The 56,792-nt window shown below is 70.3% G+C and carries 54 protein-coding genes and 1 pseudogene; 32 read left to right on the top strand and 23 right to left on the bottom strand.

What is annotated here, in order from left to right:
• Positions 1–38 precede the first annotated feature (38 nt).
• Positions 39–914 carry an endonuclease/exonuclease/phosphatase family protein gene (locus tag OH804_RS07000; protein WP_406063639.1) on the top strand — a complete coding sequence of 292 codons (876 nt, stop codon included), beginning with the start codon at positions 39–41 and terminating at the stop codon, positions 912–914.
• Between the two features lie 17 nt (positions 915–931).
• Here OH804_RS07000 and OH804_RS07005 read toward each other — a convergent pair whose 3' ends face one another.
• Complete coding sequence (locus OH804_RS07005; RefSeq protein ID WP_406063641.1) at positions 932–1,531, bottom strand: GNAT family N-acetyltransferase; 600 nt, start codon at positions 1,529–1,531, stop codon at positions 932–934.
• 61 nt (positions 1,532–1,592) lie between these two features.
• On the opposite strand from OH804_RS07005, the gene OH804_RS07010 reads away from it, so the two are divergent.
• Both OH804_RS07010 and OH804_RS07015 read left to right on the top strand, forming a co-directional pair.
• Complete coding sequence (locus OH804_RS07010) at positions 1,593–1,853, top strand: hypothetical protein (protein WP_406063643.1); 261 nt, start codon at positions 1,593–1,595, stop codon at positions 1,851–1,853.
• Positions 1,850–2,449, top strand: coding sequence for an ATP-grasp domain-containing protein (locus tag OH804_RS07015; RefSeq protein WP_406063645.1), 600 nt, complete (start codon positions 1,850–1,852; stop codon positions 2,447–2,449). Before OH804_RS07010 ends, OH804_RS07015 begins: the two co-directional genes overlap by 4 nt.
• Here OH804_RS07015 and coaD read toward each other — a convergent pair.
• Positions 2,426–2,842 carry a pantetheine-phosphate adenylyltransferase gene (gene coaD, locus OH804_RS07020; protein ID WP_406063647.1) on the bottom strand — a complete coding sequence of 139 codons (417 nt, stop codon included), beginning with the start codon at positions 2,840–2,842 and terminating at the stop codon, positions 2,426–2,428. The genes OH804_RS07015 and coaD overlap by 24 nt on opposite strands.
• A gap of 47 nt (positions 2,843–2,889) precedes the next feature.
• Entirely contained in the window at positions 2,890–3,423 is a 534-nt protein-coding gene (locus OH804_RS07025) for a DUF6817 domain-containing protein (RefSeq protein ID WP_406063649.1), read from the bottom strand.
• Between the two features lie 159 nt (positions 3,424–3,582).
• Between OH804_RS07025 and OH804_RS07030 the strand changes: the two genes are divergently transcribed.
• The 5 genes and pseudogenes from OH804_RS07030 (at position 3,583) to OH804_RS07050 (ending at position 9,362) form a co-directional block, all read left to right on the top strand.
• A complete protein-coding gene (locus OH804_RS07030; RefSeq protein WP_406066467.1) occupies positions 3,583–4,167 on the top strand; it encodes an NADAR family protein in 585 nt (194 codons plus the stop codon).
• Positions 4,164–4,690: pseudogene (locus tag OH804_RS07035) on the top strand (HAD domain-containing protein). The gene OH804_RS07030 and the pseudogene OH804_RS07035 overlap by 4 nt, the downstream one beginning before the upstream one ends.
• Positions 4,691–4,980: 290 nt before the next feature.
• Positions 4,981–6,381: a family 43 glycosylhydrolase gene (locus OH804_RS07040; protein ID WP_406063651.1), complete on the top strand. Its 1,401-nt coding sequence runs from the start codon at positions 4,981–4,983 to the stop codon at positions 6,379–6,381.
• 36 nt (positions 6,382–6,417) lie between these two features.
• On the top strand, positions 6,418–7,857 hold the full coding sequence (locus OH804_RS07045; protein ID WP_196923888.1) for a glycoside hydrolase family 43 protein: 1,440 nt from the start codon (positions 6,418–6,420) through the stop codon (positions 7,855–7,857).
• 29 nt (positions 7,858–7,886) lie between these two features.
• Positions 7,887–9,362: an RICIN domain-containing protein gene (locus OH804_RS07050; protein WP_406063653.1), complete on the top strand. Its 1,476-nt coding sequence runs from the start codon at positions 7,887–7,889 to the stop codon at positions 9,360–9,362.
• A 112-nt stretch (positions 9,363–9,474) separates the two neighbouring features.
• Here the strand turns inward: OH804_RS07050 and OH804_RS07055 are convergent, their stop codons facing one another.
• Together OH804_RS07055 and OH804_RS07060 are read right to left on the bottom strand one after the other, a co-directional pair.
• Positions 9,475–9,927, bottom strand: a complete 453-nt coding sequence (locus tag OH804_RS07055; RefSeq protein ID WP_406063655.1) for a peptidoglycan-binding domain-containing protein — start codon at positions 9,925–9,927, stop codon at positions 9,475–9,477.
• Between the two features lie 199 nt (positions 9,928–10,126).
• A complete protein-coding gene (locus tag OH804_RS07060; protein WP_406063657.1) occupies positions 10,127–13,870 on the bottom strand; it encodes a helix-turn-helix domain-containing protein in 3,744 nt (1,247 codons plus the stop codon).
• Positions 13,871–14,631: 761 nt separating this feature from the next.
• Between OH804_RS07060 and OH804_RS07065 the strand changes: the two genes are divergently transcribed.
• Both OH804_RS07065 and OH804_RS07070 read left to right on the top strand, forming a co-directional pair.
• The gene (locus OH804_RS07065) at positions 14,632–15,342 is read left to right on the top strand and encodes a ThuA domain-containing protein (protein WP_406063659.1); all 711 of its coding nucleotides are present in this window, start codon (positions 14,632–14,634) and stop codon (positions 15,340–15,342) included.
• Entirely contained in the window at positions 15,312–16,427 is a 1,116-nt protein-coding gene (locus OH804_RS07070) for a Gfo/Idh/MocA family protein (protein ID WP_406063661.1), read from the top strand. The genes OH804_RS07065 and OH804_RS07070 overlap by 31 nt, the downstream gene beginning before the upstream one ends.
• Before the next feature lie 28 nt (positions 16,428–16,455).
• On the opposite strand, the gene OH804_RS07075 is transcribed toward OH804_RS07070, so the two are convergent.
• Together OH804_RS07075 and OH804_RS07080 are read right to left on the bottom strand one after the other, a co-directional pair.
• Positions 16,456–17,955, bottom strand: a complete 1,500-nt coding sequence (locus OH804_RS07075; RefSeq protein WP_406063663.1) for an FAD-dependent monooxygenase — start codon at positions 17,953–17,955, stop codon at positions 16,456–16,458.
• 123 nt (positions 17,956–18,078) lie between these two features.
• Complete coding sequence (locus tag OH804_RS07080) at positions 18,079–18,699, bottom strand: TetR family transcriptional regulator (protein ID WP_112583497.1); 621 nt, start codon at positions 18,697–18,699, stop codon at positions 18,079–18,081.
• A gap of 120 nt (positions 18,700–18,819) precedes the next feature.
• Between OH804_RS07080 and OH804_RS07085 the strand changes: the two genes are divergently transcribed.
• Together OH804_RS07085 and OH804_RS07090 are read left to right on the top strand one after the other, a co-directional pair.
• Positions 18,820–19,179, top strand: a complete 360-nt coding sequence (locus OH804_RS07085) for a DNA polymerase ligase N-terminal domain-containing protein (protein WP_406063665.1) — start codon at positions 18,820–18,822, stop codon at positions 19,177–19,179.
• A gap of 59 nt (positions 19,180–19,238) precedes the next feature.
• Positions 19,239–19,973 carry a VOC family protein gene (locus tag OH804_RS07090; protein WP_406063667.1) on the top strand — a complete coding sequence of 245 codons (735 nt, stop codon included), beginning with the start codon at positions 19,239–19,241 and terminating at the stop codon, positions 19,971–19,973.
• Positions 19,974–20,014: 41 nt separating this feature from the next.
• Here OH804_RS07090 and OH804_RS07095 read toward each other — a convergent pair whose 3' ends face one another.
• Positions 20,015–22,159, bottom strand: coding sequence for a glycogen debranching N-terminal domain-containing protein (locus OH804_RS07095; protein WP_406063669.1), 2,145 nt, complete (start codon positions 22,157–22,159; stop codon positions 20,015–20,017).
• A 480-nt stretch (positions 22,160–22,639) separates the two neighbouring features.
• Here OH804_RS07095 and OH804_RS07100 point away from each other — a divergent pair, with 480 nt between their 5' ends.
• The 9 genes from OH804_RS07100 to OH804_RS07140 all read left to right on the top strand — a co-directional run bounded on the left by OH804_RS07100 (position 22,640) and on the right by OH804_RS07140 (position 30,159).
• A complete protein-coding gene (locus OH804_RS07100) occupies positions 22,640–22,972 on the top strand; it encodes a TraR/DksA C4-type zinc finger protein (RefSeq protein ID WP_196923878.1) in 333 nt (110 codons plus the stop codon).
• 156 nt (positions 22,973–23,128) lie between these two features.
• Positions 23,129–24,172 carry a Rieske 2Fe-2S domain-containing protein gene (locus OH804_RS07105; RefSeq protein WP_406063671.1) on the top strand — a complete coding sequence of 348 codons (1,044 nt, stop codon included), beginning with the start codon at positions 23,129–23,131 and terminating at the stop codon, positions 24,170–24,172.
• On the top strand, positions 24,169–24,387 hold the full coding sequence (locus OH804_RS07110) for a hypothetical protein (RefSeq protein ID WP_196923876.1): 219 nt from the start codon (positions 24,169–24,171) through the stop codon (positions 24,385–24,387). The genes OH804_RS07105 and OH804_RS07110 overlap by 4 nt, the downstream gene beginning before the upstream one ends.
• Positions 24,384–25,337 carry a PDR/VanB family oxidoreductase gene (locus OH804_RS07115; protein ID WP_406063674.1) on the top strand — a complete coding sequence of 318 codons (954 nt, stop codon included), beginning with the start codon at positions 24,384–24,386 and terminating at the stop codon, positions 25,335–25,337. Before OH804_RS07110 ends, OH804_RS07115 begins: the two co-directional genes overlap by 4 nt.
• Positions 25,338–25,367: 30 nt before the next feature.
• A complete protein-coding gene (locus OH804_RS07120) occupies positions 25,368–26,135 on the top strand; it encodes an IclR family transcriptional regulator (protein ID WP_406063676.1) in 768 nt (255 codons plus the stop codon).
• Positions 26,136–26,243: 108 nt separating this feature from the next.
• The gene (locus OH804_RS07125) at positions 26,244–27,170 is read left to right on the top strand and encodes an SDR family oxidoreductase (protein ID WP_406063677.1); all 927 of its coding nucleotides are present in this window, start codon (positions 26,244–26,246) and stop codon (positions 27,168–27,170) included.
• Positions 27,171–27,221: 51 nt separating this feature from the next.
• Positions 27,222–28,103, top strand: a complete 882-nt coding sequence (locus tag OH804_RS07130) for an amidohydrolase family protein (protein WP_406063679.1) — start codon at positions 27,222–27,224, stop codon at positions 28,101–28,103.
• Between the two features lie 17 nt (positions 28,104–28,120).
• Entirely contained in the window at positions 28,121–28,573 is a 453-nt protein-coding gene (locus OH804_RS07135) for a MaoC family dehydratase (RefSeq protein WP_406063681.1), read from the top strand.
• A 59-nt stretch (positions 28,574–28,632) separates the two neighbouring features.
• The gene (locus OH804_RS07140; RefSeq protein WP_406063683.1) at positions 28,633–30,159 is read left to right on the top strand and encodes an acyl-CoA synthetase; all 1,527 of its coding nucleotides are present in this window, start codon (positions 28,633–28,635) and stop codon (positions 30,157–30,159) included.
• On the opposite strand, the gene OH804_RS07145 is transcribed toward OH804_RS07140, so the two are convergent.
• The 7 genes from OH804_RS07145 to OH804_RS07175 form a co-directional block, all read right to left on the bottom strand.
• Positions 30,083–30,970 carry a PaaX family transcriptional regulator C-terminal domain-containing protein gene (locus OH804_RS07145; RefSeq protein ID WP_406063685.1) on the bottom strand — a complete coding sequence of 296 codons (888 nt, stop codon included), beginning with the start codon at positions 30,968–30,970 and terminating at the stop codon, positions 30,083–30,085. The two genes, OH804_RS07140 and OH804_RS07145, sit on opposite strands and share 77 nt — an antisense overlap.
• Before the next feature lie 39 nt (positions 30,971–31,009).
• A complete protein-coding gene (locus OH804_RS07150) occupies positions 31,010–31,822 on the bottom strand; it encodes an ABC transporter ATP-binding protein (RefSeq protein ID WP_406063687.1) in 813 nt (270 codons plus the stop codon).
• Positions 31,815–32,639, bottom strand: a complete 825-nt coding sequence (locus tag OH804_RS07155) for an ABC transporter permease (RefSeq protein WP_406063689.1) — start codon at positions 32,637–32,639, stop codon at positions 31,815–31,817. Before OH804_RS07155 ends, OH804_RS07150 begins: the two co-directional genes overlap by 8 nt.
• Entirely contained in the window at positions 32,636–33,436 is an 801-nt protein-coding gene (locus OH804_RS07160) for an ABC transporter permease (protein WP_406063691.1), read from the bottom strand. The genes OH804_RS07155 and OH804_RS07160 overlap by 4 nt, the downstream gene beginning before the upstream one ends.
• A gap of 73 nt (positions 33,437–33,509) precedes the next feature.
• Complete coding sequence (locus OH804_RS07165; protein WP_196923867.1) at positions 33,510–34,484, bottom strand: ABC transporter substrate-binding protein; 975 nt, start codon at positions 34,482–34,484, stop codon at positions 33,510–33,512.
• A gap of 206 nt (positions 34,485–34,690) precedes the next feature.
• Positions 34,691–35,872, bottom strand: a complete 1,182-nt coding sequence (gene pobA, locus OH804_RS07170; RefSeq protein WP_406063693.1) for a 4-hydroxybenzoate 3-monooxygenase — start codon at positions 35,870–35,872, stop codon at positions 34,691–34,693.
• An 18-nt stretch (positions 35,873–35,890) separates the two neighbouring features.
• On the bottom strand, positions 35,891–37,351 hold the full coding sequence (locus OH804_RS07175; protein ID WP_406063695.1) for a benzaldehyde dehydrogenase: 1,461 nt from the start codon (positions 37,349–37,351) through the stop codon (positions 35,891–35,893).
• Between the two features lie 244 nt (positions 37,352–37,595).
• Here OH804_RS07175 and OH804_RS07180 point away from each other — a divergent pair, with 244 nt between their 5' ends.
• From OH804_RS07180 to OH804_RS07215, 8 genes are read left to right on the top strand one after another with little or no spacing between them, the layout of a single operon-like run.
• On the top strand, positions 37,596–38,414 hold the full coding sequence (locus OH804_RS07180) for a CoA transferase subunit A (protein WP_406063697.1): 819 nt from the start codon (positions 37,596–37,598) through the stop codon (positions 38,412–38,414).
• Between the two features lie 26 nt (positions 38,415–38,440).
• Positions 38,441–39,211, top strand: coding sequence for a CoA-transferase (locus tag OH804_RS07185; protein WP_196925020.1), 771 nt, complete (start codon positions 38,441–38,443; stop codon positions 39,209–39,211).
• A complete protein-coding gene (pcaH, locus tag OH804_RS07190) occupies positions 39,208–39,957 on the top strand; it encodes a protocatechuate 3,4-dioxygenase subunit beta (protein WP_406063699.1) in 750 nt (249 codons plus the stop codon). Before OH804_RS07185 ends, pcaH begins: the two co-directional genes overlap by 4 nt.
• Positions 39,950–40,522, top strand: coding sequence for a protocatechuate 3,4-dioxygenase subunit alpha (gene pcaG, locus OH804_RS07195; RefSeq protein ID WP_406063701.1), 573 nt, complete (start codon positions 39,950–39,952; stop codon positions 40,520–40,522). The genes pcaH and pcaG overlap by 8 nt, the downstream gene beginning before the upstream one ends.
• Complete coding sequence (gene pcaB / locus OH804_RS07200) at positions 40,497–41,837, top strand: 3-carboxy-cis,cis-muconate cycloisomerase (RefSeq protein WP_406063703.1); 1,341 nt, start codon at positions 40,497–40,499, stop codon at positions 41,835–41,837. Before pcaG ends, pcaB begins: the two co-directional genes overlap by 26 nt.
• Positions 41,834–42,613: a 3-oxoadipate enol-lactonase gene (pcaD, locus tag OH804_RS07205; RefSeq protein WP_406063705.1), complete on the top strand. Its 780-nt coding sequence runs from the start codon at positions 41,834–41,836 to the stop codon at positions 42,611–42,613. Before pcaB ends, pcaD begins: the two co-directional genes overlap by 4 nt.
• Positions 42,610–42,990 (top strand): 4-carboxymuconolactone decarboxylase, encoded by a 381-nt coding sequence (pcaC, locus tag OH804_RS07210; RefSeq protein ID WP_406063707.1) that lies wholly within the window; start codon positions 42,610–42,612, stop codon positions 42,988–42,990. Before pcaD ends, pcaC begins: the two co-directional genes overlap by 4 nt.
• Positions 42,987–43,799, top strand: a complete 813-nt coding sequence (locus OH804_RS07215) for an IclR family transcriptional regulator (protein ID WP_406063709.1) — start codon at positions 42,987–42,989, stop codon at positions 43,797–43,799. The genes pcaC and OH804_RS07215 overlap by 4 nt, the downstream gene beginning before the upstream one ends.
• A 1-nt stretch (position 43,800) precedes the next feature.
• Here the strand turns inward: OH804_RS07215 and OH804_RS07220 are convergent, their stop codons facing one another.
• The 4 genes from OH804_RS07220 to OH804_RS07235 form a co-directional block, all read right to left on the bottom strand.
• Positions 43,801–44,439 carry a DUF2306 domain-containing protein gene (locus tag OH804_RS07220; RefSeq protein ID WP_406063711.1) on the bottom strand — a complete coding sequence of 213 codons (639 nt, stop codon included), beginning with the start codon at positions 44,437–44,439 and terminating at the stop codon, positions 43,801–43,803.
• 98 nt (positions 44,440–44,537) lie between these two features.
• Positions 44,538–45,200: a response regulator transcription factor gene (locus OH804_RS07225; RefSeq protein ID WP_196923860.1), complete on the bottom strand. Its 663-nt coding sequence runs from the start codon at positions 45,198–45,200 to the stop codon at positions 44,538–44,540.
• A complete protein-coding gene (locus tag OH804_RS07230; RefSeq protein ID WP_406063714.1) occupies positions 45,197–46,336 on the bottom strand; it encodes a sensor histidine kinase in 1,140 nt (379 codons plus the stop codon). The genes OH804_RS07225 and OH804_RS07230 overlap by 4 nt, the downstream gene beginning before the upstream one ends.
• Positions 46,337–46,419: 83 nt before the next feature.
• Positions 46,420–48,705 (bottom strand): ATP-binding protein, encoded by a 2,286-nt coding sequence (locus tag OH804_RS07235; protein ID WP_406063716.1) that lies wholly within the window; start codon positions 48,703–48,705, stop codon positions 46,420–46,422.
• A gap of 144 nt (positions 48,706–48,849) precedes the next feature.
• Between OH804_RS07235 and OH804_RS07240 the strand changes: the two genes are divergently transcribed.
• Positions 48,850–49,449: a hypothetical protein gene (locus OH804_RS07240; RefSeq protein ID WP_406063718.1), complete on the top strand. Its 600-nt coding sequence runs from the start codon at positions 48,850–48,852 to the stop codon at positions 49,447–49,449.
• A 164-nt stretch (positions 49,450–49,613) separates the two neighbouring features.
• Complete coding sequence (locus OH804_RS07245) at positions 49,614–50,876, top strand: prolyl oligopeptidase family serine peptidase (RefSeq protein WP_406063720.1); 1,263 nt, start codon at positions 49,614–49,616, stop codon at positions 50,874–50,876.
• A gap of 49 nt (positions 50,877–50,925) precedes the next feature.
• On the opposite strand, the gene OH804_RS07250 is transcribed toward OH804_RS07245, so the two are convergent.
• From OH804_RS07250 to OH804_RS07260, 3 genes are all read right to left on the bottom strand, one after another.
• Positions 50,926–51,447, bottom strand: a complete 522-nt coding sequence (locus OH804_RS07250) for a hypothetical protein (RefSeq protein ID WP_406063722.1) — start codon at positions 51,445–51,447, stop codon at positions 50,926–50,928.
• A gap of 117 nt (positions 51,448–51,564) precedes the next feature.
• Positions 51,565–53,223 carry an RICIN domain-containing protein gene (locus OH804_RS07255; protein WP_406063724.1) on the bottom strand — a complete coding sequence of 553 codons (1,659 nt, stop codon included), beginning with the start codon at positions 53,221–53,223 and terminating at the stop codon, positions 51,565–51,567.
• Positions 53,224–53,231: 8 nt separating this feature from the next.
• Positions 53,232–54,746: a family 43 glycosylhydrolase gene (locus OH804_RS07260; RefSeq protein ID WP_406063726.1), complete on the bottom strand. Its 1,515-nt coding sequence runs from the start codon at positions 54,744–54,746 to the stop codon at positions 53,232–53,234.
• A 259-nt stretch (positions 54,747–55,005) separates the two neighbouring features.
• On the opposite strand from OH804_RS07260, the gene OH804_RS07265 reads away from it, so the two are divergent.
• Positions 55,006–55,440 (top strand): glutaredoxin domain-containing protein, encoded by a 435-nt coding sequence (locus OH804_RS07265; RefSeq protein WP_406063728.1) that lies wholly within the window; start codon positions 55,006–55,008, stop codon positions 55,438–55,440.
• 13 nt (positions 55,441–55,453) lie between these two features.
• On the opposite strand, the gene OH804_RS07270 is transcribed toward OH804_RS07265, so the two are convergent.
• Positions 55,454–56,641, bottom strand: a complete 1,188-nt coding sequence (locus OH804_RS07270; protein WP_406063730.1) for an amidohydrolase family protein — start codon at positions 56,639–56,641, stop codon at positions 55,454–55,456.
• Positions 56,642–56,792 lie beyond the last annotated feature (151 nt).

Genomic DNA, 56,792 nt, shown 5'->3' on the forward strand with positions numbered 1-56,792 from the left:
TGGCCGCCACCGACGGCGGTTTGTGCGAAGGGACATCGATGCGCAGGACAACGGACTGGTCGGCCCGCGCCCTGGGCGCTCTCGCGGGGGCGGTCGCGCTGGTGGCGGCCCTGCTGCCGACGGTCCCTGCGGCCGCCGCGAGCGCCGGCTTCAAGGCGGCGACGCTCAACATCTACTACGGGCTGAGCCAGGCCGACTTCGTGCACGACCTGAACCTGATCGCGTCCAAGGCGGACCTCGTCGGTCTCAACGAGGTCGGTGCCCGCAAGGGGCTCCTGGAGGGCTGGGTGGCCGACAACGGCTGGTGGTTGTACGCACCGGGCGGGACCAACCAGGCTGGCGAAGCGTTGATCGCGAAGAAGAACATGTTCGACGTACTCGACAAGGGCTCGATCTTCGTCTGTGACACAAACGGCCCGGGCGAGGTGCCGCCCGCGCGGTACAACAACTGGGTCAAGTACCGGCACAAGGCCAGTGGCCGCAACGTGACCCACATCAACGCCCACGCGGTGGCCAGCATCGAAACCGCCGGCCGGCCGGAGGACCTGCCGCGCACCAGGTGTGCCGAGGCGCAGTTCCAGGGCCTCAAAGAACTGGCGGTCGACAAGCAGGACGAGGGCCAGGTCATCGTGAGCGGTGACCTCAACGTCGACTTCAGCGCCGACCGGAGCTACGGGTACGCGAAGTTCCCGTGGCAGTTCTTCGAGGCCAACGAACTGCCTAATCTGCGCTCCAACTACAACCTCTACGGCGAGAAGGGCACCGGAACGCACGGCAACCGGCACATCGACTACGTCTACTTCTGGAAGCGGCTGCCCGAGTACCAACTGATGTGGATGACCGACTACGACATCGTCGGTGGCACGAGGTCCGACCACAACGGCGTCGTCTCCACCTTCTCCATCCAGAGCTGACGCCTTCGGTCCGCCGGCTACGAGCCTCGGCGCTCGGGATGTCCCCGGTGCGCCGCCCACTCGGGCGCGAGGATCGACATCACCGTGGCGTCAACCCAGCCGTCGCCATCGCGCAGGACCTGCCGCAGCACGCCCTCGGCCACGAAGCCGACCTTCTCGTACGCCCGGCGGGCCCGGGGGTTGAAGGCGAACACTTCCAGCGAGATGCGGTGCAGGCCGAGTCTCTCGAAACCGTGGCCGACGACCAGGCGTACCGCCTCGGTGCCCAGGCCGCGGTCGCGGCCGGCGGCGGTGAGCAGCGTGCGGAAGTTGCAGTTCCGGTTGACAGGGTCCCAGTCGTTGAGGACCACCTCGCCGACGCAGGCCCCAGTGGCGCGGTCCACGACCGCCAGGTCGAGTCGGTCGGTCTGGGCGTTGCGGCTGCCGTACCAGGAACGCAACCGCTCCTCGTCGGGAACGTCGGCGGCCGCGCTGCCGGTCAGCCGGGCCACCTCGGGGTCTGCCACCGCCGCTCGGAAGGTGTCCAGGTCGTCGTCGACGAAGGGCCGCAGGATCACCCGCTCACCGGTAAGGGTGGGCTTGATCGAGAAGTCGGGGGTCGCCTGGTCACTGGGCATCGACTGATCGTCGGCGGGACCCCGGCTACGTGCAACCAGTTTCCGGGGGCAGGATACGAGGGTGATCCTGATCGTTCCCGCGAACCCGCTGCGTCCACGCCATCCGGACGAGCACTTCACTGCCGAGGCTGAGGCGGCCCGTGCCGCCGGATTCCAGGTGGCGGTCGTCGACCACGACGCCGTGGCACGGGGCGGTGACGTACGTCGGGCGGTGGCCTCAGTCTCGGGCACCGGTGCGGCGGTCTATCGCGGTTGGATGCTGCGCAGCGAACGGTACGCGGCGTTCGCCGAGGCTCTCGCCGAGCGCGGTGTGGTGTGTTGAGGACCGGTGGTGAGCAGTATCGGCGGGCACATGAGCTGCCGGGCTGGTACGCGGCGCTGGCGGCGGTCACTCCCGCCTCGGTGTGGACCCGCGGTTCGGATCGGGCAGATCTTGACCATGCGCGCGTCGCGCTCGGGGCGGGACCAGCGGTACTGCGTGACTACACCAAGTCGATGAAGCACTACTGGGACGACGCGGCCTTCATCCCCGAGATCGACGACGCGGTCGCTGTCTGGAGAGTGGCGAGCCGGTTCCTGGAGTTGCGTGAGGACGACTTCGTGGGCGGGTTCGTGCTGCGCCGTTTCGAGCGGTTCACCTCCGCCGAGGTGCGCACCTGGTGGGTCAACGGCGACTGCGTCCTGATCGGCCCTCATCCGGACAGCCCGAACGACCGCCCTTCTGTGGAGGTCGACCTGGAGCCGCTCGCGCCGATGATTGCCGGGCTCGGTCTGCCCTTCGTCACAGTGGACCTCGCCCTACGCGCCGACGGCGTGTGGCGGGTCATCGAACTCGGCGACGGGCAGGTCAGCGATCGACCAACCAGCATCGAGCCCGAAGCGATGATCGCCGCCCTACTCGGCCCGCCACGCCCCTAGCGTGCGCACCGCCGTCGACGACACAGCGGCCAGTTCGGGCTGCGCTGGCAGGAACACCGTGGCTACGCCCAGCGACTGGTTCATCGCTGCGAGCTGGTACTCAGCCCGGAGGTCGGTGGTGTTACGCACCCCGCGGACGATCACTCCTACTTCCCGGAAACGACAGTAGGTAGCGGTCAACCCGCTCCAGGCCGCAACGGTGACCGAGGTCCACTCGACCGGCAGCACGGCCCGGACGGCGGCTGCCCGCTTCTCTTCGTCGCTGCCCGGATGCTTGATGCTGTTGACCGCGACGAGCACGACCACCTCGTCGAAGAGATCGCGTGCCCGGCTCACCACATTCAGATGCCCCGGAGTGAAGGGATCGAAGCTGCCGGGGTAGACGGCTCGCACCCGTACGCGGCCGGAGGTCCGTGCTGTCGGACGCGACGATTCGGGTGTCACTGCCGCAAGACCCGCTGCGCGTCGCTGATGACCTGCTCCGAGGCGATCGGGGCCCACGACGCGAACAGCTCCCGGAAGTAGGCCCCGTGCCGGTCCGCCACCGCAGGATCCTGCTCGATGACGTCCAGCTCGTTGACGATGCTCAGGTCCACGAGCGAGCGAAGTTGAGTCTCACCGGGCGTCCACACCTGACGTGCGAAGCGGTCGAACACCTCGCCGGTCCTTGCCAGCTCCTGCCAGCTGCGTCCACGGTCGCAGGCCCCGTACAGATAGACGAGCTCCTCGGCGTCGGCGCCAACGAGATCCCGCAGTACCGCACGATCGGCCCGATCAAGCAGGGTGACGTCGAACCCGTCGGTGCCGTAGGCGGCGTGGGTGAGGCCCGCTGCCTGCACGTCACGGGCGCAGCCGAGCACAGCGAGTCGTTCGCTGACTCGACAGAGGTGGACGTACAGGTTGCCTCCGGGATGGGCGATCTGCTCAGCGCCCTGCCGGCGGAGCCAGGCCCGCACGCCGTCATCCGTGCTCATGGTCCGACTGTAGGCATCGACCGTCGGATGCGATGGCCGCCGGACGTGGGCAATATGTCACAGCGCCGTGGGCATGCCTGGCATCGCGGCGGCCGCGAGCACGTCCTCGCGGTCGAAAATGCGGGGTACGCGCAACGCTGGTGCCGCACACTCGCCATCATGCTGGCATCGGTTCGTAGCGTCGGGGATCTGGCCGCTGCGCAAGCGCAGGGTCATCGGGTCAAGTTCCTGTTCTTCTGGGGGCACCAGCCCGAGCGGGACGGGGGTGTCGGCGCAGGCTGCTTGAGCCAGTGGTGGCCGGCGCCCTTCATCGCCGACAAGCTGCGGTTCGCCACTGCGGAGCACTACATGATGTGGCGCAAGGCCACCCTGTTCGGCGACCGAACGATGGCGGAACAGATCCTCGCCGCGCCGCATCCCCACGCCGCGAAGGTGCTGGGGGGACGCGTCGCGGGTTTCGATCAGCAGACGTGGAGCGAACATCGCTTCGCGATCGTGGTGGCCGGCAACCTCGCGAAATTCGATCAGCATCCCGCGCTACGGGCGTTTCTGCTGGCTACCGGGCAGCGAGTCCTGGTGGAGGCCAGCCCGGTCGACCGGATCTGGGGCATCGGCCTGAACCGCGACGATCCGGCTGCTGGGGAACCGGGCCGTTGGCGAGGGCTCAATCTGCTCGGCTTCGCGCTCATGCAGGTGCGTGAGGCGCTCAGGGAGCAGGGTCGTCAGGGGACGGTTCTGGCGTGACTCCCGGCTTCGCCGGACGTCCGGTGATCTTCCTTGATGTGGACGGACCGCTGATCCCGTTCAAGGCCCGCCCAGTTGTTCAGAGACGTCCGTCGGGCGATACCACCCGAAGGCAGACGGAAAATACCGGCAACCCCCTCCTTGACCGTCTCAACCCAGAGGACGGTCGTCGGCTGCTCGCCCTGGGGTGCCAGTTGGTCTGGGCACGACGTGGATGGCGGAGGCGAACGAGGTCGTCTCCCCCCGGCTCGGGCTTCCGGACCTGCCGGTCGTTGATTGGCCCGACGACGACGAGGAGACGGGGCGTGGCCTGCACTGGAAGACCGCCTTCCTGACCCAGTGGGTAGCAGGTGGCCCCTTCGTGTGGCTTGACGACGAGATCACTGATGCCGACCGTCGATTCGTGATGGCTCACCACCCGGCGCGGGCGCTGCTGCATCGCGTTGACCCGTACACGGGTCTGACCGAGGCGGACTTTGCCGTCGTCCATCGATGGGTTCAGGAGGGTCACGGCACGGTCTGACCGGGGTTGTGGAGGACGGGTGACGTGATCGGGGTCGCGGGGGAGCGGCCACGGTCGATCCCTTGACACTCGTAGATGCGATCGCTAACACTTGTCCGCAACGCGAACTTAACGAACCGAACACATTGCGCCCGCGGTCGCGTAACGCGTCAGAGGCGCCGCATGTGAACTTTCCACCCGACCCCAGGGTCGCCCAAGCCTGAGCCTGCTTTCTGCCTGCGCTTGTTAACGTTAACATAGATGATCTTGCGAGAGGAGCCGGGATGGTGGTTCTGTCGGATGCATCAACCATGCGTCTACGCGCCCTCCTCGTGCTCTCCGCCGTGGCCGCCGCAACTGTCGTGGTTGTGGTGGCCGACGGGCCGGCGCATGCCGCCACGCTGCCGACCGGCGCCGTCTCGCTGGAGGCGGTCAACCAGGCCGGACGGTACGTACGCCACATCGACTATCTCGGTCAGCTCGACCCGGTCACCTCCAGCAGCGCCAACCAGACCAAGCTGGATGCCACCTTCACCGTGGTCAACGGTCTGGCGTCGCCGACCTGCTACTCGTTCCAGACCAGGGCCGGCATGTTCCTGCGGCACCGCGACTACCGGCTCCGGGTCGACCCGAACACCGGCGACGCCGCGTTCCGGGCCGACGCCACCTTCTGTGCCGTGGACGGTTCGGTCAGCGGATCGGTGGCGCTGGCCTCGTACAACTACCCGAACCGGCGGATCCGGCACCGCGACTTCGCACTCTGGCTCGACGCCCACCAGGACACGGCCGCGTTCCGAGCGGACAGCTCCTTCCGCCTCGTCGCGCCCTGGGCGCCCAAAACCACCAGAGGGCCGGTGATCCCGGGCCTCTTCGCCGACCCGCACGTCGCCGTCCTCAACGGCCGCTACTACCTGTACCCGACCACCGACGGCTACGCGAGCTGGTCCGGCACCTACTACAAGGCGTTCTCCTCCACCGACCTGGTCAACTGGACCGACCACGGCGTGATCCTCGACCACGGTCCGGACGTGTCCTGGGCGGACAACTCGGCCTGGGCGCCTGCGGCGGCCAGCGCCAACGGCCGCTACTACCTGTACTTCAGCGGCGGCGCGGCCAGCGGCAACACGGCCAAACACCTCGGCGTGGCGGTGGCCGACAGCCCCACCGGGCCGTTCCGCGATGCGCTGGGCCGACCACTCATCCGCAGCGACCAGTTCTCTGGCGGGCAGACGATCGACCCGATGGTGTTCACCGACGACGACGGGCAGTCCTACCTGTACTGGGGGCAGGGCGTCGCGCGGGCGGTGCGGTTGAACTCCGACATGGTCTCCTTCGACACGGCACAGGCGCGCGTCATCACGCCGTCGGGCTACAACGAGGCGCCATTCGTGTTCAAGCGCAACGGCCTCTACTACTTCATGTGGTCGGAGAACGACACGCGCAGCGAGGACTACCGGGTCGCCTACGCCACCGGCTCCTCACCTCTCGGGCCGTGGACCAGGCGCGGCGTGGTGCTGCAGAAGAGGCTCGACGTCGGCATCAAGGGCACTGGCCACCACTCCGTGGTCCGGGCACCCGGCAGCGACACCTGGTACATCGCCTACCACCGGTTCGCGGTGCCGGCCGGCAACGGCACCAACCGTGAGACCGCCATCGACCGGATGGAGTTCAACACCGACGGCACCATCCGCCCCGTCGTACCGACCCTCTAGCTGACCCGTACGCCCCTGCGCGAAGGAGAGAGACACATGTCGAGAGTCCTCGCCCGGCTCGGTGCGGTTGCGGTCGCCGCGTGCCTGCTGTTCACCACCTGGTCGGCGGCGACACCGAAGGAGGCGGCCGCGCTCGACCCGACCGTCGGCTACCTGATGGCGCACTTCACCGGCGAGTCCTCGACCGACCAGCAGATCTATCTCGCCCACAGCACCGACGGCCTGCGCTGGACCGACCTCAACAATGGTGGGCTCGTGCTGCGCTCCACCGTCGGCACCCGTGGCGTCCGTGACCCCGCCCTGGTCCGCTCACCGGCCGGCGACCGGTACTGGATCATCGCCACGGACCTCTGTATCGGCTGCGGTCAGGACTGGTCGACCGCGATCAACAACGGCAGCCGCAACCTCGTCGTGTGGGAGTCCACCGACCTGGTCAACTGGTCGGCGCCATGGCTGCTGAACGTCGCCGGCGCGATCCCTGACGGACGCAACGCCTGGGCTCCGGAGGCGATCTGGAACCCGGCCACCGGCGACTACGTCCTCTACTGGGCGACCAACGTCCCGCTCAACGGGGCGACGAAGCACCGCATCTACTACGCGCGCACGGCGAACTTCCGCAGCGTCACCACCCCGCAGGTCTTCGTCAACCGGCCGGGAAACCAGGAGATCATCGACACCCAGATCGTCGAGGTGCCGGCCGGCGTCGGCGCCTACCGCTACGTCCGGGCCTCCCGGGACGGCCAGATCGCCATCGAGGGCAGCAACTCCATCCTCGGCACCTGGACCAGCCTCGGGAACCTCTCCGGCATCGGGCTGACCGGCTCCCAGGTCGAAGGCCCGATGTGGATGAAGATGAACACCCGCAACGAGTGGGTCCTCTACCTCGACCAGTACTCCAGCGGGCGCGGCTACCTGCCGGTCCTGACCACCGACCCGTCGAGCCCGGGCAGCTACCGACTCCCGGCGTCCGGCTCGTACGCGATGGGTGGCACCAAGAAACGGCACGGCTCGATCCTCAACCTGACCGCTGCCGAACAGAACCGGGTGCTCGCCCGCTGGCCCGCCACCGCGGTCAACCGGATCCAGTCGTACAACTTCCAGGACCGGTACGTGCGGCACTACGACTACGACGTCCGCATCGACCCGAACGTCAGCCCCGCCCAAGACGGCCAGTGGCGGCTGGTGCCCGGCCTGGTCGGCTCCGGCACGGTTTCCATCCAGTCGGTCAACTACCCGGGCCACTACCTGCGCCACTACGGATACGACTTCCGGCTGGAAGCCAACGACGGCACCGCCACCTTCGCCGCCGACGCCACCTTCCGGCAGGTCGCTGGCCTCGCCAACTCCTCGTGGACGTCGTTCCAGTCCTACAGCCACCCGGACCGATATCTCCGGCACTACGCCTACCTGCTCCGGCTCGACCCGGTGTCCGACGCGCAGAGCCGTGCCGACGCCACCTTCCGCGTGACCAGCTGAACCTGGTCCCTGTCCAAGGAGTTTCGACTGTGGCACTACATCGACGGGTGCTCTCCGCCCTGGTGGCCGCGTTGACGGCGATGGTTGGCATCGTCGCCGTCGCGTCGTCGCCGGCCACCGCCGCCACCAACCAGTTCCGAGGCATGAACTGGGCCATGTTGGGTGACAACTTCAAGACCAGTCCGCTCGTCGTGCAGGGCCTGAGCATGTCCGACAGCAACGCAACCGTGCGGGCCAAGGCCAATGCGCTCTACGACGACATGGCGTCCACAATGGGGGTCAACACCGTCCGACTGCCGATCAACACCCACACGGTGGGGACGGCCTGGTGGGAGGCGTACCGCGGCGCCATCGACGCGGCCACCGCCCGCGGCTTCAAGGTCATCCTCGCCTACTGGGAGGACGGCGCCGCCTCCGGTGGCAGGATCACCAACCTCGCCGCGTGGAATGCGATGTGGTCCACGGTGACCAACACGTACGGCTCGAACACGAACGTGTACTTCGAGCCGATGAACGAGCCGCACGGCTACAGCTCGGCGGAGTGGCGCACCGTCGCGGCGAACTGGCTCAGCTACCACTACTCGGCGGTGCCCGGCCGGGTGCTGATCGGCGGCACCGGCTTCAGCCAGGACCTGCGCGACATCTGCAACGACAGCCGGTTCAACGCGACGCTGCTGTCCTTCCACTACTACGCCTTCTTCTACGGCGCGATGACCTACGACGCCTTCCGCAGCCACATCCAGGCCCGCCTCGGCAACTGCGCCTCCCGCGCGGTCGCCACCGAGTTCGGCGCGCCCATGAACGACGGCCGCAACTACGCCGACGCGGGCAGCACCGACAACTTCGTGCGCTACATCCGCGCCATGGCCCAGGTCATGCGCGACAACCAGATGGGTGGCACCTACTGGCCCGCCCTCGGCGGCAAGACCGGCAGCATCGGCTACGACTGGTACTCGATGTTCGCCCTCGGCGGCAGCGGCACCGACCTCAACCTGACCGTCCGCAACACCTCCGGCGCGGACCGGATCCGGTACGCGTGGGGCGACGCCATCGGCGGCGACCCGACGACGCCTCCGCCGTCGACGGGAACGTACTACCGGATCAACGTGCGGCACAGCGGCAAGGCCATGGACGTCCAGCAGCCGAACACGGACAACGGTGCGCGCGTGGGTCAGTACACGTACGGCGGTGGTGCGTGGCAGCAGTGGCAGTTCCAGGACGCCGGCAGCGGCTACTGGCGCATCATCAGCCGAAACAGCGGAAAGTGCCTCGACGTGGTGAGCGCGTCGACCGCAGACGGCGCGGAACTCGTCCAGTACACCTGCGGCACCGGAGCCAACCAGCAGTTCCAGATGGTCGCCAACGGCGGCTACTTCCAGCTCCGGGCACGACACAGCAACAAATGCGTCGACGTGCCGGCAGCGGCGACCGCGGACGGCGTTGTCCTCAAGCAGTACTCGTGCAACACCGGCACCAACCAGCAGTGGTCCCGCACGGCCGTCTGACTGTCGTTCCGACCTGACGACCGGTTCTCCAGGACGATCGGCGCGTGGTGATCGGCGAGCCGGCGGTGACAGCGTTTGCGCTGTCACCGCCGGCGGGCCTATCCAGCGGCAGTTACGGCAGCGGACGGCCGAGGCGGGCACAGGTAGGGGTTCCGTAGGTTCCGCCCGTGTGGGCGGGGAACTTCAGGGAGGCGCGTGACTGCGGTCCGAACTGGCCGTCCGCGGTGATGCCCGCCTTGCTCTGGGCGAACTTCAGCGCGTTGAAGGTCAGTTGACCGAACGCCCCGTCATCGCTGAGCAGCGCCTTGCCGGCGGGTGCGAGGTAGCAGTCGTTCAGGGCCCACTGAAGGGCCACAGTGCCCGGCCCGGCGTCGCCCCAGACCAGCGAGCACGGCAGGACGCCGTACCTGCCGATCGGTGCGGCGACCTGATAACCCGCCTGGTTGCTGACGACGGTGTAGGACTCGCATTCCGGCTGGCTGCGAGCGTGGGCGGGGCTGGCGGCGACGAGCGTGCCCGCGAGCACGGTCATGAGCAATGCGAGCAGTGCTGCCAAACGCTTCATCGAGTTCTCCTTCATCGCAGTGTCGTCCGGTGCCCGGGGCCCCCGTCGGGCTGCTCCCCGGGCAGTCGGACTCCTCGGCGGACACCCGCCGCACGGCTCGTGTCCTGGAGTCAGGCTGGTTCGGGGCGAGGTTGTCCGACAGGGCGGCGGCGCCGGACAAACAACGTCGGACAATCCGTCGGATGTCTGCGCAGCTCAGTCAGCGGCTTGGCGGCGCACCGCAGGAGGGGTCGTACGGCTCTGAGGGGATGTGCGTCGCCCACTCCTGCCGGGTCAGCTCGCGGCCGACGGCGGCGCAGATCTGGGCCCTGGCGGCGCGGAGATCGAACGACCAGCTGACGATTCGGCCGTCCTCGGCGCCGGAGATGAGAGTTCCGGCGGCAGTGAAGGCGAGCCCGCGAACTCTCGCGCCATGGCCGCTGAGGGTCGCGACGCGTTGCCGGGTGACGGTGTCCCAGACGACGACGGTGCGGTCGTCGCCAGCGGACGCGATCCTGCGGCCGTCACGGCTGAAGGCAAGGACCTGGACGGGCGCGGTGTGGCCGTGCAGAACGGCGAGTTCGCTGCCGGTCGCGGCGTCCCAGAGCTTGACGGTACGGCTGTCGCCGGCGGTCGCGAGCAGAGCTCCGTCCGGGCTGACCGCGATGTCCTGCACTGTGCCCTGCTGACTCTTCACTCGGCTGAGGAGTTTGCCGGTGGCGACGTCCCACGTGTTGACGAAGCCGCCCACGCTCGCGCCCAGGAGGCGGCGGCCGTCCGGGCTGAAGGCCAGCGACGTGACGATCTGCGCCGGGAACCTGGCCGTGATGTCGGTCGGGTCGTTGATGTCGCCGACATCCCAGATGAAGGGGCCGAGCGTGGCGGCTGCGACGAGACGGCCACCAGGATCGAAGGCGACGTCCGTGGACGCACCGATTCCCTTGGACACGATCGGTCGGGTGGCGTGTCGTCGACGGTGGAGATCCCAGATCGTGATGATGTTGTTCCGGGTCACGGCGGCGAGCCGGAGCCCGTCGGGGCTGAATGCCACGGCCTGCACCTCGTCTGCGTGCCCGGCGAGGGCTGCCACCTGTCTACCGTCGGTGTCCCAGATGCGGACGGTGCCGTCGCTGCCCGCCGAGGCGACACGGCTGCCGTCCGGGCTGATCTTCAGGTCCTTGACCTGGGCCGCGAAACCACTGAACGGGGCGTCCTCCAGACTGTGGAGCACGATGGTTCCGTTGAAGCCGGCGGAGGCGAGCATCGCCCCGTCCCGGCTCAGGGCGACGGACACCGTCTCGGTGCGGCCCCGGTCCTGAAAGGTCTGCAGGGACTCGCGGCGTCGCACGTCCCAGATGGTGATCGCGCCGTTCTCGTCGGCCACGGCGAGCATGCTGTCGGTGGGCGCGGAGATCGTCCATGCGTAGCGGCCGGCCAGCGGTAGCGGCGGAAGGCGGACGGGCTGGCCGCCCGCAAGATCCCACAGGTACACCCCGCGGTCGTCGGCGGAACCCGCGAGGACATACCCCGAGGGACCAAAGGCGACCGAGAAGACATGCTCGGCGGGCAGTCTGGCGAACACCGTGCCGGTCGCCACACGCCAAGCGGCCGGGTGCTCCACCCCGTCGCTGGAGACAAGGATCGCGCCGTCGTGGCTGAACGTGAGAGATCGGACCGGACTCCGGTGCTCGCGGAGAAGGGTGCGAGTTGTGGTCCGCAGATCGTAGAGGGCGATGTCGCCGGCACGGCCGGCAGTCGCGTCAGGGCCGCCGGTGAGGCCGACGGCGAGCTTGGTCCCGTCGGGGCTGAAGGCCATGCCCGACCCGAGGTTGTTCTCCGTCAACCGGGTCTTCTGTTGGCGCGTCGCTACGTCCCAGATGATGATGGACCTGTCGATCCCGACGGAGGCGAGCAGCCTTCCGCGGTCGGCGAAGGCCAGGTCGGCGGTCCGACCGGTGTGGCCGGAGAGGGTGGCGAGCCGCGTGCCGAGGGTGGGGTCCCACAATCCGATGGTGCCGTCGCCGGCCGCGGAGGCCAACAGGGAATGGTCCGGGTTGAACGCGACCGTGTAGATGGACGGCCCGCCGACGTTGAGCTCGGTGCGGCGAGGCGCGGCCGCTGCGCTGAGTACGCTGCCCTGGGTCTCGGTGTTCGAGTTGAAGTTGTCCGCCTCGACGGCCAGCAGGCCGGCCAGGTCGGGATCGGTGGCGAGCAGGGATCGGGCTTGCAGCGACAGTTCACCAGAGAGTGTGGCCACCTGCTGTCGGCGGGTGTCCTGGCGTTGTCGTACCGCGACGCCGCCACCCAACAGGGCGAGGACGAGCAGCGTGGATATGCCCGCGACGAAGCGCTTGAACAGGCGGGCCTGACGCCGGGCGGCGTTCTGCTCGGATTCGGCGAGAGCGGAGCTGGCGTGCAGGAAAGAGCTTTCGAGTTCGTTGAGCTCCTCCGGATGGTCCTCGGCCAGGGCCTGCGCGCCCAGGAGTTGGGTTCCCCGGTACAGGGCTCCGGCATCACGGTGGAGCGTCGACCAGGTGTGCGCGGCTTCGGTGAGTCGCCGGTGGATCAGCAGGTTCGCGCGACCATCGGTCAGCCATCGGTGTAGCCGCGGCCAGGCCCGGATGAGTGCCTCATGGGCCACCTCGACAGTGCCGTCGCCCATGACCACCAGACGGGATTCGGCCAGCTGGTCCAGAACTCGGGCGGTGACAGCCTCGTCGGCGATACCGTCGAGTTCGGTACGCATGATGCGCCGCCGGGTGTCCTCGGTGCCGTCGCCCAATGCGGTGAGCCGCAGGAAGACCCGGCGAGCGGCTTGTTGCTCGGCTGACCCGAAGTCGCCATAGGCCCGCTCGGCGGTCTGGGCGATCGCCCCGCGCACACCGCCGCTCGCCTGATAGGCCGTCAGGGTGAGGGTCTCCCCGGTGCGTCGCTGCCACGTCTCGAGGAGCGCGTGCGAGACGAGCGGCAACGCGCCCGGCTCGTCGGCGGCATCGGCGAGCACCGTGCTGACCAGGTCGGCGTCGACGCCCATGCCGACCTGGGCGGCGGGCCGGATGATGATGTCCCGCAGGTCGGTGGAGCTCACCGGCCGCACCAGGAGGTAAGCCTCGTCGTCCAGCGCGGCGGCGAGGTTCGGATACTGCAGGAGGTGGGCGAGGAAGTCGGCCCGTACCCCGAGCACCACTGTGGTGCGGCGGTCGGGCCCGTGCGCGGCGTCCAGCAGCGCCTCGATGAACCGGCGGCGCTCCGCCTTGTCGGGGCAGAGTGTGAACACCTCCTCGAACTGGTCCACCACCAGCAGCGCGCGGGCCTGCGGCGGGCCGCCCGCCAGTGCGCTCCGCACCGCGATGTCGAGCGTGGCCGCATCCGCCGCCAGGTTCTTCCGGATCTCTGGGGCATCCTGGCCGGTCAACTTCGCGACCTCGGCGGCCAACGCCTCCAGCGGGCGTTCGGTCGGCGTCAACAACATCGTCTGCCACCGCTGCGCGAGCCCACGGTCGGCGGTGATGGCTCCCAGCAGACCGGCCCGCAGCAACGAGGACTTGCCGCTTCCGGAAGCCCCGACGACAGCGGTCAGGCACCGCCGATCGGCCCGTGCCAGCAGCCGTTCGACCAGCTCCGTACGGCCGAAGAACAGCTCCGCCTGCTCGGGCTGGAATGCCGTCAGCCCCTGGTACGGGCAGGACTGCGCGGTGGTGTCGGTGGCGCGGGAGGCGACCGCTGCTTCGGCGATGGCCGACCACCGTGCCCGCCACTCGGCCGGGTCCCCGCCGCAGGCCTGGACATACCCGAGCGTTACCTCCAGCGACGGCAGCCGATCACCCTTCGCCGCGTCCGCCAACGTGCTTGCCGAGTAGTGCGCGCGCCGAGCCAGGAGCCGATAGCTCGGGTTGCCCGCGTGCTCTCGCAACTGTCGTAGCTGCCACGCCAACCGTTGCACCGGGCCTGCCGTGGGGTCCACCGGCTTCTCCGGACGGCCCAATACCCACCTCCGCATACTGGGCCGTAACTCTCGTCGCGCGACCATGGCGAGCTTCGGCACGGGCGCCCATCGGATCGGGCGAGAAGAAGTATCCAGTTGCGGCGATGCGTCGCGGCCCGGGGGTTCGGTCCGCGCCGGCAGGCAGCAGGTAACGGCTGTCCCATCGGAGCGGGGGAACACTCGCCTCGGCCTGGCGTTGCGCTACCGTCAAGGCACGCACCCCGGCGTCGACCAGTCCGCGTCCGGCGGCCGTCGATGGCCCGTAGGACCCACCAGATCCAAGGAGAACCCGATGCCGGAGCCTGAGCCCGCCCAAGACGCCCCCGCGGTGGATGCCGACACCTCGACAGCGGCCGAGACCGAGACCGACCCGCCTGCCGTTCCCGCGAATCGGGCCGCCCGACGGGCGAAGGGCAAGGTGGCCTCGCCTCAACCGCATGGAAAGGGTCAGCACCTCGGCGGCCGGGGCTCGGTCCAGAGCCCTCGCCAGTGGGGTAACCGCCGAAGCGGTTGATTCAACCCGGCCGGCCCGGAACCCCCGCGCCGGTCCAGCGTCGGCGTCGTTCGTGGTGCGGCCCGAGCAGCCCGGGCACAGTGGAATCCGCAAGCCCGACGTCCGTCGGCTTTGTCGGCGACGACGGGTACGGTTTTGGTGCTCGACACGCATGGGCATCGGCGGCACGTCGCCGGAGCGGAAGCGGCCAGCCTGGTGGCGACGGGAGCCGTGGGAGGGAGCGAGGGTGGCGCAGCGCAGAGCATTGGTGGTTCGGGGCGGTTGGGAGGGTCACCAGCCGGTCAAGGCGACCGAACTGTTCCTCCCCTTCCTCGAAGGTAGCGGCTATGCAGTGCGGGTCGAAGAGTCGCCGGAGATCTACGCCGACGCCGCCGAGATGGCCGAGACCGACCTCGTCGTGCAGTGCATGACGATGTCGCAGATCACCGCCGATCAGGTGGCGGGCCTCAGCGCGGCGGTCATCGCCGGTACGGGCTTCACCGGCTGGCACGGCGGCATCGTGGACTCGTTCCGCGCGTCATCGGAATACCTGCACCTGGTGGGCGGCCAGTTCGCGACCCATCCGGGTAAAGAGCCGTGTGAGCGTCACGGCGGCCCGGAGGACAACTTCCTGCCGCACACGGTGCGCATCACCGACCTCGGCCGGGAGCACCCGATCACCGCGGGCATCGAGGACTTCGACCTGGTCACCGAGCAGTACTGGGTGCTGCACGACGACCTGATCGACGTACTGGCCGTCACCACCCACCCGACCCAGGCGTGGCACCCGTGGCACCGTCCGGTCACCTCGCCGGCGATCTGGACCCGACTGTGGGGTGCCGGACGCATCGTCGTGACGACCCCCGGGCACAGCCTCGACGTGCTGGAACACGCGGGCGTCCGTACCGTCATCGAGAGGGGAATGGTGTGGGCGACCCGCACCGCGTCGGCGTCGTAGGTCTCGGGGTCATCTCCCGCGCCTACCTGGACACACTCGCGGACCACCCCGAGGTGAGCATCGCCGCGGTGGCCGACCTCGACGCCTCCCGGTCGGCCGCGGTCGCGGCCACGATTCCCGGAGCCGAGGCGATGAGCGTCGAGCGCCTGCTGGCCCGTCCGGACGTGCAGACGGTGCTCAACCTCACCATCCCCGCGGCGCACGCGGACATCTCGCTGGGTGCGATCGACGCCGGCAAGAACGTGTACGTCGAGAAGCCGCTCGCCGTGACGTTTTCGGACGGCCGCTCGATCATCGAACGGGCCGCTTCGGCCGGCGTCCGCGTCGGGTGCGCGCCGGACACCGTCCTGGGTACGGGTACGCAGACGGCGCGGGCGGCGATCGACGGAGGGCTCATCGGACGCCCGATGTCCGCGTCGGCCGTCATGGTCACTCCGGGGCACGAACGCTGGCATCCCAACCCCGACTTCTACTACGCCCCGGGTGGCGGCCCGATGCTGGACATGGGGCCGTACTACATCTCGGCGCTCATCCACCTGCTCGGGCCGGTCCGGGCGGTGACCGGAGCCGCCAGCCGCCTGCGCGCCGAGCGCGTCATCGGCTCGGGCCCGCGCACCGGCCAGCGGATCCCGGTGGGGGTGGACACCCACCTCACCGGCGTCCTCGAACACGCCAACGGTGCGCTCTCCACCATCACGACGAGCTTCGACGGCGTCAAGACGACGGCCGCACCGATCGAGGTGCACGGAGAGACCGGCACGCTCGCCGTACCCGACCCGAACTACTTCGACGGCGAGGTCCGCCTCTTCGCGCTCGGCGGCACCGAATGGCGCGCCCTCGAACCGCGGGCCGGCTACGCCGAGGGTTCCCGGGGCATCGGTCTGCTCGACCTTGTCAGGGCCGACGATCAGCGTCCGTCGCGCGCCGGAGGCGACGTCGCACTGCACGTCCTCGAAACGATGACCAGCCTGCTCCGGTCCGCGGTGGAAGGCCAGCGGATCGAGCTGACGACGACGGCACAGCGGCCGGCAGCGGTTCCGTTCACTCCGCTTGAGGACTGGAAGGCGTACGCGAAGACACGCTGACGAGGGCCGGACCGGAATTGTCTCATGGTCATCGTGGAAGGCCGAAGTGGTGGGCGAGCGAGGCGCGCAGCGTGGCGGCGTCCCCGGCGGACCAGGCGATGAAGCAGTCGGGGCGTACGAGCAACGCGGTCGCCGTCGTGCCCTCCAGTGAACCGGCGACCACGTCGACCCGGTCTCGCCATGGTGCGGCGATCCCGGCATAGGAGCCCGTGGAGTCCAGTAGCAGTGGGCGGGCGGTGCGGGTCAGCTCGGCGAGGCGTGTCGCGCCGTGGTCGGTCTGCACGACCACGTCGGGGGCGCAGCGGCCGGCCAACGGGTCGGTGGGGTCGGCGGGGTAGCTGATGTCCGCGCCGGACATCAGGGCCGCGATGTGCCCGGTCACCTCCGGCTTGCGCAGCAGTTCGGCGAAGAGTTCCCGCAAGCCGCTGATCTCGTCGCCGGGGCCGATGAGGGCCGACTGCGCCTGGGTGGACATGACGACCCGTTCGGCGACGGGACGACGTTCGCTTTCGTACGTGTCGAGCAGACCCTGCGGTGCCCAGCCGCGCACCGTCGCGGCGAGCTTCCAACCCAGGTTGACCGCGTCCTGCAGGCCCAGGTTGAGGCCGGGGCCGCCCATCGCTGGGTGCACGTGCGCGGCGTCGCCAACCAGCAGCACCCGGCCGGCGCGGTAGCGGGCGGCGATGCGGGTGTTGCGTCCGGTCAGCCGCCGCAGCAGGCCGGGGCCGTCCGGCGCGCCGAGGGGGATGTCGGTACCGAGCACCCGGGTGACGCTGGCGCGGAGCTCCGCCAGGTTCATCGGGGTCTCGTCGTTCGTTGGCGTGTCGGGCCACTCCGTCGTGCTCAGGATCGCCGGGCGGCCGGGGAACGGGGCCCAGGCGATCAGGCCACGCGCGGTGCGGGTGTGCTGGAACGGCGGGACGACGCAGTAGCCGGGGACGCGCAGGCCGCCCGTCTCGGGGTGGAGGAATGACGCGGGCACGGTCACGGTGGCGGTGCGGGAGATCGACCGGTCGTTCGTGACACCGGGAAAGTCGATGCCGGCGAGGCGGCGCACCGCGCTGCGCCCGCCGTCGGCTCCGACGACGAAACGACTGGTGAGCTGCGTACCGTCGGCGAGGTGGACCTCGACCGCGTCGGGGCGTTGGAGGAGGTCGACGACCTCGTGGCCGCGGCAAAGGTCGACTCCGAGCTCGGCGGCTCGGACGGCGAGACCGGCCTCGAGTTGGGCTTGCGGCACGCCGAGGACGTAGTGCGGGTTCTCGGCGAGCATCGTGAGATCCAGCGGGAAAGCGCCGAAGGTGAAGGCCGGTTGAGGGGTCGGCGGGGTGCTCTCACCGCTGAGCCGCGCGTAGAGGCCGCGCCGGTCGAGCAGTCGGACGACCTGGCCCACGAGGCCGTTGGCGCGAGGCTCGCCGGTGGGCGCGGCGTGGCGTTCGAGGACGACGGGGTGCACACCGGCGAGGGCCAGTTCGCAGGCGAGCATCAGGCCGTTGGGGCCGGCTCCGACGATGACGACATCGATCATGATCTTGATTCCTTCGGGGTGTGCGTCATCGCCACGGCAGACGCGGCACGTGGCCGGCCCGCCGCGGGAGTGGGACGCGGCTGGAGACGTGGGTGAGGTGGTGCCCTGCGAGAGGGCGGAGCTTCAGCGGGGTGGGGCCGGGAGGCCGGCGGCGACCTGGGTGAAGGCGTCGGTGATGAGGCGTTCGATCGGGGCGGGTGGGTCGGCACTGTCGAGATAGTGCTGCATGGCGACGGCGACGGCGGCGCTGGCGGCGGCCGCGACGAGCCTCGGATACATGTCGGTGGCGAGGTCGGTGCCGGTGCGCTCGGCGACCGCGGCGGCAAGCTCGGCCTCGGCGAGGGCGGTGGCGCGCAGCCGTTCGCCCTGTAGCGCGGGCTCGGCGAGCATTGTGCGTACGCCGGCAACCCACTGGGCGTGGGAGGGGGAGGGCATCGCCTCGACCTCGGGGCCGCGTGTGAACTGCTCCAGCGAGGCCTGGGTGAGCGCCACCCAGAGCGGCTCGTCGGCGGGACGTTCGCGCAGCGCGGCGGCGGTGCGCAGGCTGCGGTCGAGGTGGCGGGAGGCGATCGCCTCGGCCTTGCTGGAGAAGTAGTTGTTGAAGGTGCGCGGGGAGACACCAGCCGCCTCGGCGATGTCCTCGACGCGGACGTTGTCGTAGCCGTGCTCAGCGGTGAGGTGGATCGCAGCCCAACCGAGCGCCGCCCGCGTCTCGGCCTTCTTGCGCTCCCGTAGCCCCGTCATGCCACCAGGCTAGCACTAGTTGCGTGGCACGCAAATATGCGTGCCACGCAAAAAGCCGCTGACTGCGTGCGGTGATCGCGTCGACAGGCGGGAGGGTTGGCCGGCGCCGACAATGGGGGAGTGGCACCCGCCTTCGTCCTGCACCACCACCGTAAACCGCGACCGCACTTCGACCTGCGGCTCGAGGAGGACGGTGTGCTGCGCTCGTGGGCGGTGCCGCGCGGTCTGCCGGACAGCCCCAGCGACAACCGGCTCGCGATCGCCGTGCCCGACCACGACCTCGATCACCTCACCTACGAGGACGTCGACAAGTCGATCGCCGACATCGGCACCTGGGAGGAGCACGATCGCACCGAGCGGCGGATGCTGTTCACACTGCACGGCCGCGCCGGCCGCCGGCGGTACGCGCTCATCCGCACCGGCGAGGGTTGGCTGCTGCACCTGACAAAAGAGCAGCTTCCGGACGACACCCGGCGGTAGCGCGCGTGGACGGCGATGACGGTCAGCGAGACGCGGGCGTAAGCCCTAGCATCGCCGGCATGGTTACACGGCTTGTGCAGATCAACATGAAGGCTCGGGACGACTCCGCGTTGGGCGGGTTCTGGGCGCAGGCGCTCGGTTGGGAGGTCTCCAGTGAGGGACCCGGCGTGACCAACCTCGAACCCGAGGGCTTCGTCTACCCCGACCCCGTCGCAGTCTGCATCGACCTCGTCGTCTCCCAGGAGCCCAAGACGGTGAAGAACCGGGTGCACGTGGACCTCGCCACCACCTCGGCGGCCCACCAGGCGCAGGTGGTGGCCCGCCTGAAGGATCTCGGCGCCACACCTGCCGACGTGGGCCAGGGTGACGTGCCATGGACGGTCATGGCCGACCCGGAGGGCAACGAGTTCTGTGTGCTGGACCCCCGACCGCTCTACCGGGACACCGGACCGATCGCCGCCGTAGTGGTCGACTGCGCGGATCCGCGAGCCATGGCCCGGTTCTGGAGCGAGGCCACGGACTGGACAGTGCACGAGGTGACCGACAAGGGTGCGCGACTGCGCTCCGCCAAGGGCGTCGGCCCCTATCTGGAGTTCGTCCGTACACCCGACGTGAAGAGCGGATGGAACCGCGTCCACCTCGACGTCCGCCCGTACCCCGGTGACGACCCGGAGGTCGAGGCGGCCCGGCTGCGGCGTCTCGGCGCGACCCCCGTCGACCTGGGCCAGGACGTCCCGTGGAGGGTGCTCGCCGACCCGGAGGGCAACGAGTTCTGCCTCCTCACCCCGAGCTGACCGTCCCACCACCGGTCGGCCTGAACGACGAGCGCCGCGTTTCAGGCCGAGAAACTCGGCCCTGACGCGGACGCCTCGACCGTCTGCCGCGCACCGTGGACGGCAACCCCGGTCAGCCGGATGTTCCCCAGCGCCTCGGGAACGTGCGGATCGGTGGCGAGGATCCCGTCGTTGACGTCGAGCCCGAGCATCGTCCGCAGGAACAGCAGGGGAGCACCGCTGGCCCAGGCCTGGGGATTGCAGGCGGTGGGGTACGGCACGGGTCGTCGGCCGAGCGAACGGTCGTACCCGGAGATGGCTTCGGGCAGGCGGTGCTCGAATTGGGCGGCGGCCTCCAGCATCGCCATCGCGATGCGGTTCGCGGCGTCGCGGTGACCGTACCGGGCGAGCCCGGCGGCGATGATCGAGTTGTCGTGTGGCCACACGGTCCCGAGGTGGTAGCCGATGGGGTTGTAACCCACGTCCTCGGTGGAGAGGGTCCGGACACCCCAGCCGGAGAACATCTGGTCAGACATCAACTGCCGGGCCACCGCGGCGGCACGATCCGGCGGGACGATGCCGCTCCACAGCAGGTGGCCCATGTTCGAGGTCATCGAGTCGATGGGGCGCTTGTCGGCGTCGAGGCCGATCGCGTAGTAGCCGCCGCGGGCAGGCAGCCAGTAGTCGCGGTTGAAGCGTTCGCGCAGCTCGGCGGCCTCGGTACGCAGCCGTCGCGCCAGTGCGTGGTCGGCCCACGGGCCGTCGGCGAGTTGCGCGGCGCGCAGCTTCGCGTCATAGGTGTAGCCCTGGATCTCACAGGTCGCGACCGGCAGGGTGGGAAGGCTGCTGTCGGCGAACTGGACCCCGTCCGGTGAGTCGCGCCAGCAGTGGTTGCGCATGCCTTCGGGGGAGCGGGTGGCGTACTCGACGTATCCGTCGCCGTCGCGGTCTCCGAAGTTGTCAATCCACCGCAGCGCGGCGTCGGCGTTCGGCCGCAACCGCCGGACCAGCGCGTCGTCGCCCGTCCACCGCCAGTACTCGGAGAGCAGGATGAGCCACAGCTGGGTGGTGTCGGCCGAGCCAAAGCACGGACCGTAGGGCATGATGCCGAGCTGCGTCAGCTCGCCGGATCGGAACTCGTGGAGGATCTTTCCCGGTTCCTCGTCGCTGAAGTCGTCGACGGCAGTGCCCTGGTGCGCGGCGAGAGTGATCAGCGCGCCCCGGGCGACGTCGGGTCCGCAGCTGACGCTTTGGTAGGCGGTGATCAGAGTGTCCCGTCCGAAGACTGCCAGGAACCAGGGCATACCGGCGGCCAGCAGAACGACCTGCTCACCCCGAATCTCCTTGGCGATCCGCATCGACACCAGGTCACTGGCCGACTTGTGGTACACGTCGCGCAACAGGTCTGATTCCGCGCTCAGGTGTGGCTTGTTGGCCCTCCACCGCCAGGCTGCGTCGTCAGCGCCGGGATCCTGCTCTTCGCCGAAGGTGCGGATAGCCGGCTGGTAGTCCCTGCCCCGACAGTTCAGCAGCACCCGCAGCTCACAACCCCAGGTCTGACCTCGCCCCAGGTGCACATCCCAGATCAGTGCGTCGCCCTCGACCCGATCGGCACGCGGCTCGGCCTCCACCGTGGTGACGGCCGACCAGTGCGAATTCTGGTAGGAGAAACGCAGCGCCGAGCCGTCCGACCGGTGGGTCCGCCGGATGTCGGCCAGCCTGCTCCGTCCCGTTCCCTTTATCTCGAACAGATCAGCGAAGTCCGCGCCGACATCCAACCGCAGACGCACGGAGACCGGCTCGGCACCAAAATATTGCACAGTTATTCGCTCATGCATGCCGTCGCCGACGAACCGTTCCCGTCGCACGCCGACCCGGTTCGCCGCCAGGCCCTCGATTTCAGGGTTCGCGAGAAAGAAGGCCGCCGAGTACGGATCAACAGGGTTCGCGCTGAGGACGAGCGGAGCCTTCCCGTCGACTGTCAACTCCCAACGGCTGAGATAGCGGGTGTCGTCGTGCACCAGACCAGCGATGGAGTCGGCCGGCACGTCCCCGGCCGGATTGGACAACATGAAGGTCCGGCCTTCGAAAATGCCGACCGCGTCCGAACCCAACTCCGGCGGCATGTCGCGGTTGGCGCCACCGTGAGCCTTGTCGGGTTGTTGCGTCGTCGACGGGGACCCGGACGGTGTCGCTTGAGATTGCATGGCATTCTCTCCCCCCGGTAGGCAGGGCAGAGACCCCGCCACGCACCGCAGTCTAGGACTCGAAAAGATGACCTCGCTGCGATATCGAAGGGCGCCCACCGGGTTCGGGCAACGGCCCTATTGCGGCGAAAAGCGGCAGTTCGAGGCCGGAATGAGGCCCCACCGGGGACGTTGGCATTGGGGCAACGTCGCTCTATGGTGGGGGCATGCCGCCGGTGACCTTCCGCTCGCCCGCCGCCACCGAGGTGGCGGTGGGCGGTGCTGTCCGCGTGCCGACGGCGACCCGCCCCAAGGCCGACATGCGGGTGCCGGTCGTCCGCGCGCCGCACACCGTGCCCACGCACACACAGTCGAGCCCGGTGCGAACCGGCCGAGGCCCACCCGCGGAGTCGTTGCATACTCAGAACGACCGCCAGGGCGAAGCTATCCAAGCTTCGGCCCTTTTTGTTTTTCCCGCCCATTCCCCTTGAAAGGCAGATCATGAGCGTCGATCATCGTCGTACTCCCGACCAGAGTTGGCTGGCTGACCTGCGAGCGTCCCTGGCGGACGACTTCGCCACCCAGACGGCTCGGCTGCGGGAACTGACCGAGCTCAACGCGGACACCGGCGACCCCGGCGAGGCCCACAACCAGGCTGCGCTGCTGCTGGCCACCCGCCAGAACATCGAGCAGATCACCGGTGCGCTGAGCCGGATCAGCGACGGCACCTACGGTGCCTGCCAGAGGTGCGGCCGGAGCATCCCGGCCGAGCGGCTCGAGATCCTCCCGCACGCCCGCTTCTGCGTGCCGTGCCAGGAGAAGCAGAACAGGTGACCCCGCGGTATGGCTGCCGCGCCGCCGGCACGGCAGCCATACCGTCAGGCGTGAGAGGCCGGCCTTTCATCCAGTGAAAGCTCCGGTTCCCCAGCGGGGACAGCGCACGGGACGATCCGGCTCCATCGACGTCCGTCTGCATGGAGGTCCGGTCGCATGACATTCGCGCGTAACCAGTGGTATGTGGCGGCCTACGGCAGTGAGGTGGGGCGGGATCTGCTCGCTCGTACGGTGCTCGGTGAGCCGTTGGTGCTGTACCGCACCGGCGCCGGGAAGGCGGTGGCGCTCGCCGACCGGTGCGTGCATCGGCGCTTCCCGCTGTCGGAGAGCCGGCTCGACGGCGACACGATCGTCTGCGGTTACCACGGCTTCACCTACGATCCGACCGGCGCATGTGTCTTCGTACCCGGTCAACAGCGCATACCGCGCACCGCGCGGGTGGCCTCGTTCCCGGTGGTGGAACAGGACTCCTTCATCTGGGTCTGGATCGGCGACCTGGACCGGGCCGACCCGACCGCGATTCCCCGCGCGCCGTGGCTGGCCGACCCGCGCTACGCGGTGGTGCGGGGCATGGCGCCCCTGAACGCGCGGTACGGCCTGCTGGTGGACAACCTCCTGGACCTGTCCCACGAGACCTACCTGCATGGTGGTTACATCGGTACACCGGAGGTGGCGAACACTCCGATCACCACCGAGGTGGACGAGGACCGGGGCATCGTCTACGTCAGTCGGCACATGGACGACGCCCAGTGCCCGCCGTTCTACGCGCGCTCGACCGGGATCCAGGGCCGGATCACCCGGTGGCAGGACATCGAGTACCACCCGCCCTGCCTCTACCTCCTGCACAGCCGGATCGCACCGCAGGGTGTCTACCCGCCCGCCAACGGCGAGGACAGCGAAGCGTTCCACGCCGAGATCGTGTACGCCATCACCCCGTCGACCGAGCACACCACCTATGACTTCTGGGCCGTGGCGCGCGACTTCGCGATCGACGACGAGTCGGTCAGCGAGTACCTGCACCACAGCAACCACACCGTTGTCATGCAGGACGTGACCGCGCTCAACATCCTGGAGCAGGTGATCGCGACCGAGCCGGACAGGTATCAGGAGTTGAGCATCAACATCGACACCGGCGGTCTGGCCGCCCGGCGGCTGCTGGCCCGGATGGTCGGGCCGGGGACGGTGGGAGCGGCGCGGTGAGGACCCGAGCAGGCGCCCTCGGTGGGGATCGGGTCTACCGGATCCACTGGGTGCCGGGCACCGACACCCTGCGCGGGATCTGCCACTGCGGGGCCGAGCGCCTCGCCGAGGATCCGGTCGAGTTGTGGGAGTGGCTGCTCGCCCATCCGGAGGGCCATCAGGGCGTGGCCGGGCCGGCGCCCGGACCGCCGAGAACGCTGGCGATGCGCGAGTGACAGTGGACGTTCTGATCGGTGTGGAGCTGGTGGTCGCCGGCCGGGATCAGGTGGCGGCCGAGGTCGTGGCGATCCGCCTGAGTCGGGCGGACGGTGGTGACCTGCCCGAGTGGACGCCGGGCGCGCACATCGACCTGGAGATGAGCGCCGGGCTGGCCCGTCAGTACTCCCTCTGCGGCGACCCGGCGGACCGGTCCGTCCTGCGGATCGCGGTGCAGCGCGAACCGAACGGACGCGGCGGCTCCCGGCTGGTGCACGAGCGGCTCACCGTCGGCGCGACCGTCCGGGTGAGCGGGCCGCGCAACACCTTCCCGCTGGTCGCGGCCCGGCGTTACCTCTTCGTCGCTGGTGGCATCGGTATCACCCCCATCGCACCGATGGTCGCCGCCGCCGACGCCGCGGGCGCCGACTGGCGGCTGGTGTACGGCGGACGCAGCCGCGCCACCATGGCCTTCGCCACCACCCTGCGGGAGAAGTACGGCGACCGGGTGAGCCTGCACCCGCAGGACGAGACCGGGTTGCTCGACCTGGTCGGGTTGCTGGGTCGGCCCGGCACCGGACTCGTCTACTGCTGCGGCCCGGAACCGCTGATAACCGCGGTCGAGGAGCACTGCCGCGGCTGGCCACCCGGCTGCCTGCACGTCGAGCGGTTCACCGCACGGGGCGACACCGGCGCTCCAGAGACGACGATCGAGGTCGAACTCGCGCTTTCCGGGCGGACGGTGACCGTCCCGCCGGGCACGCCGATCCTGCAGGCGGTCGAGGAGGCCGGCGTGCAGGTCCTCTCGTCCTGCCGGGAGGGCACCTGCGGCACCTGCGAGACGCCGGTGCTCGCCGGCGTGCCGGAGCATCGCGACAGCCTGCTCACCGAGGAGGAACGGGCCGCCGGGGACACCATGATGATCTGCGTCTCCCGGGCCCGTACGCCCCGACTCGTGCTGGAGCTGTGACTGCCCGGCGCGGGCGAGGATGATGACGGGGTGCGCGCAGAACCGGGACGGTCGGTGACGAGCAAGGTGCTGGCGCTGCTCGACGCGTTCAGCCCGGCCACCCCAGCGTTGACATTGAGCGAGTTGGCCCGTCGTACCGGGCTGCCCCTGCCCACCGCGTACCGGCGGGCTGCGGAACTGGTCGCGTGGGGGGCACTGGAACGCGGCGACGACGGGCGGTACCGGATCGGTCTGCGGCTGTGGGAGGTGGGCTCGCTCGCCCCGAGGGGCCTGGGGCTGCGCGAGTTGGCCCTGCCGGTCATGGAGGACCTGTACGAGGTGACCCACGAGAACGTCCAGCTCGCCGTCCGGCAGGACCTCGAACTCGTCTTCATCGAACGGATCGCCGGACGCCAGGCGGTGCCCGTGCTCACCCGGGTGGGTGGCCGTTTCGCGCTGCACGCCACAGGCGTCGGGCTGGTCCTGCTCGCCCACGCGCCCGTCGAGGTTCAGGAGCAGGTGCTGGCCGCGCCGCTGGAGCGGTACACCGAATTGACCATCATCGACCCGAAACGGCTGCGTAGCTACCTCGCCGAGGTGCGCCGGGTCGGGTACGCGGTCAGCGACCGCCAGGTCACGATGGACGCCCTCTCGGTGGCCGCACCGATCCGCGTACCGGAGGGTGTGGTGGCGGCGATCTCGCTGGTGGTAGCCCACGACCGGGCGGACCCGGTGGCCTTGGCCCCGTTGGTCCAGGCCGCGGGCCGGGTGGTCTCCCGGGCGCTGAGCAGCTCCACCCCGCCCCGCCGTCTGATGTAGACAGACGGCGGATCGTTGACGCCCGGTCAAATTTTGCATTACGTTTCCCGTGCGCGTGTTACTCCCCGCCTTCGTGCGCGGATCGGCATCGACGACAGGGAGCACTTCATGTCACTGGACGGCAAGGTCGCCATCGTCACCGGGGCCGGGCGGGGTCTCGGCCTCTCCTACGCGCAGGAGTTGGCGCGGCGGGGCGGCTCGGTGGTGGTCAACGACGTCGATGCCGAGGCTACCGCCGCCGCCGTGGCAGCGATCCAGGCAGCCGGCGGCCGGGCCGTCGCGGTGGTCGCACCGGTAGGCCCGACCGAGACCGCGAAGGAACTCGTCAGCACGGCGGTCGAGCACTTCGGGCGGCTGGACATCCTCGTCACCAACGCTGGCGTCCTGCGCGACACGGTGCTGTGGAAGATGAGCGACGAGGACTTCGACACCGTCATCAACGTGCACCTGCGCGGCACCTTCACCACCGTGCGTGAGGCGGTGCAGCACATGCGGCAGGCCGGCGAGGGTGGGCGGATCATCTGCGTCGGGTCACCCACCGGGCAGCGGGGCACCTTCGGCCAGACCAACTACGCGGCCGCCAAGGCGGGCATCGTCGGCATGGTCCGGACCTGGGCGCTTGAGCTCAAGCGGGCCGGCATCACAGCCAACACCGTCGTTCCGGTCGCCGCGACCGCGATGACCGCCACCGTCCCCTACTTCGCCGCAGCGGTGCGGGCCGAGGCGAACGGCGAGCCGATGCCCGCGTTCTTCCGACACGATCTGGGGTTCGGCACGGCGGACGACGTGGCCGGGCTCGTCGCGTTCCTCGGCTCCGACGCGGCGGCCTCGGTGACCGGGCAGGTGATCGGTGTCGGTGGGGACCGCCTGCAGATCTGGACCCACCCGGAGGCGGCGCTGACCGCGCACCGCGAGGGCGGCTGGACGTACGACGCGCTCGTGGACGCCTGGCCGACGAGGTTCGCCGGCGCCGCACAGAGTGTCGGCGAACGTTTCCCGAAGCTCCCCGAGGAGTTCGAGCCCTCGGCCTCCTGACCAGCCCGAGCAGACCAGCCCGCACAGCCCCGCCCGACGAAGGTTGGCCCCATGTACCAGCCCGCGATCGACCTCGACGACGTCACGGCGATCGACATGCACGTGCACATCGAGGTCGACGGCCACGGTCACACCTCACTGCCGGAGCCGCTCGTGGCGGCGGCGTCGGCGTACTTCAAGACGGACGGGCCACGGCCTGCGGTCGACGCGGTCGCACAGTACTACCGCGAGCGGCACATGGCGGCCGTCGTCTTCACCGTTGACGCGCGTACGCAACTGAAGCACCAGCCACTGTCGAGCACCGACATCGCCCGCGCGGCGGCCGAGCACGCCGACGTGCTCATCCCGTTCGGGTCGGTCGACCCGCGCACCGGTGGAGCGGCAGTCGAACTCGCCGACCGGCTGATCCAGGAGGAGGGCGTACGCGGCTTCAAGTTCCACCCCACGGTGCAGGGCTTCGACCCCAGCCACGACGAGTACGCGCCGCTGTGGGGCCTCCTGGAGCGGGCGGGCGTCCCGGCGCTCTTCCACACCGGGCAGACCGGCATCGGCGCGGGTATGCCGGGCGGCCACGGCCTGCGGCTCGGCCTGTCGAATCCGATCCTGCTCGACCCGATCGCGGCCGACTTCCCCGACCTGCAGATCATCATGGCTCACCCCTCGGTGCCCTGGCAGGACGAGGCGTTGTCGGTGGCCACGCACAAGCACAACACCTGGATCGACCTGTCCGGCTGGAGCCCGAAGTACTTCCCGGCCGAGCTGGTGCGCTACGCCAACTCGGTGCTGAAGCGACGGGTGCTCTTCGGCACCGACTACCCGATGCTCACCCCCGATCGGTGGCTTCGCGACGTGCAATCGACCGACCTCAAGCCGGACGTGCTCCCGGGCATCCTGAAGGACAACGCGGCCCGCTTACTGGGCCTCGCCCGGTGACGACGAGAGGAAACGCCATGACGACGACCATCACCTACGACCGGCTCGGCGACCTCGCCGGCACCGATCTCGGCTACACCGGGTACCGCACTGTCACCCAGGACCAGGTGGACCTGTTCGCCGACGCCACGGACGACCACCAGTGGATCCACGTCGACCCCGAACGGGCGAGGACCGGCCCGTTCGGCGCGCCGATCGCGCACGGCTTCCTCACCCTCTCCCTGGCGGTTCCCTTCTGGACCGAGCTGCTCGAAGTCAAGGGCGTGACCACGAAGGTGAACTACGGCCTCGACAAGGTGCGCTTCCCCGCGCCCGTCGTGGTCGGGGCGCGGGTGCGCATGCGGGCCACCGTCGTCGAGGTCGTCGAGGTGCGCGGCGGCTACCAGATCGCTGTCGACCAGACGATCGAGATCGAGGGCGGGACCAAGCCGGCGGTCGTCGCGCGAGGGCTGTACCGCTTCTACGCCTGAGCCCGGGGGCATCCGTCGAGCCGGGTGAGCACACCACCTCCACCCCCAGGAGAATGATGATGCATCAGCACGGAATCGGCGCCTGGGTGGCCAAGCGCCGGCTCAAGTCCCCGGACCAGATCGCGATCATCCACGGCGACCGGTCGCCCATGACGTACGGTCAGTTCGCCGACGCTGCGGACCGGATCTCGGCGGTGCTGCGGGAGCGGGGTGTCGGCAAGGGTGACTCGGTCGCCTACCTGGGCGAGAACAGCCCCGAGCTCCTCCAGGTGATGTTCGGGGCGGCGCAGCTCGGGGCCGTCTTCGTCCCGGTCAACACCCGGCTCGCCGCACCCGAGATCGCGTACGTCCTCGCCGACTGCGGCGCGCGGGTGCTGATCCACGACCCGGACTTCGCGGTGCCGGTGGCCTCCGCCGCGCCGACCGCCCGGACCCCGTCCGTCATCGTCAACGGTGAGGGCACCGCGGACCGGCCCGGGCTGGCCCACCTGACACGGGCCACCGTCACTCCGTTCACCGACCAGGCGGACACCACCCACGAGGATCCGGCGGCGATCGTCTACACCTCGGGCACGACCGGCCGGGCCAAGGGCGCCGTGCTGACCCACGGCAACCTCACCTGGGTGGCGCTCAACTGTGTGGTGGACTACGACGTCGTTTCCACCGACGTCGCGCTCATGATCTCGCCGCTGTTCCACGTCGCCTCGCTCGGGATGGGCGCCCTGCCCGTCATCCTCAAGGGCGCCACGATGGTCATCGAGAAGGGCTTCGAGCCGGGCCGCGCACTCGCGCAGATCGAGCGGCACGGGGTCACCATGCTCAGCGGCGTGCCGACCACCTACCAGTTGATGGCCGACCACCCCGCCTGGGCGTCGACCGACCTGTCCACGCTGACGAAGCTCACCTGCGGAGGCTCGGCGGTGCCGGCCCGCATCCTCAACGCGTACGAGGCACGGGGCCTGTCCTTCTCGCAGGGTTATGGCATGACCGAGGCCGCGCCGGGCGCGACCGCGCTGCCGCCGACGATGACCCGCGTCAAGCAGGGCAGTGCCGGTCTGCCGCACTTCTTCACCGACGTGCGGATCACCGACGCGGGCGGCGCGGTGGTGCCCACCGGCGTTGTCGGTGAGATCGAGGTGGCCGGGCCCAACGTCTTCCCCGGGTACCACGGCCTCCCGGAGGCGACCGCCGAGGCGTTCACGGCCGACGGGTGGTTCCGCTCCGGCGACCTCGGCCACCTGGACGCTGACGGCTACCTCTACATCTCCGGTCGCCTCAAGGACATGATCATTTCGGGGGGCGAGAACATCTACCCGCTCGAACTCGAGCAACTGCTCACCGAGGTCGACGGGGTGACCTCGGCGGCTGTCATCGGGGTACCGGACGCGCGTTGGGGGGAGGTGCCGTGGGCGATCGTGACCGTACGGGAGGGGGTGTCCGTGGACACCGCCACCGTCCGGGCGTGCCTGGACGGCAGGATCGCACGCTACAAGCTTCCGAAGAACGTCGTCATCGTGGATGAGCTGCCGCGGACGGCGTCGGGGAAGGTGCGGAAGGCCGATCTGAGGAGCCGATTCGGCGCTTAGCCGCGGGCCGGGCCGCGACGAGTTCGGCGAACTCCGCCGCGGACGCCTCGGCCAGCTTCTCGTGCATCCGACGGTAGGTCTCCACCGATCTCGTGGCGGGCCATTCCGCGTCCATGAACTCGGCCGGCAGCCTCGGGTCGGCGCGCAGCAGCGCGAGCCAGTCCGCCACGAGCATGGTCCGAACAGTGAGGGCGCTCGGCGCCATCGCCATCGCGGACGGGTCGTCCCACACGTCGATGAAGGCGAGGTGCGCCCGCCGGATCGCCTCGATGTCCCACGCTGAGCGCACACTCTCGCCGATCGGGAACCCGGCGAGTTCGCGGGCGTGGAAGGCGACCACGGTGTTGGGCGCGAGGTCCTGCCGCAGCGGCTCCAACGAACCGGCGAGGTCGACCTCGCCGGGCGCGAGCCAGAGCCCGTCCCGGAGCGGCGCGAAGCCCTCCCAGGTGAGGGTCGAGCGCAGCCGGTGCCGCAGCATCCGCTGGCCCTCCGGGATGGAGAAGGTGACCAGCGTCCACCCGCTGCCCTGGGGGTCGAAGGGCCGCGGGCCGCGAACGCGGTACGTCGCCTCGCGTAATACAGCGACCCCGTGCTCGGTCAGTGAGAACAGCGTCTCCCGGCCGCTCCGGCTGCGGGCGAGGATGCCGCTGTGCACGAGACGGTCGAGGGTCGCGCGGGTGGCCGGCGCGGCGACGTCGGCACCCTCCAGCACGGTGATCAGGACGCTCGCCCGGATGGGTCCCGTGGCGCCATCGACGACGTGCTCGCCGAAGAAGGCGAGCAACAACTGCTTCGGCTGACGACTACCCACAGCCCTTCCCTTCGGCGCACTCGTTGCCGTGGCCGCCGATCACTGCGCGGATCGCGGGGCCACAGCCTGCCCGCGCTTGGCCCGCTGGATCTGGTCGTAGACGTGCGTCCGCAGTTCCGTGAAACGGGGCAGAGCGCGGGTCGTGATCTGATCGCGCTCCGGCGGCAGGTCGATCGCGAGGTCCTCCTGGACCCAGGTCGGCGACGTGGACAATACTAGAACCCGCTGACCGAGATACACCGACTCGTCGATGTCGTGGGTGACGAAGACAACCGAGATGGTGCGGCTGGCGTGCAACTCGCGGACCAGGTCCTCCAGGTCGGCCCGGGTCTGCGCGTCCACGGCGGCGAACGGTTCGTCCATGATCAGCACGTCGGGCTGGTAGGCGATCGCCCGTGCGATCGCCACGCGTTGCTGCATCCCCCCGGAGAGTTGCCACGGGTGGCTTCGCGCGGCGTGCGCGAGGCCCACCGCCTCAAGAGCGTCGACGACCAGCTTGTTCCGGGCCGCGCGGGTGAGCTTCTTGTGCCGCAGTGGAAGCTCGACGTTTCCGCGCACCGTCAGCCAGGGGTAGAGGCTGCGACCGTACTCCTGGAACACGACGGCCATGGCCGGGCTGGGCCCGGTCACCGGCGAGCCGTCCATCTCGACCACGCCGCCGGTTGGCCGCAGCAGACCGGCGAGGCACTTCAGGAGGGTGGTCTTGCCGCAACCGGACGGGCCGACGATGCAGACGAGCTCACCGGCGTCCATCGTGAAGCTGATGTCCCCGATCGCCTCGACGTCGCCCGTCGCGGCCTCGTAGACCTTCCGTAGGTGCTCCACTCGCAGCAGCCTGCGCCGATCAGGCACGGTTGACCTCCCTGATTCCGTGGTACCAGCGCAGGACGCGCCGTTCGACGAGACCGAAAGCGACGGCGAGGAAGACGCCGACGAGACCGAGGAGGAGGATGCCGCTCCACATCTCGGCGATCAGGTAGTTGCGCTGGAAGTAGGCGATCCGGTAACCGAGGCCGGAGGAGGAGGCGAATATCTCGGAGATGACCATCAGGATCAGCGCGACCGAGAGGGCCTGACGGACCCCGGCCATGATCCGTGGGCTGGCGGCCGGGAGCACGAGGAACCAGAGCCGTTCCCACCAGGAGACCTGGAACGATTCCGCGGTCTCCGTCATGACGCTGTCCGTCCCCCGGACACCCTCGATGGTGTTCAACAGGATGGGCCAGACCGCGCCGGAGACGATCACGACGACCTTCATGATGTCCGTGATCCCGAGCAGGAGCATCACCACCGGAATCAGTACCGGCGGCGGGATGGCCCGGAGGAACTCCAGCAGCGGTTCGAGGAGTTCGCGCAACCAGTGGGTCAGGCCGATGACGGTGCCGGCGGCGATGCCGAGCACGATCGACGCGGCGACACCGAGGCCCAGGCGGGCGAGGCTCGGCAGCACGTCCTCGACGAACGCCGGACCGACCCAGGTCTCCCGGAAGGCTTCGGCGATCGTCAACGGATCGGGGAAGAACCGGCTCGTCGTCCTCGTCGCCACCAGACCCCAGAGCACCAGAAGCAGGGTCGGCAGCCCCAGCGGGTAGAGGAGGCTCGCCGCGATCCGGGACCCGACCGTCCGGCGGCGTGCCGTGGTGGCGACCCGCCCGGTGTACGCGGTCACAGCGGCTCCTCTCCGCGTACCGACTGGTGCCAGGACAGCACCCGACGCTCGATGAACCGGAAGACGATGTTCACCATGAGCCCGAGCAGGCCGGTGACCACGACCAGCGCGTACAGGCCGGCGGCGTCTCCGGAGGACCGGGACAGCTCGATCATGCGCCCGAGGCCGGGGTTGCCGATCACCATCTCCGCGGTGATGGCGAGGATGAGCGCGACCGCCGCCGCGAGCCGTAGGCCCGTCATGAGGTACGGCAGGGTGGTCGGCAGGACGAGGTGCGACAACTGCTCCCGCCGGGTCAGACCGAAACTGCGGGCGGTGTCGCGAGCCACCACGTCGACGTCGGCGACGCCGTAGATCACCTGCACGAACACCTGCCAGAACGACGCGTAGATGATGATGACGAGGGCGGCCTCCCGCTGGATGCCGAACATCAGCACGGCGAGCGGGATGAGGGCGACCGACGGGATCGGTCGCAGGAACTCGACCATCGTGTGGGTCGCGCGCCGCAGGAACGGCACCAACCCGACGACCGTGCCGAGGACGACGGCGGCGACCGTCGCCACCGTGAGGCCGATCGCCCAGGACGTCATGGTGCTGCCCAGCCGTCGCCAGAACGCGAGGTCGACGAACTGCTCGAACAGCCGCGCCAGCACGTCCGTCACGTACGGCAGATACAGCGGGTTGATCAGGCCCAACGTCGGGATCAGTTGCCAGACGACGAGGAACCCGGTCAGGCCGACGACGCCCAGCATCGCTTTGCGTAACGCGCGCAGGCGTCGGGTGGGAAACACGCGCATTGTCACTCCCGTCGTCAGGCGGGCGGCGAGGCCCTCCCCGGTCCGGAGGCCGGGGAGGGCGGGATCGCGCCGGCTACTGCTGCTGGATGAGACGGTCGAAGTTGGGCTGCTTGTCGAGCACCTTGTACTTCTGCGCGAGCTCGGCGAGCGTCTGCAGGCTCGACCGGTCGACCTCCCAGCCGAAGGCCGGTAGCCGCACCGACTCGGCCACCGGTGGGGGCAGCTCCAGATTGTCCTTGATGGCCTGCCGGAGCGCCGCCTCGTTGGCGGGGGCCTTGGCCCACTCCAACGTCTTCTTCATCGCCGCCGTGAAGTCCTCGACCAGTTTGGCGTCCTTTTCGGTGCGTTCCTTGGTGGTGATGGTGGTGAGCGTGGTCAGGCCGGGCACCACCGCCTGGTAGGGCGCGACGATGAAGGTGTCGCCACGGGCCTTCAGTTGAGTGACAAAGGGTTCGGGTACCCAAGCGGCGTCGATGTTGCCGGATTCGAGTTGGGCCGGGGCGTCCGGGAAGGCGACCTCGACGAACTTGATTTTCGACGGGTCGCCGCCATCCTTCTCGACCGCCGCCATGATCGTCACGTCGCCGGCGGCGCCCAGGCTGTTGACCGAGACCCGCTTGCCCGCGAGGTCGGCCGGCCGCTTGATGCCGGACTTCGCCGAGGCCACCACGGCGTTGATGTCGTCGCCGTCGGCGTACGAGGAGGCGTAGTTGCCGATGATGACGACGCCGAGATCCCGCAGGTCGGCCCGGAACGGGCCGAAGGGCTGGCCGATGGCGAAGTCGATGTCGCCGTTCATGAGCGCGGGGATGGCCTGCGCGCCGCCCTGGGCGGGCAGCACCTCGACCTGGAGCCCGCGTTCGGCGAAGATGCCCGCCTTGATGCCGCCCCACAGCGCGGCGGTCTCGGTGATGGGCAGCGCCGCGACCCGGACCTTGCGCAGGTCGCCCGAGGTCTGCTCGGACGGGTTGGACGCGTCGGAGTCGGTACATCCGGTGAGGGCGATCGCGGTAGCGGCGATCAGCCCGAGAGCCATGACCTTCTTCATTGACGAGGCCCTTCCTGGGCGGGGGTGGTGGGTGCGTCGGAAGTCGGCGGATGCCTCGGATCTGCAGGTGAACTACCGCTGCGTGGGGGCGCACGCCGCTGTGCTGGCCATGGTCAGTCACCTCGGCATCGAAAGTCAATAATTTCTGACGCCCGTCATGGATTAGTTGAACGACGCTCTACGTGGCGACGTCGCCACGCTCGCTTTCAGACCTCGGGCAGACCCACGTAGTTCTCGGCCAGGCTCGTGGCGTAGGCGTCGGAGCTGGCGACGTACCTCAGCGTGGCGGTCTGCAGCTTCGTCTCGTACGGGTCGTCACGGTCCAGCCGGTGCAGCATGGACGTCATCCACCAGGAGAAGTGCTGGGCCCGCCAGACCCGGCGCAACGCCGTGGCCGAATAGGACTCCAGCAGATCGGTGCGTCCCCCGTCGTACCACCCGGCGAAGGCGTCCCCGAGCAGCGCGACGTCGGCCAGGGCCAGGTTCATGCCCTTCGCGCCGGTGGGCGGAACGATGTGCACGGCGTCCCCGGCCAGGAACAGCCGCTCCCACTGCATCGGCTCGACCACGAAGCTGCGCATCGGGGTGATGGACTTCTCCAGGATCGGCCCCTCGTTGAGCGACCACCCCGGCACCGTCTCCAACCGCGCCCGCAGCTCTGTCCAGATCCGCTCGTCCGGCCACGCGGCGATGTCCTCATCCGGCGCGACCTGGAGATACAACCGAGAGATCTCGGGGGAGCGCATGCTGTAGAGGGCGAAGCCCCGTTCGTGGTTGGCGTAGATGAGTTCGTCCACCGCCGGCGGCGCGGCGGCGAGGACGCCCAACCAGGCAAACGGGTACACCCGCTCGTAGGTGGTCAGCACCCCCTCGGGCACCGCGCCGCGACTCACCCCGTGGAACCCGTCGCAGCCGGCCACGAAGTCGCAGTGCAGCTCCTCGTCCCGCCCATGGCGTCGAAAGTGGACGGTCGGCGAGTCCGAGTCGAGACCGTCCAGGCGTACCGCGTCGGCCTCGAAGAGGATCGAGCCGCCGGCCGCGAGCCGGGCGGCGATCAGGTCCTTGACCACCTCCTGCTGCCCGTAGACGGTGATCGCCCGCCCGGTCAGGTCTGCCATCGGCACGCGGTGCGACTCGCCGGCGAAGCGCAGCTCGATGCCCTCGTGGCGCAGCCCTTCCCGTTGCAGCCGCTCGCCGACGCCGCTGCGGCGGAGCAGGTCGACCGAGCCGTGTTCGAGGACGCCCGCCCGGAGTCGGTGCTCGACGTGGTCGCGGCTGCGGCTCTCCAGCACCACGGACTCGATCCCGCGCAGGTGCAGCAGGTGCGACAACATGAGCCCCGCCGGCCCGGCGCCGACGATGCCGACCTGGGTACGCATTCCCGGCATGCCCCTCTCCTCCCGGTGTCAGAACGGGTACCGCGTGATGGCGCCCTGCACGGTGAGCCACTGGGTCTCGGTGAACGCCTCGACGTTCGCCGCGGGTCCGCCGAACCGGGAGCCGGTGCCGGACGCCCCCACCCCACCGAACGGCGCCACCGCCTCGTCACTCACCGTCTGATCGTTGATGTGCACGACCCCGCTGGGGATCCGGTCGGCCAGGGTCATCGCCCGCATCACGTCCCGGCTCAGGATGCCCAGCGACAGGCCGTACTCGGTCTGCCGGGCCAACTCCACGGCCTCGTCCTGGTCGGCGAAGGTGATCACCGGCGCGACCGGGCCGAAGACCTCCTGGGCGTACGCCGGGGTCGCGGGGGTGACGTCGGTGAGCACCGTGGGCCGGTAGAACAGCCCCTCGTACGTGCCACCGGCGGCCAGCCGGGCACCCGCGTCGACGCTCGCCGTGACCAGTGCATGGATCTTGTCGCGTTGGCGCTCGTCGATGATCGGCCCGAGTGCCACCTGCTCCTTCGCCGGGTCGCCGACCGGCAGGTGGTTCGCCTTCTCCGCCAGCCGCTCCACGTAGCGCTCGGACAGACTCTCGTGCACCAGGTGCCGGCCTGTGGTCATGCAGATCTGGCCCTGGTGCAGGAACGACCCCCAGGCGCCGGCGGAGACCGCGAGGTCCAGGTCGGCGTCGTCGAGCACGATCAGCGCCGAGTTGCCACCGAGTTCGAGGTGCGCACGTTTGAGGTGGCGTGCCGCCGCCTCGCCGACCTTGCGGCCGGCAGCGGTCGAGCCGGTGAAGCTGATCACCCGTACGTTCGGGTCGGCCACCAGCGCCTCCCCGACCTCGACCCCGCCGGGAAGGACGTGCAGCAAACCGTCGGGCAGGCCGGCCTCCTCGAAGACCCGAGCGATCGAGACACCACCGCAGACCGCCGTGCGCGGATCGGGCTTGAGCACCACGGCGTTGCCCAGCGCCAGGGCCGGGGCCACGGAACGGGTGGCCAGGATGAGCGGGAAGTTGAACGGCGCGATGACGCCGACGACGCCGACGGGCAACCGGCGAGCCAGGCTGAGCCGCGGTTGCGCGCTCGGGATGATCTCGCCGAGCGGGTGCGAGGCCAGCGCCGCCGCCTCGTAGCACTCCTGCGCCGCGGTGTCGGTCTCGACGCCGGCCTTGGGTGGGATGGACCCGGACTCCCGCACGATCCAGTCGCCGATCTCGGCGGCGTGCCGCTCGAACAGGTGCCCGGCCCGGCGTAGCACCGCCGCCCGCTCGGCGTAGCCGGTGCCGGCCCAGGCGCGCTGGGCGGCGGCGGCGCGGGCGCAGGCGCGCGTCACGTCCTCGGCGTTCGCCACGCCGACCTGGCCGATCTGCTCCCCGCTGGCGGGGGATCGCACCGGCGCCGTGCCGCCGGCGGGTTCCACCCAGCCGTTGCTGTGCAGCGTGCCCTGCCAGGTCGTGGCGTCCAGCAGTGTCATGGCGGTCCTCCTCGGAGGTGTTCGCTTACCGAACGGCTGTTCTCTCCATGAACGTTGGCACGTGGCTCGGCTCGCGTCAACGCATCGTCCGACGTGAGTACCAAACACTGTGGACGTGTCACGCGGGCCGGGCCAGCCTGTCGTTGACGGATGCCATCCTCCGTCGTACGTTCGATATGAGTACGGCAGTCCGCATAGCGAACGGCTGGCGGCAGCACGGTTTTCGCAGGAGGCGGGGAGGCCCATGGCGAAGCTCGTCTCGCTGGCCGACGGCGTGGCGCACCTGGTCCGCGACGGTGACGTGGTGGCCCTGGAAGGGTTCACGCACCTCATCCCGTTCGCCGCCGGTCACGAGATCATCCGCCAGGGACGGCAGGACCTGACCCTCGTGCGGATGACCCCCGACGTCATCTACGACCAGCTCATCGGCGCGGGTTGCGCCCGTCGCCTGGTCTTCTCCTGGGGCGGCAACCCGGGCGTCGGGTCGCTGCACCGCTTCCGGGACGCCGTGCAGCACGCCTGGCCGCGTCCGCTCGAGCTGGAGGAGCACAGTCACGCGGGCATGGCGAACCGGTACGTCGCCGGGGCGTCCGGGCTGCCGTTCGCCGTCCTGCGCGGCTACACCGGCACCGACCTGCCCGGGCACACGACGAACATCCGGCCCATCACCTGCCCCTTCACCGGCGAGACACTCACCGCCGTCCCCGCCCTGCGGCCCGACGTGACGGTGGTGCACGCCCAGCGCGCCGACCGCAACGGCAACGTGCAGATGTGGGGCATCACCGGGGTGCAGAAGGAGGCGGTGCTCGCCGCCCACCGGTCACTGGTCACCGTCGAGGAGATCGTGGACGAGTTGGAACCCGTACCCGGGCAGGTCGTCCTGCCCGGCTGGGCGGTCACCGCGGTAGCCGAGGTGCCCGGCGGCGCGCACCCCTCCTACGCCCACGGCTACTCGGTGCGCGACAACGACTTCTACCGGGACTGGGACGCCGTCAGCCGGCACCGCGACACCTTCCGCGCCTGGCTGGACGAGCACGTGCACAAGGCCGGGGCGGCGGCATGAGTCAGCGCGACGAGCGAGGGAACGCGATGGCGGACTGGACCGCCGACGAGATGATGACAGTCGCCGCCGCGCGGCAACTGCGCGACGACACCGCCTGCTTCGTGGGGATCGGGCTGCCCAGCACCGCGGCGAATCTCGCCCGGGCGACCCACGCCCCGAACCTGGTGCTCATCTACGAATCCGGGTGCCTCGGCGCGAAGCCCGACCGGCTTCCGCTCTCCATCGGCGACGGCGTCCTCGCCGACACGGCTGACGCGGTGGTGTCGGTGCCCGAGGTGTTCAACTACTGGCTCCAGCCGGGCCGGATCGACGTGGGCTTCCTCGGCGCCGCGCAGCTCGACCGCTACGGCAACATCAACACCACGGTCGTCGGTGGCGACTACGACGCCCCGACGGTTCGGCTGCCCGGCGCCGGTGGCGCCCCGGAGATCGCCGCCTCCTGCGGCGAGGTCGTGGTGATCGTCCGGCAGGACCTCCGGACGTTCACCGAACGGGTCGACTTCGTCACCTCGGTCGGGTACGGGACGGGCCCGGGCGACCGGGAGCGACTCGGCCTGCGGGGCGGAGGCCCCCGAGTGGTGATCACCGACCTCGGCGTCCTCGAACCCGACCCGGTCACCTGCGAACTCACGCTGACCCGCCTGCATCCCGGCGTGACGCGGGAGCAGGCGCGGGCGGCCACCGGCTGGGACCTCGCCGTCGCCGAAGGGCTGACCACGGGTGAGCCACCGACGGCACGGGAACTCGCGGTGCTGCGGGCGCTGGAGGCGACGAAGTCCGACAGGAGACGACAATGACCACTCAGGACACCCGGGCCAGCGGCGGCCTGGTGCTACCGCGGTACCGGCGCGACGACGTCGAGACCCACCCACCCCTGCTCAGCCCCGGCTACAAGTCGACAGTGGCGCGGGCGCCGAGACACCCACTGATCTACCTGCCGCAGCGGCTGACCGAGGTCACCGGGCCGTTGCTGGGGGAGGGGCGGCTCGGTGCGCTCGACCACGACCTGACCCGCCAGCACGACGGTGAGCCGCAGGGACAGCGGATCATCGTGCACGGGCGGGTCCGCGACGGTGACGGCCGACCGGTACCCCGGACCCTGGTCGAGATCTGGCAGGCAAACGCCGCTGGCCGGTACCGCGACGCACGCGACACCTGGCCCGCGCCGCTCGACCCCCACTTCGAAGGGGTGGGCCGGGCGCTCACCGACGACCAGGGGCGATACCGGTTCATCACCGTGCAGCCCGGCGCCTACCCCTGGCGTAACCACGACAACGCCTGGCGGCCGGCGCACATCCACTTCTCCCTCTTCGGCCGCGCGTTCACCCAGCGGCTGGTCACGCAGATGTACTTCCCGGGCGACCCGCTCTTCTTCCAAGACCCGATCTTCAACTCGGTCCGCGACCCGAAGGCCCGGGAACGGATGATCGCCCGCTACGACCACGCCACCACGGCACCGGAGTGGGCGTTGGCGTACGAGTTCGACATCGTGCTGCGCGGCCGGGAGAGCACCCCCTTCGAGGACGAGGACGACGATGAGTGAGCAGTTGGGCCTCATGCCCGCGCAGACCGTCGGGCCGTACCTGCACATCGGCCTGCGCTGGCCCGACGGCCCGTACGTCGTACCCGAGGGCACGCCGGGTGCGTTCTGGATCAGGGGTCGGATCGTCGACGGCACCGGGACGCCGGTGATCGACGCGATGGTGGAGAGCTGGCAGGCCGACCCGGACGGCCGGTTCGACCATCCGGACGACCCTCGGGGGGCCCGGCCGCCCAGGCTCGCGGGCTTTCGCGGATTCGGGCGGAGCGAGACCGACGGGCAGGGGTGGTACCGGCTGTTGACCGTCAAGCCGGGTTCGCTGCCCGAGCCGGACGGCGGCACCGAAGCCCCCCACCTGAGCCTGTCGGTCTTCGGGCGTGGGCTGCTGCACCGCCTCGTCACCCGGCTCTACTTCCCCGACGAGCCAGCGGCGAACGCCGCCGACCCCGTGCTGTGCAGCGTCGACGCGGACCGCCGTGGCACCCTGCTGGCGAGTCCCGCCTCGGACGGGTTCCGGTTCGACATCCAGTTGCAGGGAGACCATGAGACCGTCTTCTTCGCCGTCTGACGGCCTGCTCGGCGGCCTCTCCGGCGCCCCGGACGTCGACGCGGAACTCAGCGACCCGTCACTGCTCCAGGCGATGCTCGACGTGGAGGCCGCGCTCGCCCGGGCCGCGGCGGACGCCGGCATCCTGCCACCGCCGGCTGCCGAGGCGATCGTCGAGCAGTGCCGCGCCGAGCGGTACGACCCGCTGGCGCTCGGCCGGGCGGCCGACGCCACGGGTAGCCCGGTCGTCCCGCTGGTGGGTGAGCTGACCGCCGCCGTGCCCGAGGACGCCCGAGCCTGGGTGCATCTTGGGGCGACCAGCCAGGATGTCCTGGACACCGCGCTGGTCCTGGTGGCTGTGCGGGCGCTCGGGCCGCTGCTGGATCACCTCGACGCCGCCGTGGACGCCGCCGCCCAGCTGGCCGACGCCCACCGGGACACCGTGATGGTCGCCCGGACACTCGGGCAGCAGGCGGCACCCACCACGTTCGGGCTCAAGGCCGCCGGCTGGTTGACCGGTCTGGTCGAGGGCCGGGACCGGCTGCGTCGGGCTCGTGTCACACAGCCGGCGCAACTCGGGGGCGCGGTCGGCACCCTGGCCGCGTACGGCCCAGCCGGTGCCGAGGTCACCGAGCGCTTCGCGGCGCACCTGGGCCTCCCGCCGAGCCCGCTGCCCTGGCACACCCGCCGTCAGCCCTGGCTCGATCTGGCCACCGCCCTCGGTGGGCTGCTCGTGGCCGCCGGCAAGGTCGCGCTCGACGTCGGGCTGCTCGCCCAGAACGAGGTAGGCGAGGTCGCCGAGGGCGGCGCCGGACGCGGCGGATCCTCGGCCATGCCGCACAAGCGCAACCCGGTGGACTCGATCCTCGTCACCGCCGCGGCGCGACGGGGTCCGGGTCTCGTCGCCACCCTGTTCGCCGCCGCGGTGCAGGAGCACGAGCGGGCCGCCGGCGCCTGGCACGCCGAGTGGGAGCCCTTGCTCGATCTGCTGCACCTCGCCGGTGGCGCCGCCGCCCGGTGCGCCCGGATGTTGGCCGGGCTGCAGGTCCGTCCGGAGCGGATGCGGGAGAACCTCGACGCGACCGGCGGCCTGCTGCTCGCCGAGGCCGTCGCCGCGCGGCTGGCACCCGCTGTCGGTCGCGGCGTCGCACATGACCTGGTGACCCGCGCCGCCGCCGGACCCTCGTTCCGCGCCGCGCTGCTCGCCGACCCGGAGGTACGCGCCCACCTGTCCGACACGGAGATAGCCGAGGCGCTCGACCCGTACCGCTGGCTCGGCTCGGCCGGCCGGTTCGTCGACAGTGCTCTGGCCGCCGCTCGGGGCGTGGACGGATGACGTCCCGGTTGCACCTCACCGTCGACGGCCCGGCCGCCGCGCCGGTGCTGCTGCTCGGCAGCTCCCTCGGCACCGCCGCCGCGATGTGGGGACCCCAGGTCCCGGCGCTCGCTCAACGGTTCCGGGTCATTCGGTACGACCACCTGGGCCACGGCCGCTCGGCGGTGCCGCCCGGGCCGTACACGTTGGACCTGCTGGGCCGGGAGTTGCTGCGGACGCTGGACGACCTCGACGTGGCGTGGGTGCACTACGCGGGGCTGTCCCTCGGGGGCATGGCGGGCATGTGGCTCGCCACGCACGCGCCCGAGCGGGTGCGTCGGCTGGCGCTGCTCTGCACGTCGGCGTCGCTCGGCCCACCTGAGCAGTGGCGGGAACGAGCCGCGACGGTACGCGCGAACGGTCTACCGGCGATCGCCGACGCGGTGGTGGCTCGCTGGTTCACCCCGGCCTTCGCCGCGGCCCGGCCGGAGGTGGTCGCCGCGCACCGCGCCATGCTGACCGCGACGTCGTCGGCCGGATACGCCGCCTGCTGCGAGGCGATAGCCTCGATGGACCTCCGACCCGACCTCGACCGCGTCACCGCGCCGACGCTGGTCGTCGCCGGAGCGGACGACCCGGCAACCCCGGTGGTGCACGCCCGCGAGATCGTCGGGCGTATCCCACAGGCCCGGCTGGCCGTGCTCGACGCGGCGGCGCACCTGGCCAACGTCGAGCAACCCGAGCAGGTGTGCCGACTCCTGTTGGAACACTTCCACGAGGGACGTGGTGACGAATGAACGACCGCGAGCGGCACGAGGCGGGCATGACGGTACGTCGACAGGTGCTGGGTGACGCGCACGTGGACCACGCGGTCGCCAACACGGAGGAGTTCACCGCCGACTTCCAGGACTTCATCACCCGCTACGCCTGGGGGGAGGTGTGGAGCAGGCCGGGCCTCGACCGGCGTACCCGCAGTTGCATCACCCTCGCCGTGCTCGCCACCCTGCACCACGACGAGGAGCTGGCGATGCACGTCCGGGCCGCGCTGCGCAACGGGCTCAGCCCGGACGAGGTGGCGGAGGTCCTGCTCCAGGTCGGCGTCTACGCTGGCGTACCGGCGGCGAACCGGGCGTTCAAGGTGGCCCGGGAGACCCTGCGACAGGAGGCCGGGTGAGCGTGAGCGAGGAGGCGACGAGGTCGCCGGAGTTCGTCCAGTCGTTGGAGCGCGGCCTCGCGGTGATCCGGGCGTTCGACGGCGAACATCCGCAGCTCACGCTCAGTGACGTGGCAAGACGGACCGGACTGACCCGGGCCGCGGCGCGCCGGTTCCTGCTCACCCTGGTCGAGCTGGGCTACGTGCACACCGACGGCCGGCTCTTCTCGCTGCGGGCACGGATCCTCGAACTCGGCTACGCGTACCTGTCCAGCCTGAGCCTGCCCGAGGTCGCGCAGCGGCACATGGAGGCGCTCGTCGCGCGGGTGCACGAGTCCTGCTCGGTGTCGGTGCTCGACGGCGACGAGGTGGTCTACGTCGCGCGCGTGCCCACCAAGCGGATCATGACGGTGGGGATCAGCGTCGGCACCCGGTTCCCCGCGTACGCCACCTCCATGGGCCGGGTACTGCTCGCCGCGCAACCGGCGGACTGGCTGGACGACTACCTGGCCACGGCGCAGCTGCGACCGCTGACCCGGCGCACCGTCACCGACCCGGCCAAGCTGCGCGCCGTCCTGACGAAGATCGCCACCCAGGGGTACGCCATCGTGGACCAGGAGTTGGAGGAGGGGCTGCGCTCCGTGGCCGCGCCGATCCGCGGTGAGAACGGGTCGGTGATCGCGGCGGTGAACGTCTCCGCGCACGCCACCCGGGGGTCCTTCGAGATGATCCGTCGGGAGCTGCTCCCGCCGCTGCTGGCCGCCGCGAAGCGGATCGAGGAGGACATCCGGGGCGGCCTGACCCGGACGGCCGACGCCGATCCATCGTGATTCAGCGCAGGGCCGCCGCGGTGACGACCGGAGCCGGACGCCGCAGGTACCACTCGGCCACCGCAAGATTGATCAACCAGCCGGCGACCACCAGGCCGGCCCGGGCGTTGCCGTCGGGCTGCTCGCCGGTCGCGATGAGGTACGGCGCGTGGGTGAACGCCTGGGTACCGGCTCCGAGCCCGATCGCGTAGCCGCGCACCATCCACCTGCGGTGCTGGGCGATGTCCCGGCGGAGCACGGCGGCGAGGCCGAGCAGGATCGAGCCGGCCATGGCCGAGCCGAAGACGAGTCGCATGCCGGCGAGCACGTCGTTGTCATGGGCCGGCAGGTCGTACGCGACGGCCATCCGCAGGCCGGTGAACGCGACAGTCAGCCCACAGGGGACGAGCAGCCGGCCGGCCCTGCGGTGCCAGGAGTGCCGGCGCAGACGGGGCACGAACTGGAACGCGCCGAGGATCGTGTAGACCACGGCGCCGACGATGTGCAACACCACAGGCAGCGGATCGGCGACGAAGCGCGCGTTCGCCGGGGTGACCTCCGGTCCGGCGCCCAACTCGGTGAGACGTCCCGCGCCGGCGAGTATCGGTATCAGTCCCAGCAGGATCAACGCGGCGGGTAGCCGCCACTCGCGCATCGTCATGCCACCGATGGTGGACGCCGCACCCGTCCCCGCTCATCGGCACATGGGCCGCGATCGGGTCGGCCCATGGTCGCACCCCGTCGTCGTACTTCCGGCGGTCACCAGTGCCGTCGGCGGCGGTTGGTCTCGTACGCCCACATCGCCACCTCGACCCGGTTACGCACCCCCAGCTTCATCATCAGGCTGGTGACGTGCGACTTGACAGTGCTCAACGTGATGTACAGCTCGTCGGCGATCTCCTGGTTGGTGCGTCCCCGCGCGACGGCGACCAGGACCTGCTCCTCCCGGTCGGTGAGCGCCTCGACGGGCTGCGCGCGCGGCGCGGCCGGGTCCGCGTCGGCGAACGCCTTCAGCAGCCGCGTGGTGACGCTCGGCGCGATCAGCGCGTCCCCGTTGGCGGCCGCGTGCACCGCCTGGCTGAGCAGGTCGGGGCCGGCCTCCTTGAGCAGGAAACCGCGGGCGCCGGCCCGCAGCGCCGCGTACACGTACTCGTCGAGGTCGAAGGTCGTGATGACGACCACCGCGAGCGGCTCCGGGACGGTTGGCCCAGCGAGCGCCCGGGTGGCCTCGATGCCGTCCATGCCCGGCATCCGAATGTCGAACAGACACACGTCGGGGCGGAGCCGCCGGGCGAGCTCGACCGCCTCGCGGCCGTCGCCGGCCCCACCGACGACCTCGATGCCGGGCTGAGTGTTCAGGATGATGGTGAGGCCGGTACGGACGATCTCCTGGTCGTCAGCCACGAGCACGCGAACCGTCACGCGCCGACCCCCTCGCGGGGGAGCACGGCCGTGACCGTCCACCCACGGTCCGGGTTGGGGCCGGCCTCGCAGGTGCCGCCGAGCAGGTCGGCGCGCTCCATCATGCCCACCAGCCCGAAACCGGACGAACCGGTCGGACGGGCGCCGCCGGCCTCACCGTCGTCGCTGACCCGAAGGCACACCGACGTGTCGTCGGCCGCGACGCTGACCTCGATGCGGGTGGCGTGGCGCGCGTGCCGACGGGCATTGGTGACCGACTCCTGAGCCAGGCGGTAGAGCGCGGAGCCGACAGTGGGCGGAAGGCCGCCGAGGTCGCCGCGCAGATCCACGTCGACGGTCGGCCCGGTGCGGAACTGGCCGGCGAGCCGCCCGATGTCGGCGATCTGCGGGTTGGGACCCAGGTCGGCGGGCTCGTTGCGGCGCAGGACGCGGACCATCGCGCGCATCTCGGCAAGCGCACGGGACGCCTCGGCCTCGATGGTGTGCAGCGCCTCGACGGCGGCATCCGGCTGACTCGCCGACGCGGCGATGCCGGCCTGGGCGCGGATCGCCATCGCCGACACGTGGTGGGCCACCGTGTCGTGCAGGTCGCGGGCGAGCCGTTCCCGCTCCAACAGCTTCACCTGATCGAGCTCGCGCAGTCGGGCGGCGGCGCGGAAACGGATCGCGACACCCAGCGTGGCGGCGGCGAACATCACCGCGAAACCGGCGACCAGCTCACCGCCGTCGATCGAGCCGACCAGGCCGGCGGTGGTCACCTTGGCCACCACGAAGAACGAACCGAGCACCGCATCCCGGCCGGAGCCCCAACGGAACAGCGCGTAGACCAGGAGGACCAGGAAGCTCGCCGTGAACAGCTGGCAGGGATCGCCGGGCAGCACGAACGGGGCGACCGTCGTGCAGCCGAAAGCGATCACCACCATCGCCAGCGGTGCGGTACGCCGCCACAGGAGCGTGGGCAGCAGCGCGAGCGCGACGACGACGCAGCCCACCCGCCACGGCAGATCGGGTCGGAAGACCCCTTCCACCAGGATCGCCGGCGCGAGGGCGGCGATCACCGCCCAGTCGCGCCACGTCCGCGACGGGGCGGGTGAGACACGCGGCTCGGCCAACACCACGTGCAGGCGAGGGTGCATGGGACCCATCGTACGAACGGTGGTGCGACTCCAGATCGTCCCAAAGTACGACCCGGGTGGCCGGTTACTGGCGATGGTCTCGATCAGGGGAGCTGGAGTTTCGCGCGGACGGCGGTGGCGTCCGGGTGGTTGAGAGCCGTGAAGATGTCCAGTGCCCGCTGCCAGTCGGCCCGACCGGAGGTGGGGTCGCCGAGGGCGTGGCGGGTGTCACCGAGCCGGCTGAGGGTGTCCGCCTCACCCCAGAGGTCGCCGAGGTCGCGGGTCAGCTCAAGCGTGCGCTGGTAGAGCTCCACGGCCCGGCCGTACTGGCCGAGGTGGTGGTGCGCGAAGCCGAGGCTGTCCCAGGTGGCGGGCTCGCCGGCGCGGTCGTCGAGCTGTTGGAGGAGTGCGAGGGCCTGCTCGCAGTACGCCAACGCGGCGAGGTGCTCGCCGAGCTGGGCATGGCACCAGCCGACCGCGTTGAGCGCGTCGGCCTGGGCCCGGCGATGGCCGGCGGCCTCGGCCAGCGCGAGGGTCCGCTTCGAGTGCTCAAGGGCCTTCCGTGGCTCGCCCTGCCGGTCCCACAACGAGGCGAGGTTCTGGTGCGTACGCGCCTCGCCCTCGGCGTCACCAGCGCGGACGTACAGGTCGAGGGCCCGTTCGAGGTGGCCCAGCGCGTCGGCGTACCGGTTGACCACGGTGTGGGCGCCGGCGAGGAATCGGTGCGCGACCGCCTGTGCGACCGGGTCGCCGAGACGCTCGGCGGCGAGCAGGGCCGAGCGGCAGGTCTCGACGCGGTCCTGCCAGTGCCCCTGCCGGTCCAGGAACGTGTCGAGGGCCCGACCCAACCGCCAGGTGTGCGCGTCGAATCCCGCACCGGCGGCCTGGCGGAGCGCGGCGAGCAGGACCGGATGCTCGGCGGTCAACCAGGCCATCGCCTCCGCGTGGGTGGTGGGCCGCTCAGGACGCACACCGGCTGCGGGCGGGGTGATGAGGTGGTCGACCGGGTCGCTGTGCGGGCGCAGCAGGGCGTCGGCGGCGTGGGTGGTGTGGGTGTAGTGGTCGAGAAGCCTTGTCGTGGCGGCCCTGCGGTCCGGCTCGGGATCGGTGCTGTCGCTGAGTTCGGCGGCGTACGCCCGCAACAGGTCGTGCGCCGTGAACCGGCCGGGCCGGTACTCGGCGAGCAGGTTCGCACGGGTCAGCTCGGTCAGTGACCGGCGGGTGCCGTCCGCCGGAAGACCGGCCAGGCTCGCCGCCGCGGCCACCGTGATGTCCGGGCCGGGGTGCAGGCCCAGCAGCCGGAACAGGCCGGCCGCCGGCGGGGTGAGGGCGGTGTACGACCAGGAGAACACCGCCCGTACCTCGCCGACCGCGTCACCCGCGTCCAGGACGCCGAACCGCCGACCGGCCGTCCCCAGCTCGGTCGCGAGGGTGGCCAGCGGGAAGCCGGACTGCTGGACCCTGGCGGCGGCGATGCTCAACGCCAGCGGTAGCCGGGCGCAGGCGGCGATGATCGCCTCGGCGGCCTCCGGCTCGGCGGCCACCCGTTCGGCGCCGAGCCGACCGGTGAGCAGACGACCGGCCGCGTCGCGGCTGAGCAGGCCGAGCGGGATCGGGTGCGCGCTGTCGAGGCTGACCAGAGAGGTGAGCTGGTTGCGGCTCGTCACCAGCACCACGGTGGTGGGTGTGCCGGGCAGCAGCGGACGGACCTGTTCGGCGTCGCGGGCGTTGTCCAGCACGATGAGGACCCGTTTGCGGGCCAGCGCGCTGCGGTACAGCGCGGCCTGGGCGTCGAGGTCGGCGGGCACCCGGGCGGCCGGCACCCCGAGCGCGTCCAGGAAGCCGTGGAGCGCCTTCGTCGCAGTCAGCGCCTGCCCGCGCGGGTCGAAGCCGCGCAGGTTCACGTAGAGCTGACCGTCGTCGAACTGGTCCGCGACGCGGTGCGCCCGGTGCACGGCCAGGGAGGTCTTGCCCACCCCGGCGGTGCCCGAGATGGCGGCGACCACGACGGCGGTGGGCGCGGCGACGAGCTTGTCGAGAAGGGCCAACTCGTCGTCGCGGCCGGCGAGGCTGGCCACGTCGGCGGGCAACTGCCGGGGCACCAGCCGGTCGGTTGGGCGCGGCGTGCGACGGCGGCTCTCCTCGATCCGGTCCCGGGCGGTGGCCAGCGCGCCCTGCTCGGCCGGCGTGGCACCGAGGAGCCGGACCAGAGCGTCGAGCCGGTCGGTGGGCGGCAGCGTCTTCCCGGTGAGGTATTCCGCGATCGCGGTGTGCGACCAGCCGGTGCGGGCGGCCAACTCGCGATAGGTCAGCTCACCGTCACCCTGTTGGCGTGCGTGCCTGCGTCGCAACGCCCGCAACAACCCGGCAAGGTCGTCGGACGTTCGCACCCCCGCAGCGTCCAGTGTCCCGCCCCCCGTTGGCAATCGACGTCCGTCAGTGTACGGCGGTGTACGGAATCCCGGCCAGAGGCTCGGCCCGGTCGGCGATCCTGCTCGGGTGCAGAGCGCACTGATCGAACCATTGGAGGTCATGTGTCCGTACATCTCAAGTCTCTGGTCCTGGCCCTGACCGTGCTCGCGGCGACGCTCACCGTCCCGGCGGTGGCCGCGTCGGCGGCGCCCGACGCGGCCATCTGCAAGACGAAGGCGTCCTGCGCCGACGGCGGCCTGCGGGCGACGTCGTCGGGCGGTTCGGCCCGCACCACCGGTGACATCACGACCAACGCGATCCCGGTGCCCACGCCGCCCGCGTTTCCGCCGGGCACCCCCTGCTACCGCGAGGAGGTCTCCGAGCAGGTCTACGAGACAGCCACCTACACCACCATCTACGAGTTGTACTTCCAGGCGAGCGTCTGCCTGTTCTCCAACGAGATCGTGCTGTACGGCCTGGACACGTCCCTCTCCTTCCCCAACGACGTGCAGGACCCTCGACTGACCTCGATGCGGTTCGTCGTGCGCGACCAGATCGTCACCTACAGCCCGACCGAGAAGGACGGGTACTCCGAGCTGTGGGTGACCTTCTGCCCCGACCCGGCGCAGCCGAGCACCTGTCAGCGGTACCTGCACCGGCTGGGCCTGATGTTCAACCCCGCCTGGGTCTACCCGTTCTCCGTGTTCGAGCGACTGAGCTGACGGTGTCGGGGACGGCGTTGCGCGCATGATCGATCAGGGCGTCTCCCCGGTGGCTCGTGGGGCGCCCTGATCACCCGTGCCGGCATCGGTTGCCAGCGGATCACCACCACGTTACGTTGAGATGCCATCGACGAAGGTCTACATCGCAAGGTACGGGGGCCCGCATGTCGTCTGTCACTCGTCGCACCGTTCTGGCCGGTGGGGCCGGTGCCGCCATCGGCCTGGCTCTGCCCGGCGTCGCCGCCCACGCCGACGGTCACCAGCCCACCAGCGTGAGCTTCACCCTCGACGCCAGAACGCTCGACGGCGGTGAGCAGGTCACCTCGGTCACCCTCGACACCGGCCGGCTCGGGCCGATCGACCCGGCCGGGCTGACCCCCGGCACGTTCAGCGTGCACGCCAGGGCCACCAGCCCGATCCCGATCGCTCCCGGGGACCAGATCTTCAGCGAGTACGACCTGGACCGCACGGTGACCGCGGCCCGGCTCGACCGGCACGGAAACATCGTGCTGGACTTGAGCCACGCCGAGGGTCAACCCGGCGGTGGCACCCTCGGCTACATCCTGAGCAGGGGCCGCAACGTCCGGCTGGACCTCGTCTACACCATCACGCAGAACACCCCCATCGTCGGGCGCCGCGGCGCGCCGATCACCATCACCCGCTTCGTGCAGGCAGGGCTGTCGAACCCCGAGGTGGACGCCTTCAGCTACCACGTCTCGGGCTCGGGTATGAAGTACCGGCTGTACTCGCCCGACCACTCGCCCCGGCACGGCCGGCGGCCGCTGATCGTCTGGCTGCACGGTGGCGGCGAGGGTGCCTCGCTGCCGGACGACTACTACGACAACGAGACCACGCTGCGGGCCAACCGGGGTGCGCTCGGCTTCGCCACCCCGCAGGCTCAGCGGATCTTCTCCGGCGCGTACGTCGTCGCTCCGCAGAGCACCTCCTACTGGATGGAGGACGGCCCACGGTTCGCCCCGCTGATCCGCGAGATCATTCAGGACCTCGTCCGCCGCAAGCGGGTCGACCCCGACCGGATCTACGTGGTCGGTTGCAGCAACGGCGGCTACATGTCCCTGGAGATGACCACCACCTATCCCGACCTTTTCGCCGCGTCGGTGCCGATCTGCGGTGTCGTCGAGCCGCTCAGCGGGGAGGGCCCGCCGCTGATCACCGACGCCGAGTTGGCGAAGATTCGGACCCCGACCTGGCTGGTCACCTCACGCGACGACGACACAGTGCCACCCGAGACCAACACGATCCACGCCCATGACCTCATCCCTGGATCCCTGATCACCCTGTACGACCACGTCGTCTGGAACGGCTACCAGTTCCCCGGCCACTGGTCCTGGATCTACGTCGCCCGCAACGACCCGAGCCTCAACGGCACCCACATCTGGCAGTGGATGGCCCGCCGTCGTCGGTGATCTGCCCTCCGGGCAGGTCGAAGAGTGCCGCGCCGCCGGCCGGCACGGACTACTTGCGGCGTAGCTCGCGCAACACGCCGTGCCGGCGCACCGCCCACGTGAGGCGCCGGACACGCGGGTGCCACACGAACAGCACCGCTGCCCGACGGATCAGGCCGAACCGGTTGTCGCTCAGCTGGTTCTCGATCGCCTGCCAGATCAGCTCGCGCACCTTGGCGCTGGCCAGCACCGCCCGCACCTCACGCCGCACCGCCGGATCCTCGGCCGCCGACGCGATGGCGGCAGCCTGACCCGGCCGGTCCGCCAGCGGCTCCACCGCCGCCGCAACGAGCGGCCTGCGTACCTCGTCGCGCTCCAGCAGCAGCAACACCGCCTCCCGGATCTCGACAGTGTCCAGGGCGGACCGCAGCAGGCTCAGCAGGCTGCGCTCCACCTCGTGGTCATGGTCCGGAACGGACAGGGTGGCCAGCAGCCCCGCGATCTCCTCAAGATCGACGACGTGTCGCACTCCAGAGCGGAACTCCGGCAGCTCCCACGCGACCTGCAGAGCCTTGACGAGGTTGCGGTTCATGGGCCATCCGCTACCCGGAAGCGCCGGCCGACGAAACCCCGCGACCGGTCCGGGCCGAAGCACCACGATCCGGCGCAGGAGCGGCCACTCGAACCCGAGCGGCCGCTCCTGCGCGGGTCAACACCAGGTCAGTGTCGAGTTGACCCGGGTGACGTTGCTGATCGTGTTGTTCGCGCCACCGCAGGGGCTCTGGGTGATGTTGGTGCCGCTGACTGTCAGATTCTGGAACCGGATGCCGGAGGAGATCGGGAACTCGGTCCGGGCCGCGATCCTCACCTCACCACCGCCCGTCACCGTCCCCGACACCCCGGCGATGACCACGTTGTAGCAGTTCTCCACCAGGATCGCGTTGTTCCCCGTGTTCGAGATCGTCACCCGGTCGATCACCGCGCCACCGGACTCGGACACGCAGAAGATCCCTCGGCCACCGCCGGACGCGAGCACGGTTCCGACCCGGATGTTTGTCGGGTACGAGTTGCCCACCCGGCCGTTGCGGTTGGCCATCCGGAACGCCGCGTACCCGGTGCCCGCCCCGGCGCCCTGCGCGTCGACAGTGCCGATCGTGGCGTTGATCGTGTCGTTGAGCAGCAGGCCGGAGTCCCGGGTGTTGCGCGCCGTGACCGTGCCGATCGTCAGACCATCCACGCCGTACGTCTCCACCCCGTGGGTGCCGGTCCCCGACACGTACACGGTGTCGATGCGGATGTTGCGCACCTTGACCGCCCGATCCCCACCATGGTTGTCGATGCGGACGCCCAGACCGGCCGAGAGCCGCATGTCGATCTGCCCGAGGGTCAGGTTGTTCACGTTGCGCATGAAGATCCCGTACAACGGCGAACCGGTCAGCGTGAGGTTCTGCACCTCGACGTCAGTGGTTCCCCGGGAGTACACCGGTGCCTGGTCACCCGAGCCGGACCCGGTCACGTTGATCGTGCCGCACACGGCCAGGGCCGTGTACGACGGCAGCGACAACCGCGAGCCGGCGCTCACCGAGCCCGAGCCGCGCACCACCACCCGCTGCTTCGACGTACGCCCCGCCGAGAGCGAGTTGACCGCCGCCTGCATCGCCGACAGCATGTCCGAACCCGAGTAGACAGTCGACGAGCCGTTGCGGGCCGTCCAGGTGCTCCCGCTCAGTACCGCCTCGGCGTTGGTCGACCCGCTGCCACAGCCGGTGGTCGGCGGTGTGCTGCCACCTCCGACCGCGATCAGTTGCCACTGCTGGTTGGTCCCGTTGAGGTCGGCGTACTGGCTGATCCGGCCGCCGTCGGCAGTGGACCGCTCCCAGACCTCAAGTGCCTTCGCGGAGTGGCGGTTGATCAGACGGACATGGCCGCCGTCGGAGTCGAGAACCTGGAACTGCTGGTTAATGCCGTTGACATCGGACCACTGGCGGTACTCGGCGCCGTCGGCGGTGTTCCACTCCCAGAGGTCGACGACCTTGCCGCTGTGCCGGGCCTTGAGGCGGTAGTAGCCGCTGCCGGAGGAGACGAACTGGAACTGTTGCCACGCGCCGTCGTTACGGGACCACTGCTGGATCACCGCGCCGTCCGCCGTCGAGGTGTCCCGGACGTCGAGGACCTTGCCGCTGTTCCGGTTGACCAGGACGTAGTAGGCGTTGGTGTCGATGCTCGCCGCCGCTGCCGGCGGTGCGCTGATGAGAACGGCACCGGCCGCGCCGACCAGCATGGTGATCATGGCGAGCACCACTGCGGTACGCCGGCCGCGACGGATCGACCCGCGGCCGAACGGTCTTCTCGTGATGGTGAAGGGCATGGCTCCTCCTACTCCAGGTGGAAGGTGGCCGAGGCGCGCTCGGCGCTCGAACCGACCGCCTCGATGTAGAGCAGTCCGTCACGGTGGCGCACGTGGCGGCCCGGGAAGTTCTGCGACTCCAGGGAGATCCCCGCGCTGTCGGCGAGGCCGGCTTGGCGACGGAAGCTCGCGTCGCCGCCGAAGAGCGCCGAGCCGTCGTTCTTTTCCACGTACAGCGCGTAGCCCCGGTGGCGTAGGTAGTAACCGGGGAAGTTTGTCGACTCCAGCGACACCGATCCGCCGCCGGCGAGGCCGGTGACGATGCGGAACTGGGAGTCGGCCAGGTTGGCCACGTTCGGCTCGATCCGCGCCCGGTAGTCGTAGTGCCGGATGTAGCTGCTGGCCTGGTCATGTGAGCGCAGCCGCACCGGTGTGGCCCCGTCGGGCACCGGGATGCCGAAGTTCGGCGTGCCGTCGGCGTTCCAGTACACCTTCTGCAGCCGCGTGCGTCGGTTCGGGTCGTTGAGCGGGTCGCCGGTGATGTCGCGGTAGTTCCGGTCGTGGTAGACGAGGATGTCGCTTTGCCCGTCTTCGGAGACGGTGAACGAGTTGTGGCCGGGGCCGTACTGGCTGGTGGCCGCGTTGCTGGCGAACACCGGGCTGGGGCTCTTGCTCCAGGAGGCGGCGTCGAGCAGGTTCGCGGTGGCGGAGGCGCTCAGCATCCCGAGGCAGTAGTTGGCGTCAGTGGCGCTGGCCGAGTAGGTCAGGAAGATCCGGCCGTTGCGTTGGATCACCGCCGGGCCCTCGGCCACCCGGTAGCCGCGGGTCTCCCAGTCGTACGTCGGCACGACCAGCCGGGTCACCGTGCCGGTGATCTGCCACGGGTTGGCACCCATCCGGGCGAGATAGACGTTGGAGTTGTTTCCGATCGAAGGCTCCTGCTGTGCCCAGGTCAGATAGCGCACCCCGTTGGCGACGAAGGTCGAGGCGTCCAGGCTGAAGGTGTCCCAGGGTGTGGTGATGCGGCCGCGTTCCGTCCACGAACCGGTCAGCGGATTGGCGTTGGCGTTCTCCAGCACGTACATCCGGATCCGCCACACGTCGTCGGTGCGGCCCGCTGCGAAGTAGACGTACCAGCGGTTGTTGATGAAATGGATCTCCGGCGCCCAGATGTGGGCGCCCATCTCTCCGCTGGTGTGGCGGTTCCAGATCGTCGTCTCCGCAGCCGTCGCCAAACCCTGCAGTGTGGTGGCCCGGCGCAGCACGATCCGGTCGTACTGCGGCACCGTCGCGGTCAGGTAGTAGTAGCCGTCGGTGTGCCGGAAGATGTGCGGGTCGGCCCGCTGGTTCACCAACGGGTTGGTGTAGTTCACGGACGGTGCAGCCTGCGCCGGCCCGGCCACGGGCAGGCCGGCCGACACGGCGAGGACCACCAGCACCGCGGCCAGCACCGACCGGAGACACCGGGAGCCGCTGCGGCCGGCGGGCTCCCGGCGGATGGCTCGGCGGGTGTTCGGGTCGGTTCGAGGGGATGGCAGCGGCATCTGTCCTCCGCGGGATTGGGAACGGCCATTGACCAGCACCTGTAGCACCGCGGCGACGCCGTAGCCGAGCCGGTCGACGCCGCGCGGCGACGTCGGGCAGGGCCGGGGGAGAGGCGCGAAGGGCTGGGAATGTGACGGTGGCGTTGCCACCAGGTGGCGGAGTTCATGTTGGCGTTAACATCGATATCTGTCAAGGTCTGGCGGTCGCTCACCTGGCCGGAACAGCGGGCATCGCGTACCTGGAGGTAGGGTCCTCGACGTGCTTCGACGGTGGGTTCCGGCGATCCTGATGGCGGCGTTCGGCGTGCTGGTGGCGGTGACGCAACTGACGGCCGGTCTGCCCGTCGTCGGCGGCGTCGAGTTGTTGGTCTTCCTGGCGTTGGCGCTGCTGCTGTCGCCGTGGGCCTTTCCCCGCTCGATGGGCGCCTACGAGGCGCAACGGGCCAGCGCGGTGGACGGCCGGCCGATCGTCTACTGGCGTCCCGGCTGTCACTACTGCCTGCGGCTCCGGTTCTCCCTTGGCCGGCTCGCCCGGCGGGCGCACTGGGTCGACATCTGGCGCGACCCGGCCGCTGCCGCCGCCGTTCGGGCGGTGGCCGACGGCAACGAGACGGTGCCCACCGTCGTGCTCGGCGATCGGGCTGTCGTCAACCCCGACCGGGCCTGGTTCCGCGAGCAGCTCCGCGCGTCCTGACCCGGCGAGACCCTCATCTCACGAGGTCACCGGCGAGGTACACCGCGAGCGGACGGCGCAGCAGAGTGATGTCGCTCGTCGGATCGCCGTCCACGATCAGCAGGTCGGCGTCGAACCCGGGGCGGACGCGGCCCTTGCGTCGCCCCAGGCCACACACCTCGGCGCCGACCGAAGTCGCCGCGGCGAGGGCGGCGGTGGCGGACATGCCGCAGACCACGTACTCGACGAGCGTCTCGGGCAGGATCCCGTGCGGCTTCGCGGGGCCGAGGCCCGCGTCCGAACCGGCCACCAGGCGGACCCCGGCCCGGTGCATTGTGGCAACGCCGTCCCGCAGCGCGGCCTCGCTGAGCCCGGCCCGCGCCGCCATCTCCACCACCTCCGCTGGCGTGACCACGGCCGGGTCGGTGCCGAGCGTGGCACAGACCGCCACCCCGGACGCGGCCAGTCGATCCGCGAGCTCTGGGGGAACACGGGCGCCGGCCGCGGTGACGCAGGTGCAGTGCTCGATGCCGTCCACACCGACGCGCAGCGCCTGCTCGACCGCGCTGACCGCGTGCGCGTGGGCGGTCACCGGCAGGCCCAGATCGTGGGCCTGCGTCAGCGCGGCGGTCAGCTCCTCGTCGGTGAACTGCGGTCTCGTGGTGTCGGTGCCCGGGGTGAACACCCCGCCGCTGGCCATGACCTTCACCAGATCGGCGCCGACCGCCGCCCGCAGACGTACGGCCTCGCGGAGCCCGTCGACACCGCTCGCCTCACCCCCCAGCGACCAGCAGTGCCCGCCGACGCTGGTGAGCGGTGCGCCCGACCCCACCACCGTCGGAAGGTCGTGACGCACCCCCCGATCCCGCCAACGGAGCACCGCGTCACGCCGGTCGCCCAGGTCCCGGACCGTCGTGACGCCGGCCGCCAGGTGCGTACGCAGTGATGCCTCGACGACCCCGTCGAGGTCCGACTCGGGACGATCGGCGAGCCGGCCGAGCGCGTCGGGCCCGGCGTCGGCGCACAGGTGCACGTGCGCGTCGACCAGGCCGGGCAGCAGCGTGCCGTTCGGCTCCTCGCGCACCGACCAGCCTTCCGGCGCCTCGGCGTTACCCAGGTGAACCTCGGCGATGCGCCCCTCGTCGAGCAGGACCAGCACCCCGCCGTCCACGAGCCGTTCGCCGTCGAACATCCGCGCCACCCGGACAGCACGCTTCGTCATCGTCACTCCAACCCGCCCCGCTCGGCCACAACTGCCAGCACCGACGCCCGCGACCTTCCCGCCACTGCCGGCCACCGGTCATGGCCTGACCATCGCACCACCGCACGGCGCACAGCCTCCCCCGCCAGAGCGATATCTCGTCCCCTGCCGG

It is taken from the genome of Micromonospora sp. NBC_00860, from assembly GCF_045207375.1.
GTDB lineage: Bacteria > Actinomycetota > Actinomycetes > Mycobacteriales > Micromonosporaceae > Micromonospora > Micromonospora vinacea.

Excerpts from the sequence above, each read along its gene's own strand:
- OH804_RS07000 (WP_406063639.1), top strand. The coding sequence starts at position 39 with ATGCGCAGGACAACGGACTGGTCGGCCCGCGCCCTGGGCGCTCTCGCG.
- OH804_RS07005 (WP_406063641.1), bottom strand. The coding sequence starts at position 1,531 with ATGCCCAGTGACCAGGCGACCCCCGACTTCTCGATCAAGCCCACCCTT.
- OH804_RS07025 (WP_406063649.1), bottom strand. The coding sequence starts at position 3,423 with ATGAGCACGGATGACGGCGTGCGGGCCTGGCTCCGCCGGCAGGGCGCT.
- OH804_RS07030 (WP_406066467.1), top strand. The coding sequence starts at position 3,583 with ATGCTGGCATCGGTTCGTAGCGTCGGGGATCTGGCCGCTGCGCAAGCG.
- OH804_RS07040 (WP_406063651.1), top strand. The coding sequence starts at position 4,981 with ATGCGTCTACGCGCCCTCCTCGTGCTCTCCGCCGTGGCCGCCGCAACT.
- OH804_RS07045 (WP_196923888.1), top strand. The coding sequence starts at position 6,418 with ATGTCGAGAGTCCTCGCCCGGCTCGGTGCGGTTGCGGTCGCCGCGTGC.
- OH804_RS07055 (WP_406063655.1), bottom strand. The coding sequence starts at position 9,927 with ATGAAGCGTTTGGCAGCACTGCTCGCATTGCTCATGACCGTGCTCGCG.
- OH804_RS07075 (WP_406063663.1), bottom strand. The coding sequence starts at position 17,955 with ATGATCGATGTCGTCATCGTCGGAGCCGGCCCCAACGGCCTGATGCTC.
- OH804_RS07080 (WP_112583497.1), bottom strand. The coding sequence starts at position 18,699 with ATGACGGGGCTACGGGAGCGCAAGAAGGCCGAGACGCGGGCGGCGCTC.
- OH804_RS07090 (WP_406063667.1), top strand. The coding sequence starts at position 19,239 with ATGGTTACACGGCTTGTGCAGATCAACATGAAGGCTCGGGACGACTCC.
- OH804_RS07095 (WP_406063669.1), bottom strand. The coding sequence starts at position 22,159 with ATGCAATCTCAAGCGACACCGTCCGGGTCCCCGTCGACGACGCAACAA.
- OH804_RS07100 (WP_196923878.1), top strand. The coding sequence starts at position 22,640 with ATGAGCGTCGATCATCGTCGTACTCCCGACCAGAGTTGGCTGGCTGAC.
- OH804_RS07105 (WP_406063671.1), top strand. The coding sequence starts at position 23,129 with ATGACATTCGCGCGTAACCAGTGGTATGTGGCGGCCTACGGCAGTGAG.
- OH804_RS07125 (WP_406063677.1), top strand. The coding sequence starts at position 26,244 with ATGTCACTGGACGGCAAGGTCGCCATCGTCACCGGGGCCGGGCGGGGT.
- OH804_RS07130 (WP_406063679.1), top strand. The coding sequence starts at position 27,222 with ATGTACCAGCCCGCGATCGACCTCGACGACGTCACGGCGATCGACATG.
- OH804_RS07135 (WP_406063681.1), top strand. The coding sequence starts at position 28,121 with ATGACGACGACCATCACCTACGACCGGCTCGGCGACCTCGCCGGCACC.
- OH804_RS07140 (WP_406063683.1), top strand. The coding sequence starts at position 28,633 with ATGCATCAGCACGGAATCGGCGCCTGGGTGGCCAAGCGCCGGCTCAAG.
- OH804_RS07160 (WP_406063691.1), bottom strand. The coding sequence starts at position 33,436 with ATGCGCGTGTTTCCCACCCGACGCCTGCGCGCGTTACGCAAAGCGATG.
- OH804_RS07165 (WP_196923867.1), bottom strand. The coding sequence starts at position 34,484 with ATGAAGAAGGTCATGGCTCTCGGGCTGATCGCCGCTACCGCGATCGCC.
- pobA (WP_406063693.1), bottom strand. The coding sequence starts at position 35,872 with ATGCCGGGAATGCGTACCCAGGTCGGCATCGTCGGCGCCGGGCCGGCG.
- OH804_RS07175 (WP_406063695.1), bottom strand. The coding sequence starts at position 37,351 with ATGACACTGCTGGACGCCACGACCTGGCAGGGCACGCTGCACAGCAAC.
- OH804_RS07180 (WP_406063697.1), top strand. The coding sequence starts at position 37,596 with ATGGCGAAGCTCGTCTCGCTGGCCGACGGCGTGGCGCACCTGGTCCGC.
- OH804_RS07185 (WP_196925020.1), top strand. The coding sequence starts at position 38,441 with ATGGCGGACTGGACCGCCGACGAGATGATGACAGTCGCCGCCGCGCGG.
- pcaH (WP_406063699.1), top strand. The coding sequence starts at position 39,208 with ATGACCACTCAGGACACCCGGGCCAGCGGCGGCCTGGTGCTACCGCGG.
- pcaG (WP_406063701.1), top strand. The coding sequence starts at position 39,950 with ATGAGTGAGCAGTTGGGCCTCATGCCCGCGCAGACCGTCGGGCCGTAC.
- pcaB (WP_406063703.1), top strand. The coding sequence starts at position 40,497 with ATGAGACCGTCTTCTTCGCCGTCTGACGGCCTGCTCGGCGGCCTCTCC.
- pcaD (WP_406063705.1), top strand. The coding sequence starts at position 41,834 with ATGACGTCCCGGTTGCACCTCACCGTCGACGGCCCGGCCGCCGCGCCG.
- pcaC (WP_406063707.1), top strand. The coding sequence starts at position 42,610 with ATGAACGACCGCGAGCGGCACGAGGCGGGCATGACGGTACGTCGACAG.
- OH804_RS07220 (WP_406063711.1), bottom strand. The coding sequence starts at position 44,439 with ATGACGATGCGCGAGTGGCGGCTACCCGCCGCGTTGATCCTGCTGGGA.
- OH804_RS07230 (WP_406063714.1), bottom strand. The coding sequence starts at position 46,336 with ATGCACCCTCGCCTGCACGTGGTGTTGGCCGAGCCGCGTGTCTCACCC.
- OH804_RS07245 (WP_406063720.1), top strand. The coding sequence starts at position 49,614 with ATGTCGTCTGTCACTCGTCGCACCGTTCTGGCCGGTGGGGCCGGTGCC.
- OH804_RS07250 (WP_406063722.1), bottom strand. The coding sequence starts at position 51,447 with ATGAACCGCAACCTCGTCAAGGCTCTGCAGGTCGCGTGGGAGCTGCCG.
- OH804_RS07255 (WP_406063724.1), bottom strand. The coding sequence starts at position 53,223 with ATGCCCTTCACCATCACGAGAAGACCGTTCGGCCGCGGGTCGATCCGT.
- OH804_RS07260 (WP_406063726.1), bottom strand. The coding sequence starts at position 54,746 with ATGCCGCTGCCATCCCCTCGAACCGACCCGAACACCCGCCGAGCCATC.
- OH804_RS07270 (WP_406063730.1), bottom strand. The coding sequence starts at position 56,641 with ATGACGAAGCGTGCTGTCCGGGTGGCGCGGATGTTCGACGGCGAACGG.